Below are 56,545 nucleotides of genomic sequence, written 5' to 3'. Positions count from 1 at the left end.
CGCATTGAGCACAGCGCCAGCCTGCCGCTGAGCGATCTCACCACGCATATCATCCTGACAAATGGCGACCTGCGCCTGCGTCCGCTGAAGTTCGGTATGGCGGGCGGCACCATTGCTTCCAATATTCACCTCGACGGCAGGAAATCGCCTATGCGCGGCGAGGCGGATATTCAGGCGCGCCGCCTGAAGCTCAAACAGCTGATGCCGGATGTAGAGCTGATGCAAAAAACCCTGGGCGAGCTTAACGGCGACGCGGATTTTCGCGGTACCGGCAACTCAATCGCCGCGCTGCTCGGCTCAAGCAATGGCAACCTGAAATTGCTGATGAACGACGGGCTTATCAGCCGTAACCTGATGGAAATTCTCGGTCTTAACGTGGGTAACTTCGTGGTCGGCCAGATTTTCGGCGACGAAGAGGTAAGAGTGAACTGCGCGGCGGCGAACCTTGATCTGGTCAACGGCGTCGCCCGTCCGCAGATTTTCGCCTTCGACACGGAAAATGCGTTAATCAACATTACCGGCACCACCAGTTTCGCCAACGAGCGTCTGGACCTTACCATCAACCCGGAAAGCAAAGGGGTGCGTATCGTTACGCTGCGTTCGCCGCTTTACGTGCGCGGCACCTTTAAAAACCCGGACTATGGTGTGAAGGCGGGGCCGCTGATTGCCCGCGGCGCCGTAGCCGCCGCGCTCGCCACGCTGGTAACCCCAGCCGCCGCGCTGCTGGCGCTGATTTCTCCTTCCGAAGGCAGCGAGAACCAGTGCGGCAATATTCTGTCGCAGATGAAGAAGTAAGGGGAGGCGGCGGCCGATAACGTTGTATGCCTTGCCGGCGCCTTGGTAAACCCGCTGCGGACGTAAACAAAAAGGGGCTGCCTTCTGGCAGCCCCTTTTTTGCTAACGCCGCGTAATTACAGCGACTGGTTGCTCGTCTCGTGTGTGGCAATCAGAGCAATCAGCGTTAATGCCGCCATCGCCGCCAGATAGATCCCCACCCAGGTCAGGCCGTAATTCGCCTGCAACCAGGTGGCGATATAGGGCGCTACCGACGCGCCCAGAATCGAGGAGACGTTATAGGAGAAAGACGCGCCGGTATAACGCACCTCGGTCGGGAACAGCTCCGGCAGCAGCGCGCCCATCGGCCCGAAGGTCAGGCCCATCAGGCTTAAACCAATCAGCAGGTAAGCCATAACCAGCGTCTGGCTACCGGAACCAAGCAGCGGCGGGAAGATAAACAGCGCGAACAGCAGAATAAGCGTGGTGATGGTAATCATGCTTTTACGACGCCCAAAACGGTCTGCCAGCAGGCCCGCAATCGGCACCATTACGCCAAAGCCGATTACCGCCATCATCAGCATCCACAGCACGCTGTTGCGCGAAAAGCCCAGGCCGCCCTGCGCTATTGGCGTAGTGCTGAAGGTCATGGAATAGACCGTCATGATGTAAAACAGGGTATAGGTAGCCAGCATAATAAAGGTGCCGAGCACCGTTACGCGCACATGTTTTGTCAGCAGCGTACCCAGCGGGATTTTCACCTGCTTCTTCGCTTTGGCGATTTTGGCGAAAACCGGCGTTTCATGCAGAGAAACGCGCACATAAAGGCCAATCAGCACCAGCACGGCGGAGAAGATAAAAGGTACGCGCCAGCCCCAGCTCATGAACTGCTCGTCAGTCAGCAGCCAGGAGAGCAGAAGGAAAGTGCCGTTAGCGAAAAAGAAGCCGATGGGCGCGCCAAGCTGCGGGAAAGAGCCATACAGCGCGCGTTTACGCGGCGGCGCGTTTTCGGTGGCCAGCAGCGCAGCGCCGCCCCATTCGCCGCCAAGACCCAGGCCCTGGCCGAAGCGCGCCAGCGCCAGCAGCAGCGGCGCGAGCACGCCAATGCTTTCATAGCCAGGCAGCAGGCCAATCAGCACCGTAGAGATGCCCATCGTCAGCAGGGAGGCTACCAGCGTCACCTTACGGCCTACGCGGTCGCCAAAGTGACCAAACAGGGCTGAGCCAATCGGGCGGGCGACAAAGGCGATAGCGAAGGTGGCAAGCGACTGTAGCGTGGCGGCCGTCGGGTCGCCCTGCGGGAAGAAAATGTGCGGGAATACGATCACCGCCGCAGTAGCGTAAATATAAAAGTCGAAGAACTCGATGGCGGTGCCAATGAGCGAGGCGATAACCACTTTTCCGCGAGAGTTTACCGGCGTGGCTTCCTGGTCGTTTTCCAGAGTCGTTGCGAGTGATGCTTGCATAGAATTTTCTTATTTTTTACCGTCGGACAACCATATTAGTCACAGCAAAAGCGACATTTCAACGCGCCGTCCGGGGCGCTGCTGCGCAAAAAACAGGCAAAAAGCGGATAATTTTCGGGCCAGAAGAATATCTTCTATGAAATGCTTCACGGTTTTTAAAAATCAGTGGATAAAACTGGTTTTTGGTTAAATAAAAGTTACAGGGTGGATTTATATGCTGAAGTTAAGCGTGCGGGTGAAAAAAAGTCAGTTTTTTCAACCCGCCAGAGGTTTTACTTAAAGCGTTTGCCCGGCATTTGCGGGTCGTCTTTATATTGCGCGGTGGCTATCCAGGCAGCGCAAAAGAGCGTCAGGCGGGCAAAGAAGTAGAAGAATGCCAGCAGCCCTAACACCGACCCAAACGCGGCGCCGGAAGGCGACGTCACCAGCGAAGGCAGGGTGTAAGTCATGATCACTTTGATCACTTCAAACCCTACTGCGGCAATAAGCGAACCGCGAATCAACGCTTTTTTACGCGGGCGATGACGCGGCAGCCGCCAGAAAATCCAGAAAAAGAGCAGGAAGTTGGCGCAGATAGAAATCGCCAGGCCAATCAGATGCCAGACCGGTTTTAGCCATGGAATGTAATCAAGATAAAGCCAGCGAATAATCGCCTCCTGCGCGGAGCCTGCAATGGACGTGATGGAAAGCGTGATCACCAGCGCCACCAGCAGCCCTATCAGCGAAATAAAATCGCGCAGGTATTTCAGCCACCATTTTTCCTCATCCTGCGAGCCGCGCTCCCAGACGTCGCGTGACTGCGCGCGGATCGCTTCACGCAGGTTGCCCATCCAGCTTACGCCGGAATAGAGCGCCACCCCGAGTCCGACAATACCGACCGTGGTACGCTGCTGCACAGCGGCGTTAATACTGCTTTGCAGCGTTTTGGCGAGCGTCGGATCGCTCACGTTCATGAAGATCTTGCCGAAAATGTCCTGTAACAGCGTGGGGTGAGAAGCCAGGATAAACCCCGCCGCCGCAAAAGAGACCATCAGGATAGGGATCATCGATAAGAAAGAGAAATAGGTGATTGCCGCGCCAAACTGGCTGCCCAGCCGGTCGTTAAACCGTTCTGTCGCGCGAATAAGGTGGGCGATCATGGGCCGGCGCTCCAGCTTTTCCACCGTCTCGGTCACGGCGGCGACAGGGCCGTCGCCTTTATCTTTCGGCTCCGCTTTTTTCTCCTCCGGCGTGCGGGTATCAAGCTGCGGGACGGGTTTGTAATCCAGGTCTTCCGTTGGACGTTTTGCAGGCTTCTCCGGTGTCGTCATCAGAAGCAATTCCTTATTGTGTTAATCGACATAACCAAAAGTATAGCCTGACGCTAATCAACGTAACTTTTCATTACTCCGCTGAGCCATTCCATAAAAAGATGCACCCGGCGCGACAGGTTGCGCCGGTGAGGATAAATCAGCGAAACGGGCATCGGCGCGCCGCGATATTGCGGTAAAACTTCAATCAGTGCGCCGCTGCGCAGCGCTTCTGTGACCCCGATGCGGGGCACCTGAATAATGCCAAGCCCGGCGAGGCAGGCGGCGTGGTAAGTTTCGGTACTGTTGACGGTCAGCACGCCGCCCGTTTTAACCCACCGGGTTTCGTTATCGCTCCAGACTTCAAACCCCTGCGGGCGGGCGCCAAGGTTAGCGGCATAATGCACCAGCGCATGCGTGGCAAGATCTTCCAGGGTTTGCGGATAGCCGAAACGCGCGAGATAGTCCGGGCTTGCGCAATTCACCTGCGTCAGTTTGCCGAGCGGGCGCGCCACCAGCCCCGATTCTTTTAGTTGGCCGACCCGCACCACACAGTCAAAGCCTTCGCGCACAACGTCCACCAGCCGGTCGCTGCTGCTAAGCTCTATTTCAATGCCGGGGTACTGCTGTAAAAAAGCGGGCAGACGAGGGATAACCTGATTTTTCGCCACGCCTACTGGCATATCGACGCGAAGCCTTCCGCTTACGCTCGCCGGATCCTGAACAAAAAGGCCGTCAAGTTCATCCAGATTAGCCAGCAGATCGCGGGCGCGTTCGTAGTAAACCAGACCATCCTGAGTGAGCTGAACGCGCCGGGTTGTCCGGTGCAGAAGCCTTGCGCCAAGCGCGGCCTCCAGCGCCTGAACCTGGCGGGAAACGCTGCCCCGGGGCAAGCCTAGCGTTTCGGCGGCGCGGGAAAAGCTTTCCAGTTCCGCGACCCGCACGAAGAGTTGCATTGCGTGAATTTTATCCATGGGAACGGCTCATTGTTGTTGTTATTGAAACAGTGAAACGCAATCCAGCATATTTATTGTTTTTTTATCAGCTAATAAGCTTTCTCTCAATCACTGCAACGGCAAAGAAGGGGGTTTTATGACGCAACGTATCGCAATCGTAACGGGCGGCAGCCGCGGTTTAGGCAAAAACGCGGCGCTGAAGCTGGCTGAACGCGGAATCAGTATTATCCTGACCTACAACAGCCAGCGTCAGGAAGCGGAAAAAGTTGTCAGCGAAATTGAGTTAAAAGGGGTAAAAGCGGTGGCATTGCAGCTGAATGTCGCCGAAAGCCGCACCTTCCCTGATTTCGTTAAAGAGGTGAAAGCGCAGCTTAAAGATGTCTGGCAGCGTGATAGTTTCGACTATTTATTAAACAACGCCGGAACGGGCATTGATGTGCTGTTTGCTGAGACCAGCGAGGCGCAGTTTGATGAGATGATGCGCATCCATCTTAAAGGGCCGTTTTTCCTTACGCAGCAACTGCTGCCGCTGATAAAAAATGGCGGGCGCATTCTCAATGTTTCCAGCGGGCTGGCGCGTTTTGCGCTGCCGGGTAAAGCGGCTTACGCCATGATGAAAGGGGGAATGGAAGTTCTGACCCGTTATCAGGCTAAAGAGCTGGGCGAACGGGGGATCTCGGTCAACATCATCGCCCCAGGCGCCATTGAGACCGACTTCGGCGGCGGCGTGGTACGTGATAACGAACAGATGAACCGCGCTATCGCCTCGCAAACGGCACTGGGGCGGGTGGGCTTGCCGGATGACATCGGCGACGCTATCGCCGCGCTGCTTAGCGATGAGCTTCGCTGGATGAACGCGCAGAGAATTGAAGTTTCCGGCGGCATGTTCTTATAAAGCACGCAAAAAAACGGGTGGCGCAGCGCCACCCGTTTTTCGTTATCGGCTCCCGCAAGGGGAACGCCAGCTTTTGTCCCTTAAGGACAGATGCTTCATTTTACTCTTTGATAAGGCGATCAATGCGCGCGACAGGCGGCTGCTGTTTCTTATCCAGCGTACCGTTAATGGTGATCAGCTGGTCGGGTTCAACCTGACGGTCTTCAAACACGGCCATAGGGATCATCACGTCAATCTGATCCGATTTATCGCGAAATACATACATGTCGTTGCCTTTTTTCTGGATCAGGTTGCCCTGAAACGAAACGGAAGCGCCGTCATGCATCTCTTTGGCTTCTTTGATTGACATGGTTTTGTGCGTTTCCGCGCCGCGATAGCCGCTGTCGATTTTATGCGGCGGCGGCGGCGCATCGCCCGTTTTCAGCCCCGGCTGATCATCAGCGACGGCAGGCAGCGTAAACAGGGTAGTAAATGCAGCGATGATAAGTGCCTTTTTCATACTTCTCCTTAGCATTGGCTCAGGGTCACATGTTTTAAGCCTGGCACAAGGAGAAGAAAACGCCGTTAACAATATTCCTGGTTTAACAGGCCGAACACCCAGTCATCCTGCCAGCGGCCCTGAAGGAAATAATTCTCCCGCAGCGTACCTTCCAGCTGGAAACCGACTTTTTCCAGCAGCCTGCGCGAAGCGACATTGCCCTCTGTTACCGTGGCGACAAGCTTGCGGATACCGCACTGTTTAAAGGCGAGATCGCATACTGCGCGCAACGACTCATAGCCATAACCCAGGCCGTGGTGACGCTTCGCCAGCAGGTAACCCACTTCGGCTTTATCCTCTTCACGGCGGATAAAACCGGTTACGCCTACCGGCTCGCCGCTGGCCTTGTCGCTTATCAGCAGACCGAGCCAGTGGCGGCTTTCCGGCGACCATACCGGCAGACGCGTAGAAAACGCGGCGTAAATTTCCTCTTCGCTCCCCTGATCGGCCATGTAGCGCATCACGGTTTCATCGCGTTGCAGGGAAAGGAAAAACGGCCAGTCGTCCTGGTTGAGTTGACGATAAGCGAGACGGGCAGTGGTGAAAGTCAGCATCGTGTTAATCCACAATAAACAGCGTGGCGCCGGCTGTGGTGGAAGAGCGGTGCGCTTCGGCGTTATCCGCCACCTGATAACTTATGCCTGGCGTCATCACGAAACGGCGGCCATCTTCCAGTTCCGTATGCAGTTCGCCGCTAAGGCAGAGCAGGATATGCCCTTTATGACACCAGTGATCGGCCAGATAACCCGCCGTATATTCCACCATGCGCACGCGCACTGCGCCGAACTGCTGGGTTCGCCAGAGCGCCTTGCCGGTAATGCCAGGGTGCTCGGTAACGGGAAGGGTTGCCCAGTCGGTAATGCCAAAGGGAATATTATCAAGCTGCATGAATTATCCTTTTAGTTATCTGAAGCGGCAGGCGGTCTTGTACTCTCGCATCAAAAAATCATTTCTGCATTAGTTTATTAACGCAGCAGCGCGGGCGATTAATGAAGGTCGATATCTTCCCGCCGCAGGCCGATATCCCTGAGCTTGTCGTCATCAAGACGGCTTAGCAGGCGACGCGTCTGATGGCGCCGCCAGGCGCTGCGGATAAAGCGCGCCAGCAAAACAAAACCGTAGAAAGGACGTAACGGGCGGTTTTCGTGAAATTCCATGATCAAGCTCCTCTTTGGCTGGAGCTTTCATGGTCGGCTTTTGCACCGGCGTAATACAGACGCACAAAATCCTTTTCTTTACCATACAGAAGCGGCATAACAGAGACTGAATGGCAAAAATGCGCCAGATCTGTATTGGTTTCTGGCGCTGTATGACAACCAACAGGGATACAGTATGACGCGCTATCAGCACCTCGCCGACCTCCTGGGGCAACGTATACAGCAGGGGCTTTACCAGCAAGGCGAGCGGCTGCCTTCCGTCAGAACCCTGAGCCAGGAACATGGCGTTAGCATCAGCACGGTCCAGCAGGCTTATCATCTGCTGGAAGAGCGGCGGCTTATCGTGCCGCAACCGCGTTCCGGCTATTTTGTCGCGCCGCAAAAAGCCGAACCGCCTATGCCGAAGCTTTCCCGACCGGTACAGCGCCCGGTTGAGGTGCCGCAATGGAGCGAAGTGCTGGCGTTGCTGGAGGTTCGCAAGGATAAAAGTATCTTCCCCTTTGGCGGCGGTTCGCCAGACCTCACCCTTCCCACGCTGAAACCGCTGTGGCGTGAGTTAAACCGCCCGGTACCCCCGCACCGCGTGGAAGCGCTTTTTAGCTATGACGACCTGGCGGGAAAACTCGAACTGCGCGAGCAAATAGCGCGGCTGATGCTCGACGGCGGCACGCAAATCAGCAGCGAGGAGATTATCGCCACCAATGGCTGCCATGGCTCGCTGTTTCTCGCCATTAGCTCGCTTTGCCAGGCGGGCGACATTGTGGCGGTAGAATCGCCTTCTTTTCACGGCACCGTACAGACGCTGCGCGGGCTTGGCCTGCGCGTGATAGAAATTCCTACCGATGCGCAAACGGGTATGAGCGTGGAGGCGCTTGAACTGGCGCTTGAGCAATGGCCCATCAAAGCGGTGCTGCTGGTGCCGACGTGCAATAACCCGCTGGGGTTTAACATGCCGCTGGCGCGTAAGCGCGCGGTGCTCTGCCTCGCTGAGCGCTATGACATTGCGCTGATAGAAGATGACGTTTATGGCGACATGGCGTGGGAGTATCCGCGTCCGCCGACGATTAAATCACTGGATATTGATGGGCGCGTACTGTTGTGCAGTTCGTTTTCCAAAACCCTGTCGCCCGGGCTGCGCACAGGCTGGATTGCGCCGGGGCGTTACTACGATCGCGTTCTGCACCGTAAATACATAGCGACCAGCACCTCCACGCCCGTTACACAGCTGGCTATCGCCGCGTTTATTCGCGAAGGCCACTACCATCGTCATTTGCGCCGCATTCGCCAGCATTACCAGCGTAATTATGAAACGTTAAGCTGCAAGGTGCGTCATTACTTTCCTGATGGTATTTGCGTTAGCCGTCCGCAGGGCGGTTTCCTCATGTGGGTGGAGCTGCCGGAAGAGGTGGATTTAACGCGTCATGCAGAGGAGCTGCAACGGTTGCGCATCCACCTCGCCCCGGGCAGCCTTTTTTCGGCTTCCGGCAAATATCGAAATTGCCTGCGGCTGAATTATGCGCTTCCCTACGGGCCGCGAAGCGAGGAGGCGTTGCGCACCATGGGCGAATTTCTTCACCGGGTCATGCAGGCGGACTAACTGGCCGACGCTATCGCCGTCACTTTAATTTCCGCAATTTTCAGCTATTTTAGTTAACAGCCTGTAAAACAGGAAAAATCGGCAATAACAATAAGCCTGAAAAAGGCGAGCGAATTCCGTTAGCGAAACGGCAACTATTGCTCCGCAAGAGGACGCGGTATGACTCGTTCCACACAGCAATCTGTACGCGAAACTTTCGAAGCCGCGCTTGGCGTTATTCGTCAGGCGTCGGTGGGTATTCTGACTCTGCTTGATATCAAGGTCGCGGAAGGCAAGGATCCGCAGTGGTTTTCACAACAGCTTGAGCAGGCGCGCCTTAACGCCGGGAGCTGGGCAATGGTAGGACGCAAACTCAATCTGGACGATGTTGAGATGTCCCGCTTCACTTTGCGCCTGCGCCATTTGCAGCAGGTCGCGCCGCAATATGAAAGCGGTCAGCCAGTAAGCCAGAACCAGCTGTTTGCCGCGCTGCGCTTTGTGGCGTGTCTGGAGCGGTTGCGCGAAAACCAGCCGAAGCTTGATTACTCCACTGAGCTTCCAGTGACTAATGAAGCCGCGCAGCAGCAGGCGATGCAGCAGCTACGCGCGCTGGAATTGACCCTGAAAGGCCTGGTGACGCAGGCCTGGCCGGATCAACAACAGTTAATTAATCACCTGAAGCAGCGGACTGGCGCGGATAAAGTGCGCCGCTGGTTGAAGCTTGGCAAGCAGGGCGACGTGCTGAGCGGCATGTTATTCAGCGAACTCGCCTTGCTGGTCATCGATAAAAAAGAGTATGCGCAGCATTACGAACGTATTTTCAATTCCGCCGACTCGCTAACGCTCTTTGTCGAACCGCGTAAAACGCTGCAAACATTTCTGGATGATATTCGCGTTATCCGCAATGCCGCTGTGCAGCAGCAGCCGTTAACCACCGTCCAGATGACCACGCTCGACGCGTTCTGTTCGGCGATTGCCGGGCCGGTTCAGGAGGCCTTTGCAAAAGGACGCGTTAACGTTAACCCGCAGGCGCTTATGGCGCTGGAAACAGCAAAACTTTCGGCGTTTTTTGACGACGCGGCGCAGAAAAATCGCGCCGTCGGCGGCGATATCTTCGACCTTCGCGATACCATTGAGCGCCCCGGCGCACAGCGGCAGGATATTCAGCGCGACCCGCGGCAGCTCGCCGCCACCGTGCTGTGGGGCGTTACGGGCGTGGCGTTTATCGCAGTGGCGTTAGGCGCGCTTTATCTGGCCAGCGATCAGGTTAACCCGCCTCAGACCGCGCAGAGCGTTAACCAGGCCGCGTCAGAAAGCGCCGACGCCCCGATACCGGTGCAAATCAACGAAACGCCGCGCGACAAACTCAGCCGCAGAGGAATACGCTGGGATGAAAGCCATTTCCGCGCCGCCATCGACCGCAACGAGGCGGATGTCGTACAACTCTTTCTTGATGGCGGCATGAACTGGCAGGTGGCATGGACAGAGCAGGCGCTGGCGGCAAGACAGGATGAAGCCCTGAGCCTGCTGTTGCGCCACCGGGCGCAAATGAATGAAGTAAAACCCTGTCGGCGCATGATCGCCACGATGGGGCACGCGCTGGCGCAGGGCGACGTTTTTACCCCCATGCGCAAACAGTTTTTAAAAAGCTTTTGCATAACGCCCGGCGTCATAAAGCGGCAAAAATACGATCTCGACCAGGCGGTGCTGCGCGAGCAGGCTAACCCGGGCGCCCAGACAAAGAAATGGGCTGCCATTCAGCGCGCAATCTATCAGGAAATTAAATCAGGCGCTTAAGTTGATTCTTAAGGAGTCATCTTTTCAGGCTGCCGGAGCGTTACCCTGGCAGCAGGTCTCTTTACCTTATCGCTGCTAGCGGAAATGACGCGGGCAGGGAGAAATAACGCAAAACTTTTTAAACGTGCATTGGTCTTCCGTGAGATATTTTTCACAACCGGCGTGTTTTTTCAGGCTTTCCCAAAGGCTACTGCAATAGAAATTGGCACGGTAAATCTGGATGCGGCTGACCTGTTCCCTTTCATAAACCCAGGCAATGCCTGCATGTATATAGAGAAACTTTTCAGGCTTTATACGGGCGCTATACAAGTGCCACAGAATGAATTTGTTTTTATGGTCGGAAACCACCAGCGAAAAGGCCATGCCGGTTTCCGGGCTAACAAGTGTTTCGAGTACAGTCCATTTCAAACCTTAATCTCCCTCCATTTGATTAAGCTACTTTATTAAATTAGCCGGGGTGACTATTTCAGGCAATATTTAAGTTAAGTAAAATCTGAAGTTTTTATTAATCCTATGAAAAATAAGTAAATAGTTATAAAAATTATCCTGCTTATTGTTTCGTGAGTTTTTAGTGTGGCGGGGAGAGGAAAGTCAAAGAAAAGTCAGGCAAGAACAAAACAAGTAATAAATATAAGCATCACTAATATAAAATAAGATGAAAAGTTACAGAAAAATTTTAGTTATTTTCTTCTTTCAGCTCAGTGGCCCCAGGTTGCGGTGCTTTTTCCAGCCGACTCGCTGAGCTGCGCCCGGCTCCTCGCTGTTATTTGATTGCCATGCCGCAGTAAAAACGTGATGAATCATCGCCTTCACTTCCGCATCGAAATAACCACGCTGATTGTGAATAAATAAAACGAAATGTTGCAAAATATATTGCTTTGTTTAGTTGAATAATTATCATAACGATAAACATTCTCATGCACGGCGAGCGGCCTGAAGCGCTGCTCTTAGCCCCTGTGCAGTTTCGCCTGACGATATGGAAATAAAAACAATGAACATTCGGCATCTTTGCCTTCTACCTCCCTGCTTTTTCACGCTTTTAAGCCCTGTAACGTATGCCGCGGACGAGCACAGCGACCGCATCGTTGTCTCTGCCAGCCGCGCGCATCGCAGCGTTACTGAACTGGCGCAAACCAACTGGGTTATTGAAGGGGAAGAATTACAGCAGCAGGTGCAGGGCGGCAAAGAGTTTAAAGATGTGCTGGCGCAACTGATCCCCGGCATGGATGTGAGCAGCCAGGGGCGCACAAACTACGGGATGAATATGCGCGGCCGCTCAATGATGGTGATGGTAGATGGCGTACGCCTTAACTCTTCGCGTACCGATAGTCGCCAGCTGGATGCCATCGACCCTTTTAACATTGAACGCGTTGAAGTGATTTCCGGCGCGACCTCGCTCTATGGCGGCGGAAGCACCGGCGGGCTGATTAATATCGTCACTAAAAAAGGGCAGCCGGAGCCTCAGGTTGAGCTTACTGTAGGCGGCAAGAGCGGGTTTAACAGCCATAACGACCATGATGAAAATGTCGCGGCGGCGGTGAGCGGCGGCAATGAGCACGCCGTCGGTCGTCTTTCCGTGGCCTACCAGCGCTTTGGCGGCTGGTATGACGGTCACGGGGACGAAGTCATTATCGATAACACCCAGACCGGGCTGCAATACTCTGACCGGCTGGATGTCATGGGCACCGGCACGCTGGACATTGACGAGCACCAGCAGCTCCAGCTCACGACGCAGTTTTATAAAAGCCAGTCTGACGGCGAACATGGCCTCTTTCTTGGTGAGAATTTTTCTGCCGTCACCGGCCAGGGCCAGGCGCGCAACGGCAGCAACCTTGATTCAGACCGTATTCCCGGCACCGAACGTCATCTTATCAACCTTCAGTATTCCAACACCGATTTCTGGGGGCAGGACCTGGTTGCGCAGGTGTTTTACCGTGATGAGAAGCTCGCCTTTTACCCCTTCCCGACGCTTGGCAGAACAGGCGTGACCAGTATCGGCGCTTCGGAGCAAAACACCCATTTCTGGGGCGGCAAGCTGACGCTTAACAGTAATCCGTTCGAGGCGCTGGATCTCACCTGGGGCGTGGACGCAGAACACGAAACCTTCGACGCTAACCAACAATTCTTCGACCTGGCGAAAGCGAGCCAGTCGGGCGGGATGCGGCTTGATAGCGCCTATAACGTAGGGCGTTACCCGGGTTATTCCGTCACAAACCTCGCGCCTTTCCTTCAGGCTAATTACGACATCAATCCTCTCTTTACCCTGAGCGGCGGCGTGCGTTATCAGTACACCGAAAATAAAGTGGATGATTTTATCGGTTATGCCCAGCAGCAAGGCATCGCAACCGGGCTTGCCCGCTCGGCGGATGCCGTGCCCGGCGGCAAAACGGACTACAACAATTTCCTGTTTAACGCCGGGCTGCTGGCGCATGTGACCGAACGCCAGCAGGCATGGCTGAACTTTTCCCAAGGCTTTGAAATCCCGGATCTGGCGAAGTATTACGGTTCCGGCACTTATCAGTTACGCAACGGCCACTATAACCTGTTAAACAGCGTCAACGTGAACGACTCCAGGCTGGATGGTATTAAGGTAAATGCCTGGGAACTTGGCTGGCGTTACACGGGCGATGCGCTTCGCACCCAGCTTGCCGCCTATTATTCGCTTTCAGATAAAACCATTTCCATTAACAAGACGGACATGACTATTAATCTGGACGATGACAAACGCCGTATTTACGGCCTTGAAGGCGCCGTGGACTATTTTGTGCCGGAGACGGACTGGAGCGCTGGCGTCACCTTTAACCTCATCCGTTCAGAAACGCGCGTGGCGGGGAAATGGGAAAAATTAACGGTAGATTCCGCCAGCCCGTCGAAAGCCACGGCTTACATCGGCTGGGCGCCCGGCGACTGGACGTTACGCCTGCAATCTCAACAAGCGTTTGATCTTTCTGACGAAGCGGGAAATAAAATCGACGGCTACAACACCATTGATTTTCTCAGCAGCTATGCGCTGCCGCTGGGCAAGCTGAGCTTTAGCGTAGAAAACCTGCTGGATAAAAACTACACCACCGTCTGGGGCCAGCGTGCGCCGAAGCTCTACAGCCCGACCTACGGCAGCCCGGATCTGTATGCTTACCAGGGCCGTGGCCGGACCTTTGGTCTGAACTATTCGCTGCTGTTCTGATAGCCCTGGATTTCACACCCATAAAAAAGGCTAAGAGCGCTGCTCTTAGCCTGATTCAAAACCGCGTTCACGCTTAACGCATGGTAACGAACTCTTCCGCAGCGGTCGGGTGAATGGCGACGGTGTTATCGAAATCTTTCTTCGTTGCGCCCATCTTCAGCGCCACGGCAAAGCCCTGCAACATCTCGTCCATGCCAAAGCCGATGCCGTGAATACCGACGATTTTCTCCTCTTCGCCCACGCAGACCAGCTTCATACGGCACGGCTGGCGGTGAGAGGTGACGGCGGTATACATGGCGGTAAAGGACGATTTATAAACCTTCACGTTTTCATCGCCATACTGCTCGCGCGCCTGCGGCTCGGTAAGCCCAACGGTGCCGATGGGCGGATGGCTGAACACCACGGTCGGAATGTTGCTGTAGTCCAGATGCTCTTGCGGCTTGTTGTTAAACAGGCGTTCGGAAAGACGACGGCCTGCGGCCACGGCCACCGGGGTTAATTCCACCGCGCCTGTGTTGTCGCCCACGGCGTAAATGCCCGGCACGCTGGTGTTCTGGAACTTATCAACAACGATATAGCCTTTTTCGTCGGTTTTAACGCCCGTTACCGCGAGGTTGAAATTATCGTTCGACGGCTCGCGGCCAATCGCCCAGATCAAACAATCCACGGTCTGCGAATGGCCCTCTTCCAGTTCCAGCGTCAGGCTGCCGTCGCTGTTTTTGATTACCGCTTTCGGCGTGGCGTGGGTGTGCAGATGCGGGCCTTCCGCCTGCATAATTTCAACCAGCGTTTCGGAAATCATAGGGTCGAAGGTGCGCAGCGGCGCGTGTTTGCGTACAAACAGGTGCGTTTCGGCGCCCAGCGCGTTAACGACGCCCGCAATTTCCACGGCAATATACCCGGCGCCCACCACGGCGACGCGTTTCGGCATCTCCGCCAGTTCAAAGAAGCCGTCTGAATCAATGCCATATTCCGCGCCCGGAATGTTTGGCTGCACCGGACGACCGCCGGTGGCGATCAGGATGTGATCGGCCGTGATCGTCTCGCCATTTACCTCAACCGTGTGCGCATCGACAAAACGGGCGAAGCCGTTTATCACATCCACATTGTTTTTACCCAGCACATTCTCATAAGAGGTATGAATGCGATCGATATAAGCAGTGCGGCTGTTAACCAGCTTCTGCCAGTCGAAATGGTTGACGGTGGTATCAAAGCCGTAATCGGGACCGTAGAGATGAATAGCCTCCGCGATTTGCGCCGCGTGCCACATGACCTTTTTCGGCACGCAGCCGACGTTAACGCAGGTGCCGCCGAGCGCTTTCGCTTCGATTAGCGCGCATTTCTGGCCATACATGGCCGCCCGGTTAATGGATGCGATGCCGCCGCTGCCGCCGCCGATAGCGAGGTAGTCATAGTGTCTGCTCATGGCCGTTTCCTTGAATTGCGTCGAAAAAGTTAGCTAAGTGTACGCCTTGCGCGTCTGGCTTGCGCCTATGGTTGCAATAAGCAACCTTTTTTATTCAGGCACTACCCAATTCAGCGTGGTGTGGCCTGTGCCTGTCGGCACCAGCGTTTTGTGCAGCCACGGCAGCACGTTCGCCATTTGCTGCTCAAGCTTCCACGGCGGGTTGATAACGATCATGCCGGAAGCGGTCATGCCGCGCTGATCGCTGTCCGGGCGCACCGCCAGCTCAATTTGCAGAATGCGGCGGATGCCGGTCGCTTCCAGGTCGTTGAACATGCGCTTTATCTGCTGGCGCAGCACAACCGGATACCACAGCGCGTAAACGCCCGTCGCGAAGCGCTTGTAGCCTTCGTTGATGCCGCTCACGACCGCCTGGTAATCGGTCTTAATTTCATAAGGCGGATCGATAAGGATTAACCCACGGCGGGAAACCGGCGGCAGTTTGGCTTTTAACTGCTGGTAGCCGTCGGCGCGCTCCACGCGGGCGCGTTCATCTTTTTGAAATTCGCCGCGCAACAGCGGGAAGTCGCTCGGATGCAGCTCCGTTAATTGCAGGCTGTCCTGCGGACGTAAAAGCTGGCGGGCAATCAGCGGCGAACCCGGGTAATAGCGCAATTGTCCGCTGCGGTTGAAGTGCTGCACCACGTTGATATAAGGCTCCAGCTCCGCGGGCAGATCGTCCTGTTGCCAGATACGGGCGATGCCTTCCAGATATTCGCCGGTGCGTTCGGCATGCTCGCCGCTGAGCTGATAGCGACCGGCGCCCGCATGAGTATCCAGATAAAGGAAAGGTTTTTCTTTCTCTTTGAGCGACTCAATGATGAGGCTCTGGACGGTGTGTTTGAGGACGTCGGCATGGTTGCCGGCGTGAAAACTGTGGCGATAACTGAGCATGCGGGATGAATTCCGGAATAAAAGAGGTCAGGCGATAGTTTATCGCAGATCGCAACGGATTACCGCTGCCGCCGTCCGCTCCTGATATATCAGCGCGAAAAGAGCGTCAGTTCGCGCATGCAGGCGTTGGGATTAGCGCGTTTTTCACTCGCTTCTTTCTGCCATGTCCGCAAGCCGTTTTTGACTCAGGTTGCGCTGCCGGAAGGGGTGGATGAAAAAATGATAATGAGCACCGCTAACGGCAGCGCTAAAACTATTTTCATCACGCCTCTGTGAAGTAAAAGAAGTATTAAGGCGGGAAGAAGGTGATGCATCCGGCTGCGCCTGGCAAGGCTTTCGCGGCGTGGTGGCGCATCGCAGCAATAAGCACCTGCGAACACCTGGCGCCATTGAAATTAACTACACTAAACCCCATGCTACAGACAACGTACCGGGCGCCGCACGATGCGCTTCTCTTACCTTTTTAACCAGGACTGCGCTTATGACAAATCCTTTACTGACTCCTTTTGAGCTGCCGCCTTTCTCTGCGATTAAGCCTGAACATGTCGTGCCCGCCGTTACCCAGGCGCTGGCGGACTGTCGCGCCAAAGTGGAAAGCGTGGTAGCGCAGGGCGCGCCTTATACCTGGGACAACCTTTGCCAGCCGCTGGCGGAAGTGGACGACCGGCTGGGACGCCTTTTCTCGCCGGTAAGCCACCTTAATTCTGTCCAGAACAGCCCGGAGCTGCGCGAAGCTTACGAACAAACGTTGCCGCTGCTCTCTGAATACAGCACCTGGGTGGGCCAGCACGAAGGGCTTTATCAGGCCTACCGCAATTTGCGCGACGGGGAGCATTACCAGGCGCTCGACACCGCGCAGAAAAAAGCGGTGGATAACGCCCTGCGAGATTTTGAGCTTTCCGGCATTGGCCTGCCGAAAGAGAAGCAAAAACGCTATGGCGAAATCGCCGCGCGCCTTTCTGAGCTGGGCTCGACCTACAGCAATAACGTGCTGGACGCCACTATGGGCTGGTCGAAGCTGATCACCGATGAAGCCGAGCTGGCTGGCATGCCGGAGAGCGCGCTGGCGGCGGCAAAAGCGCAGGCGCAAGCCAAAGAGCAGGAGGGCTTCCTGCTGACGCTCGACATTCCAAGCTACCTGCCGGTGATGACCTATTGCGATAACCAGCCGCTGCGTGAAGAGATGTACCGCGCTTACAGCACCCGCGCCTCCGACCAGGGGCCAAACGCCGGTAAATGGGATAACAGCCCAGTCATGGCGGAAATTCTCGCGCTGCGTCACGAGCTTGCAGAGCTGCTGGGCTTTGAGAACTACGCGCAAAAATCCCTCGCCACCAAAATGGCGGAAAACCCGCAGCAGGTGCTCGATTTCCTCACCGATCTCGCTAAACGCGCCCGCCCGCAGGGTGAGAAAGAGCTGGCGCAGCTGCGCGCCTTCGCGAAAGAGCACTTTGGCGTGGAAGATCTCCAGCCGTGGGATATCGCTTACTACAGCGAAAAACAGAAGCAGCACCTTTACAGCATCAGCGACGAACAGCTGCGCCCTTACTTCCCGGAACAGAAAGCGGTCAGCGGCCTGTTTGAGGTGGTGAAACGCATTTACGGCATCACGGCAAAAGAGCGTAAAGATATCGACGTCTGGCATCCGGACGTGCGTTTCTTCGAGCTGTATGACGAGAACAACGAACTGCGCGGCAGCTTTTATCTCGACCTCTACGCGCGTGAAAACAAACGCGGCGGGGCATGGATGGACGACTGCGTCGGCCAGATGCGCAAAGCAGACGGTTCGTTGCAAAAGCCGGTGGCTTACCTGACCTGTAACTTCAACCGCCCGGTGAACGGTAAACCTGCGCTCTTCACCCACGATGAGGTGATCACACTGTTCCACGAGTTCGGTCACGGCCTGCACCACATGCTGACCCGCGTCGAAACCCCAGGGGTGGCGGGCATCAGCGGCGTGCCGTGGGATGCCGTCGAGCTGCCGAGCCAGTTTATGGAAAACTGGTGCTGGGAGCCGGAGGCGCTGGCGTTTATTTCCGGTCACTTTGAGACCGGCGAGCCGCTGCCGCAGGCGCTGCTCGACAAAATGCTGGCGGCGAAAAACTACCAGGCGGCGATGTTTATTCTGCGCCAGCTGGAGTTCGGCCTGTTCGATTTCCGCCTGCATGCCGAGTTCAGCCCGGAGCAGGGCGCGAAAGTGCTGGAAACGCTCGCCGAAATCAAAAAGCAGGTGGCCGTGCTGCCGGGCCCATCATGGGGCCGATTCCCGCACGCTTTCAGCCATATCTTCGCTGGCGGCTACGCGGCGGGTTACTACAGCTATCTGTGGGCTGACGTACTGGCGGCGGACGCCTTCTCTCGCTTTGAAGAGGAAGGGATTTTCAACCGCGAAACCGGCCAGTCATTCCTGGATAACATCCTGACCCGTGGCGGCTCTGAAGAGCCAATGGAGCTGTTCAAACGATTCCGCGGCCGCGAGCCGCAGCTCGACGCGATGCTGGAACACTACGGTATTAAAGGCTAACCGTCGCGTGAACATTTGTTTAATTGATGAATCAGGCGCCGGAGACGGCGCCTTATCTGTTCTTGCGGCTCGTTGGGGTTTACGGCATGACGCGGATAACCTGATGGCGCTGGCGATGACGCCAGACCATCTGGAGCTGCGCAAGCGCGACGAACCCAAGCTTGGCGGCATTTTTGTCGATTTCGTCTCCGGGGCGATGGCGCACCGGCGCAAATTTGGCGGCGGACGCGGCGAGGCCGTGGCGAAAGCGGTGGGCGTAAAGGGCGATTATCTGCCTGACGTTGTGGACGCTACCGCAGGCCTGGGCCGCGACGCTTTTGTGCTCGCCTCTGTTGGCTGCCGGGTGCGTATGCTCGAACGTAACCCGGTGGTGGCGGCGCTGCTGGATGACGGCCTGCGTCGGGGTTATGAGGATGCGGAAATCGGCGTCTGGTTGCGCGAGCGTCTCTCGCTTATTCACGCGTCCAGCCTCACTTCGCTTGAAACTCTTACGCCGCGCCCGCAGGTGGTTTATCTCGACCCGATGTTTCCTCATAAGCAAAAAAGCGCGCTGGTGAAAAAAGAGATGCGGGTGTTTCAGTCGCTGGTGGGGCCGGATGAAGACGCCGACGGCCTGCTGGCGCCTGCGCGCAGGCTTGCGACTAAACGTGTGGTGGTAAAGCGCCCCGACTATGCGCCGCCGCTGGCTGATGTCGCCACGCCGAACGCGGTGGTAACAAAAGGGCACCGGTTCGATATCTATCCCGGTACGCCGCAATAAAAGAAAAGCCCCGCTGTGCGGGGCTTTTTTATAAGCGAGGGCTTATTCGTCCTCTTCATCGCGCAGCGGTACGATAAGCATGTCGATATGCACCGTGTTGATGAGCTGGCGCGCTGAAGACATCAGCTTGCTCCAGAAATCCTGGTGATGGCCGCAAACCACCAGGTCGACGTCATATTTTTTAATTGCATCGACCAGCACCTGGCCTAAGTCGCCGCTGCCGCTCAGGGTCTCGGTGATCGGGTAGCCTGCGTTGGTGGAGAGTTCCGTCAGGGCGTTGTGGGTCTCCTCAGAGATACGCTTTTGCATATCGCCAAGGTTCACGTCGATAAGGCCGGTGTAAAGATCGGAGTAATTCACATCGACATGAATCAGAGAAATTTTCGCGTTATAAGGACGCGCCATGGATACCGCTTTTTCAACCAGCACTTTGCTTTCCGGCGACAGGTCGACTGCGATAAGAATATGTTGATAAGCCATAGTGTTACTCCTTCCATAAGATGTCGATGACCAGTGGACTGAACGGCGGTTTCGCTGTGCCGTTCGCGTGCCGGCGTCCTGCGTATTACCCTTGCGGGAGCTGACTCCAGCGTAAGGACTTCAATTATAGAGGCTATTTTTACCTTATAGCGCTCTGGCTTATCCGTCAATTGACGCCGGTCACCCTTATTCAAATGAAAAATAGTTCGACTGGCATTGATAAGGATTAACGTTGTGGAAAAAAAATGAACGGATCTCCTACACTATTTAATGAGCCGTTCGGGTGAATAAATGTGAGCCCGGGCGGGTTTTACTGCATCCATTTACTGAAATGTCAGACTGGGTATCCGGGGCGTTCGCTCCGTAAGCATTTGCCGGGGGTGGGGGTATGGTCAGCACTGTCGCGCTGTTCTGGGCTTTGTGTGTGGTTTGCGTCGTCAATATGGCGCGCTACTTCTCGTCGTTACGCGCGTTGCTGGTGGTGCTGCGCGGTTGCGATCCTTTGCTCTACCAGTATGTCGACGGCGGCGGGTTTTTTACCGCCCACGGCCAGCCCAGCAAACAAATCCGCCTTGTCTGGTACATCTACTGGCAACGCTATCTTGACCATCACGACGATGAGTTTATCCGCCGCTGCGAGCGGGTGCGCCGGCAATTCATTCTGACCAGCGCGCTGTGCGGCCTGGTGGTAGTGAGCCTGGTGGCCCTGCTTATCTGGCATTGAAGAGGCAAACGGCGGGAACCGCTCCCGCCAGCCTTCCCGTACTGCGTTATGGCGTCAGCGTAAACGGCATGCGCGCATAAAAAAAGCGGGTCAGTTGCCTGACCCGCTTTTTATTTTTACGTCAAACGCTTACACGAAGTGCAGCGCTATCCAGTACAACACGCCGGAAAGGGCGATCGACGCGGGCAGGGTGAACACCCAGGCCATCAGAATGTTGGTGACGGTTTTACGCTGCAAACCGCCGCCATCCACAATCATGGTGCCTGCGACCGAAGAAGAGAGGACGTGCGTGGTTGAAACCGGCATACCGGTGTAGCTCGCGATGCCGATAGAGACCGCCGCCGTCATCTGCGCCGACATGCCCTGCGCGTAGGTCATGCCTTTCTTACCGATTTTTTCGCCGATAGTGGTCGCCACGCGACGCCAGCCAATCATCGTACCAATGCCCAGCGCCAGCGCCACGGCCATGATAATCCAGACCGGCGCGTACTCAATGGTACTGAGCATGTCGCCTTTCAGCTTGTTTAGCAGACGCTTATCATCAGCACTGGTTTCCGGCAGCTTAGCGACTTTATCCGTGGTATCGGAGATGCAGAGCATAATGCGGCGCAGCTGGCTGCGCTGGTCAACCGTCAGCTTGTCATAGCTTTCGATGTTGCCAAGCATCGCTTTAGCGCGATCGAGCGCGATAATGGCGCGGCTGGCGTCGCAATGAAACTCTTTCGGGTTGGCCGTCGGGTTCACTTGCTCAGGCGTTGGGATCAACGGGTCGACCCCGGCAACCTGACGAATCGCCGTCGGGTGCTGCTGGAAGTAAGTCTCAACGTTGTTAACGGCGTCACGGGTGCGGGTGATGTCGTAGCCGGAGGCGTTCATGTTGACCACGAAGCCTGCCGGCGCGACGCCAATCAGCACCAGCATAATCAGGCCGATGCCTTTCTGACCGTCGTTAGCGCCGTGAGAAAAACTCACGCCGATAGCCGAGAGGATAAGCGCGATACGCGTCCAGAACGGCGGCTTTTTCTTGCCGTCTTTCTTTTCACGCTCGGCCGGCGTCAGGTGGATACGGGCGCGTTTTTTCGTGCCGCTCCAGTAGCGGCGCAGCAAAAACACCAGCCCGCCCGCAAAGACCAGACCGACAATCGGCGACACAATCAGCGAGCCGAAAATGTTAATCACTTTCGGGATGTTGAGGGCATCCACCACTGACGTGCCGGTCATCAATGCATTGGTGAGACCTATGCCGATGATTGCGCCAATCAGGGTATGCGAACTGGAAGCCGGCAGGCCGAAATACCACGTGCCCAGGTTCCAGATGATGGCTGCCAGCAGCATGGAAAAGACCATTGCCAGACCGTGCGCGGAGCCAACGTTAAGCAGCAGATCGGTAGGCAGCATATGCACAATCGCATACGCCACGCTCAACCCGCCTAATAACACGCCAAGGAAGTTGAAGATTGCCGCCATTGCTACCGCGAGTTGCGATCGCATAGCGCGAGTGTAGATAACGGTTGCTACTGCGTTTGCCGTATCATGGAAGCCATTAATGGCTTCATAAAACAGTACAAATCCCAGAGCAAGTAATAACAAGAGGCCAGTATGCAGATCCAGCCCGGCAAACAAATGTAGCATAGGACGTTACGCCATTTTGAGGACATGAACGCGGCGCATTATCTAAGACAACCGCGGCGCGGGCAAAGTGAAATATAGCTTTTTTTAAGGATCGGCGTGCCGCTCTCTGGCAGGTAAAATAATTTTACTTTTAAATTCAATCAGATAAATTTTGACACAAGTGTGACGCTGGTGCGACCAGCGTCGAATATTTACAATTCGCGGCCCAGTCAGAAAGAGGAAAGGTAAGTGGAACAGTTTGATGCCGTCATTATCGGGGCGGGCGCAGCGGGGCTTTTCTGTGCGGCCCAGGCCGGGCAGGCGGGCTGCCGGGTGTTGTTGCTGGATAATGGTAAAAAGCCGGGACGTAAGATCCTGATGTCAGGCGGCGGGCGCTGCAACTTCACCAACCTCTATGTTGAACCGTCGGCCTATCTGAGCGAGAACCCGCACTTTTGCAAATCGGCGCTGGCACGCTATACCCAGTGGGATTTTATCGATCTGGTAGGCAAGCACGGCATCGCCTGGCATGAGAAAACCCTCGGGCAACTTTTTTGCGACGACTCCGCGCAGCAGATAGTCGATATGCTGATGAAAGAATGCGAGAAAGGCAACGTTACGCTGCGCCTGCGCACGGAAGTGCTCAGCATTGAACGTGACGACAGCGGCTATACGTTGCAGCTTAACGGCGCGCACATTAAAACGCCCAGGCTGGTTATCGCCACTGGCGGGCTTTCCATGCCGGGGCTTGGCGCGACGCCGTTTGGTTATAAAGTCGCAGAGCAGTTCGGTCTGAAAGTCCTGCCGACCCGCGCGGGCCTTGTGCCCTTCACGCTGCATAAGCCGCTGCTTGAACAGGTGCAGACGCTGTCCGGCGTGGCGGTGCCCGCTGTGGTTAGCGCAGAAAACGGCGTCACCTTCCGTGAAAATATTCTTTTTACCCACCGTGGGCTTTCCGGGCCGGCGGTGCTGCAAATCTCAAGCTACTGGCTGCCGGGCGAATGGGTTTCGGTGAATTTGCTGCCCGATACTGACCTTTGCGCGTTTCTTAACGCGCAGCGCGAAGCGCACCCGAATCAGAGCCTGAAAAACACGCTCGCGATGCTGCTGCCAAAGCGGTTAGTGGAATGTTTACAGGAACTCAAACAGATACCGGAAACGACGCTAAAGCAGCTTAATGGTCGTGAGCAGCAGGCGCTGGAAGAGAGCCTGCAAAACTGGCGCGTGCAGCCTAACGGCACCGAAGGCTACCGCACCGCAGAGGTAACGCTGGGCGGCGTGGATACGCATGCGCTCTCTTCACGGACAATGGAAGCGCGCGACGTGCCGGGACTCTATTTTATTGGCGAAGTCATGGATGTCACCGGCTGGTTGGGCGGCTATAACTTCCAGTGGGCGTGGGCCAGCGCCTGGGCCTGCGCGCAGGCGCTGGCGGAAAACCGCATCTGACCAGGCAGAAACGCGTCGGCAAGCGCCAGTTACCGACGCGTTTTTATTTTATTTATCTCGCGCGTAGAGAATACAAAACGTTTCCTGTCGCTGGTGCTTTTTTATGATTTCAACGCGGTTACTCATTCATTTCATAATATGTTTGTTTTTTATTGTTGCTTCGCTTGCCGCCTTTTTAAATATAATTTTTCGCCATTTAACGAAGCGGATTATTTATTTTTTTATCATTTTTAGGTTTATTTTTCCTGACGCCGCTTCGTTTTTGTTTTTTTATACATCCTCCCGTTTAGCCCGCTTCGCAAGACCGTGAATTAAACAGACGGAGCGCAGAAATAAAGAGTATGTAACACGGCGCCTGCTCTCCTTTTATGCATAATCTTGCAGAAAGGGTGACGTTACCTATACTTTTTACAGATAGCTTCCCGTAAGAAACTATTTATTCTTTAATTATAAATAAATGTAACCGGACGATATTTCGCCCGCTTCTTTCTTTTCGCCTGCGCGATATAAATCCTTAGCGCAGTTATCGAGTCCGCTTCGTTTAATAAGGCATATCGGGTTTGCCGAAGGGTTTTCCGGCAACCCTAAGGCGTGTTGCGCCCGTCAGTTTTCAGCTTTTTTCATGCTGCTGAACCCGCCTCTTACGTGGGTTCGGTAGGGAGGCTTTGTCTGTAAAAAGAGAAGGGAGGGGACGAGTGGCGATATTCTCGACGTTCTGGCAGGCCGGTTACGAAGGGGCGGATCATGTCAACCCGCAAGGGATACCGCTCTCCCTGAATGCGGCGACGGATCATTTCAGCCGCGTGCATGAGGATTATGCGGCGCTAAAGCCTTTTTCTATCGCCACTGTGCGTGAAAGCGTTGGCTGGCGGCTCTCGCAAACGCCGCACGGTTATGATTTCACAAGCGTCGCGGCTCGCATGGAGGCCGCCCGCACACAGGGTATTCAGGTGTGCTGGACGCTGTGCCACTACGGCTGGCCGGATGGGCTTAGCCTTTTTTCCGCTGATTTTATTCCCCGCTTCGCCCATTTTTGCGGCGCGCTGGCGCGCTTTCTTGCTCCTTACTATGACCAGCCGCCGGTTTACTCGCCCGTTAATGAAATCTCTTTTATGAGCTGGGGGATTGAGGTAGGGCTTTTCCCCTGTCCGGACCGCCCGCAAAACGACGCCGCCGATGCCGCCAAACGGCAACTGGTGCGCGCCGCCATCGCCGCCTGCGACGCCATATGGGAGGCGGACAGCCGCGCCCGCATCCTGCACTGCGACCCGATTATTCATATCGTTCCCCGCGACGCTGATCCGCTGGCTGAGGCGGCGGCGCAGGCGCTTTCCAATGCGCAATTCCAGGCATGGGACATGCTGGCGGGCCGGCTTGCGCCGGAGCTTGGCGGCGCGCCGCGTTATCTCGACCTCATCGGCGCCAACTATTACCACGGCAACCAGTGGGAAGACACGAGCGGACGCCGCCTGCCATGGCATCTGGGAGACGAACGGCGTAAGCCGCTTAGTGAAATGCTTTGTGAACTTCATCAACGTTACCAGCGCCCTGTCCTGCTGGCGGAAACCAGCCATGTCGGCAGCGGGCGCAGCGCCTGGGTTCGCCATATTGTGGCGCAGGTAGCGCAGGCCCAGCTTTCAGGCGCCGAGCTTTGCGGCATCTGCCTTTACCCGATTGTAGACCGACCTATGTGGGAAGACCCCACGCACTGGACGCAAAGCGGCTTGTGGGATCTTAACCGTGACGGGGCGGAACCGACTGCTCGTCAGCTACATGCCCCTTACGCCGCCGCGCTCCTTCAGGCGCAGCGCACGCTACGCCATTTTCAATCGTTTATTCACCCGGCTAACCGGGACGAGGAGAAGGGTATGCATCAGAAAACACTGCTTGTATTCAGCCATTTACGCTGGGGTTTTGTGTTCCAGCGTCCTCAGCACCTGTTAAGCCGCCTGGCGCAGCATTATCAGGTCTATTTTATTGAGGAACCGGTGTTTGACGCTGGCCCTGCCGGGTTATCCCAGACCGCCCCCGCCCCTAACGTGACGGTTATTCAGCCGCATACGCCCGTTGAGGCGCACGGTTTTCATGACGATCAAATTGCCGTGTTGCAGCCGCTGCTGAGCGAATTGCTTGGTGAAGGCGAGCAGCCGGTCGTCTGGTTCTATACGCCGATGGCGCTGCCGCTGTTGACCGCTTTTAACCCTGCCGTGGTGATTTACGACTGCATGGACGAGCTTTCCGCTTTTCATCAGGCGCCGCGCCAGCTACAGCAGCGCGAGTCGGCGCTGCTCGGGCGGGCCGATCTGGTCTTTACCGGCGGCTCCAGTCTTTATGAAGCGAAGAAAAGCCGCCACAGCAGCGTTCACTGTTTTCCGAGCAGCGTAGACGCCGCGCATTTTGAACAGGCGCTCGATCGCGGCAACGGCCACCCGCTACAGGAAGCGGTGCCGGGGCCGCGCCTCGGTTATTACGGCGTTATTGACGAACGTATGGATCTGGGGCTTATCGCCGCGCTCGCCGACAGCCATCCGCACTGGCACATTGTCATGGTCGGTCCGGTTGTGAAAATCGATCCGCAAAGTCTGCCGCAGCGCGCCAATATCCACTGGTTCGGCCAGCAGCCTTACGAGGCGCTGCCGCATTTTCTTGCCGACTGGGATGTCTGCCTGATGCCCTTTGCCATTAATGCTTCAACCAAATACATCAGCCCGACCAAAGTGCTGGAGTACATGGCGGCGCAACTGCCGGTGGTCAGTACCGCTATTGCCGATGTCGAGCGGCATTACGCGGGGCTGGTGGCGATAGCCCGAAGCGAGGAGGAATTTGTCCGCGCCTGCGAGCAGGCGCTGGCGATGACGCCCCAGGCGAAAAGCGAAATGGCGCGACAGATGGCCGATGTCGTTGCGGCAACCTCCTGGGACGATACCGCAAAACGCATGCACGCGTTGATTGAACATGCCCGCAGCGCCGCGCAGGCGCCAGCAGCGCACGCGTCGCCTGGCGGCGAGCCGCAAACCCGTGAAAGCGCGGTGGTGCGGCTGAAAACCGCCGGGGTTGATGACGACATCGTGCCCTGTCTGGTTATCGGCGCCGGGCCGACAGGGCTGAGCGCCGGTTACCATTATGGCGAAGGGGCCGTTTTGCTGGAGAAAAATGCGGCGCCGGGCGGCTGGTGCCGCTCGATAACCGACAATGGCTTCACCTTCGACTACGCCGGGCACATCATGTTTTCTGACGATCCTTATGTGCTGGAGATGTACAAGTTGCTGCTTGGCAACAACCTGCACTGGCAGATGCGCGAAGCCTGGGTCTACAGCGATGGCGTACATACCCGCTACCCCTTCCAGGCGGCGCTGTTCGGCCTGCCGCCGGAAGTGATAAAAGAGTGCATTCTGGGCGCTATCGAAGCGCGCTACGGCGCCACGCAGAAAAGCGCCCTCGCTGCGGTGAGCGGGCCTAAGCTCGCCGAAACGGTCGCCCAGCGGCGGGATTGCTGCGCCGACGGCGCGGTGCCCGATGGCGAGGTCTGCCGCGCGGCGAATGAAAGCGCAGGCGAGGAAAACTTCGAGCGCTTTATTCTGAAAACCTGGGGTCGCGGCATCGCCAAATATTTCGCTATCCCTTACAACAAAAAGCTCTGGACAGTGCCGCTCGACGAAATGGAAACCTCCTGGCTTGGCGGGCGCGTGCCGCTGCCGGATCTCGGCCAGATTATCGAAGGGGCGCTGGCGCCGCTCGCCAAACCGATGGGGCCGAACGCCCGCTTCGGCTATCCGCTGCGCGGCGGTTTCCAGGCGCTGATGTCCGGTTTTTTGCCGCACCTTAAATGCAAGCTTGAAACCAATACCTCACTGGTCAAAGTGCAGCCGCGCGATCACATCGCCGTGCTGTCAGATGGCCGTCGCTACCGCTACGAACAGCTTATCAACACAATGCCGTTGCCTGAGCTTATCAAGCTGATTGGCGACGAAGCGCCGGAAGCGGTGCAGGAAGCGGCGAAAGGCCTGCGGCACGTCTCAATACGTTGCGTGAACCTGGGCGTGGGCCGGGCGGATCTCACGGACAAGCACTGGATCTACTACCCCGGCGACACGATCTTTCATCGTATCTTTGTGCAGGGCAACGCCAGCCCGTTCTGCAACCCGCCGGGCGGCTGCGGCCTGACATGTGAAATCAGCTACTCGCCGGACAAACCGCTGCCGGCGGAAGGCGACGCGCTTATCGCCCGCTGCGTTGAGGATTGTATTGCGGTAGGGATGATAAAACCGGATGACCCGATCCTGACCGCCAACACGGTCGATATTCCTTACGCCTATGTGGTTTACGACCACGCCCGCAAAGCGAATGTCGCGCTGATCCGCGAGTGGCTGCTGGGGTATGACATTCATCTCTCCGGACGCTACAGCGAGTGGGAGTATTACAATTCCGACCATGCGTTCCTGGCGGGCAAAAGGGCGGCGGAATTTGTCAAAACGCGCGTGAAAACCCGCGGCACGCTGGCCTGAGTAACAAAAAGCGGGCTTGTCGCCCGCTTAACCTGATGCTTTTACTACCCCGGCAATCGGCTTTTGGGCCGGCCGGGGCCGAGCAGAATAGCCAGCTTGCTGCCGCCGACGGTGGTTTCCATCCAGATTTTACAGACGCTGGTCAGCGGCACGGAAAGCAACATGCCCACCGGGCCAAGCAGCCAGCCCCAGAACAGCAACGAGAGAAACACGACCAGCGTCGACATCCCCAGGCGATGGCCCATCATGCGCGGTTCCACCATATTCCCCAGCACCATATGCACCGCCAGGAAGAGCAGCCCCACCATCACGCACTCGTAAAAGCCATTAAACAACAGCGCCTGCGCCATGGGCGGAATAGCGGAAAGCACGGAACCGATATTGGGAATGTAATTAAGCAGAAAGCCGAGCACGCCCCACATCAGCGCGAACTGCACGCCAAGCAGCGTCAGGCCGAGCCAGATAATGGCCCCGGTCCACAGGCTGATTAACGTTTTCAGCGCCAGGTAGTGAGTCACGCCTTTCAGCGCGCGGTGCAGGCCTGCAATATGAATTTGCGGGTTAGAGAGGGCGAAGCGCAGCTTATAGGGCAGGTGGCGCACTTCAAAAAGCATAAACACGACCGTCATCACCAGCAGTACGATGCTCGCCATCGCCCCGGAAAGCTGGGTCATCAGGGTGGTGGCATAGCCCATCATTTTTTCTGAGTCCATGCGCTGCAACATGCGCTCCGGCGAGAGGTGCAAATTCATAAACGGCACCATACGTTCCAGATGCATTATCTTGCGCGAGAATTCATTGGCGTATTTAGGCAGCAGCGCGACGAACTCATTGAGCGAAGCGGCCAGCAGACCGAGCAGCAGCGTCAGCACAAACAGCATCGCAATGACCACGATCGTGATGGCGAAAGAGCGTTTAAAGCCCCGGCGCACAAACCAGGTCACCAGCGGGTTAAGCACAATCGCGAAAAACAGGGCAAGCAACAGCGGGACGATAATATCGGCGGCGGCGTGAATACCGGCCAGAATAATGACCAGCGCCGCCAGCTTTTGCAGCATATGCAGACCAGCCTTCTGCGTGGTAGCAACATCGCTGCTGCTGCCCGACTTTCTGAGCATAATGAAATCCTTTTAAATAGACGCCCGTACTGTGGGGTTGTTTACAGTGTAGCCTTTCGCGGCAAGCGCGCCGGAGTAGAGCGTTCTGAAAGTGAAGGCTGATTTTACTGCGCCGACGTGTTTATACTGACGCACTGTTGTTAATTTCCGGTGATTTCCATGCCCGAGCGCGCCGCTGAACCGGCTATAAGCGGATTACGCCTTAATCTGCGCATCGTTTCTGTTGTTATCTTCAACTTCGCCAGCTTTTTAACCATCGGCCTGCCGCTTGCGGTGCTGCCCGGCTACGTGCATGACGTGATGGGGTTCAGCGCCTTCTGGGCGGGGCTGGTTATCAGCCTGCAATACTTCGCCACCCTGTTAAGCCGCCCGCACGCCGGGCGCGCCGCCGACACGCTCGGCCCCAAACAGGTGGTGATTCTGGGGCTGTGCGGCTGTTTCTTAAGCGGGCTTTGCTACTGGCTGGCGGGGGAAACGCAGGCCTGGCCGCTGGCGAGCCTGGCGCTGCTTTGCCTCGGGCGGCTTATTCTGGGCGTCGGGCAAAGCCTGGCGGGCACCGGGGCGACGCTCTGGGGCGTGGGCGTCGTCGGCTCGGCGCACATCGGTAAAGTTATTTCGTGGAACGGCGTGGTGACGTACGGGGCGATGGCGGTCGGCGCGCCGCTGGGGGCGCTCTGCTATGAATGGGGCGGGTTGCGGCTGCTGGCGGGCGTCATTATGGGCGTTTCGCTGCTGGCGGCGCTGCTGGCGCTGCCACGGCCCAGAGTCACCGCCAGCAAGGGCAAGCCGTTGCCGTTTCGCGCCGTGCTCGGGCGCGTCTGGCCTTACGGCATGGCGCTGGCGCTCTCTTCAACAGGCTTCGGCGTGATCGCCACTTTTATTACGCTCTTTTATCAGGCCAAAGGCTGGGACGGCGCGGCGTTCGCGCTGACCTTGTTTAGCGCTGCATTCGTCGGCGGACGTCTGCTGTTCCCGAATGGCATTAACCGCCTGGGCGGGCTGAACGTGGCGATGATCTGCTTTGTGGTGGAAGCGCTGGGCCTGCTGCTGGTGGGGCTTGCCGCTACGCCGCTGATGGCGAAGGCGGGCACTTTGCTGGCGGGCGGCGGCTTCTCGCTGGTCTTTCCGGCGCTGGGGGTGGTAGCGGTGAAAGCGGTGCCGCAGCATAACCAGGGCAGCGCGCTCGCCACTTACACGGTATTTATGGACCTTTCGCTCGGCATGACCGGGCCGCTGGCGGGCGTGATGATGGCTTACGCAGGGGTGCCGATGATTTATCTGGCTTCGGCGGCGCTGGTGTGCGTGGCGCTATGGCTGGCGTGGCGGCTAAAAAAACGGCCTCTGGCGCAGGCGACAGAGGCCGGTGAAACGCGGGAGTAATTATTTCACAACCAGCGTGTTGATAATGTTTTCCGCCGCGCTCTGCGCCTGCTGCTGGTTGTCGGCAGGCAGGGTGATTTGCAGGGTCAGCAGTTTGTTATCCACATGGCCCAGCACCACAGAAGAGTAAGCGGTCTGGCCTTTGGCGGAGATAATGCTGTCGAGCTGCTGAAGCTTCTGGCCTTTGATATCAACCGCTTTGTTGGTCACGACCTGCAAGTTAGGGTCGCGGCTACGCTGCTGATCTTCCAGGCGTTTGGCCAGCACGTCGAGCGGCTCCTGGGTGTTATCCCCAAGAATGACAATGACCGCTTTCTCGCCGGTCGTGTCTGAGTAAACGTGCATGTTGTTCGCCTGGGTGCCAAGCTTGCCGCTCTGGTCTGACATATCCGCCGGCAGGGAGAAGCTCAGCTTGCCATCCAGCAGGGTTACCGGCTGGCCGCTGGCGGCGCTGCTTTCAGCCGCGCTGCCGGAGGCAGGCGCTTTGCTGTCGTTGTTGTCACAGGCCGCCAGCCCCATCACCAGCAGGCCAATACCGACATATTTTACCAGGTTGCGCATTGACTTATTCCTTTACGTAAACGGTCATAACGACCCATCCCTGCATCTTAACACAAGAACTTCCGCCAGCCTTTAGCCGTGCTGTAACGCAGAGAAATCGGATTTATCTGCCAGCTTTTTCAACAGCATATTCAGCAGCACGCCATACATCGGCAGGAAGAAAATAATGCTGATGAGCACCTTGAAGCAGTAGTCCACCGCGGCGATTTCCATCCAGTGCTCGGCCATAAAAGGATCCGGGCTGCGCCAGAAGGCGATAAAGAAAAACGAAAGCGTGTCGCTGATATTGCCAAGCAGCAGGGAAGCGCCGGGGGCAAGCCACCACTGGCGGCTCTGGCGCAGGCGGTTAAAGACATGCACATCCAGGATCTGGCCCAGCGCATATGCCATAAAGCTCGCCGTGGCGATACGGGCGACGAACAGGTTGAAGTGCGCCAGCGCGCCGAAACCTTGCCAGCTTCCCATATAGAACAGCGACGAAATGACATAAGAGATGAGCAGCGCCGGAACCATCACCGCGAAAATGATGCGGCGAGCCAGCGACGCGCCGAAAATGCGCACGGTCAGGTCGGTTGCCAGAAAGATAAACGGGAAGCTGAACGCGCCCCAGGTGGTATGAAAACCGAAAATGGAGACCGGCAGTTGCACCAGATAGTTGCTGGAGGTGATCACCAGCAAATGAAACAGCGATAGCCAGACAAGCGCGCGGCGGCGCTGGCTTGAAGTAAAGGGTGTCATATTGTGACCTTTTTGTTAGTTGGGGTGAGGGAACCCATTTCCATCGCTTTCAGGCAGACGCGGCGCGTTTGCGCAAAAGCCGCCGCATAATACTGCTTTGCGTCGTCAATGCAATGGTTAATTTTAACGCAATCGTTAAGCTTGCTTGCGCCCGCAGCGTCTGCGCGTAAACTAAGGCGGTTTTTGACTGACCCGAGAAAAAAATGACCGATCTGTTCGCCAATCCCGATCACACGCTGGATGCTCAGGGGCTGCGTTGCCCGGAACCGGTAATGATGGTGCGTAAAACTGTTCGCCATATGCAGGCGGGCGAAACGCTGCTGATTATTGCCGACGACCCGGCCACAACGCGCGATATTCCAGGCTTCTGCCGTTTTATGGAACATGAGTTGCTCGCCTCGCAGACGGAAACGCTGCCTTACCGCTATTTGTTGCGCAAAAGCCACTGACAGTTTGCGGGCAGCCTTCACGAAACGGCTGCCCTGAACTTGCGTCACATTCTTTTTAAAACCTCGTTTCAAAGCTTTCACTTTTGTGAGGCGCTTCACCTCCGGTTATCAAGGCTTAAGCTAGTTTTAAGCGGCAAATCAAAACAGCGTTTTATATCTTGCCTCTTACTCTGCTGGAGCTGACCGATGAAAAAGACCTTATTACCAGGCCTGGCCGGCCTGTGCCTGTCCACCGCGTCTCTGTTGTTTGCCACTGCCGCGTCAGCACAGGTGATTAAAGCTGCCGACGTGCATCCGCAAGGGTATCCAAACGTCGTCGCTGTCCAGCACATGGGCGATAAACTCAAAGAACAGACCAATGGCGACCTGGAAATCAAAGTTTTCCCGGGCGGCGTGCTGGGCGATGAAAAGCAGATGATTGAGCAGGCGCAGATGGGCGCTATCGACATGATCCGCGTTTCTATGGCGCCGGTGGCCGCCATCCTGCCGGAAATCGAGGTTTTCACGTTGCCTTACGTGTTCCGCGATGAAGACCATATGCACAAGGTTATCGACGGCGACATCGGCAAGCAGATTGGCGAAAAACTTACCAGCAACCCGAAATCCCGCCTGGTGTTCTTAGGCTGGATGGATTCCGGCACCCGTAACCTCATCACCAAAAACCCGGTGGTGAAACCAGAAGATTTGAAAGGGATGAAAATTCGCGTGCAGGGCAGCCCGGTGGCGCTCGCCACGCTGAAAGGCATGGGCGCGAGCGCGGTGGCGATGGGCGTAAGCGAAGTGTACAGCGGCCTGCAAACCGGCGTGATTGACGGCGCGGAGAACAACCCGCCCACCTATATCGCCCATAACTACCTGCCGGTTGCCAAAAACTACACCCTGAGCGGCCACTTTATCATCCCGGAAATGCTCCTTTATTCCAAAGCGAAGTGGGACAAGCTCAAACCAGAGCAGCAGCAGACCATCCTGAAACTCGCCCGTGAAGCGCAGATGGAGCAGCGCGAACTCTGGAACGCCTACAACAAACAGGCGCTCGACAAAATGAAAGCGGGCGGCGTGCAGTTCCACGACATCGACAAAGACTATTTTGTGAAAGCGACGGAGCCTGTGCGTAAGCAGTACGGTGAAAAGCATCAGGATCTGATGAAAGCGATAGCTGACGTACAGTAACCCAGTGCGCCGGGAGACCGGCGCTTTACCTTCTCCCGGAGGCGTTATGTCCCGCTTTTATCTCTCCTGTATGGACAAGCTTTACCTGTTCGCCATGGCCGTCGCCGGGCTGGCGCTGGTCGTGATGACCGTTATCATCCCGATTAACGTTTTTTCCCGCTATGTGCTTAACCGCGCGGAATCGTGGCCGGAGCCGGTCGCCATTATCTGCATGGTCACCTTTACCTTTATCGGCGCAGCCGTGGGCTACCGCGCCGGTTCGCACATTGCGGTAAACATGCTGACCGATCGTCTGTCGCCGTTCTGGCAGGGGATAATGGCGCGGCTTGTGGACGTGCTGATGCTCGTTATCTCCGTCGTCATGTTTTACTACAGCTATTTTCTTTGCCTCGAACTGTGGGAACAGCCGGTCGCGGAATTCCCCGTCGTCACCTCGGGTGAAACTTATCTGCCGCTGCCCATAGGCGCAGCGATTTTAATTTTGTTCGTTATTGAACGTCTGCTGTTCGGTTCTCAGGAGAACCGTCCGGTAGTGCTGATTGGCAACCACAGTTAACGGGGCGACAAATGGACGCATTTATTTTACTGGCCACCCTGGCGGTGCTGCTGGCGATCGGCATGCCGGTGGCTTTCGCCGTGGGATTCAGCGCGGTAGCGGGAGCACTATGGATTGACCTGCCGCTGGAAGCGTTGATGATTCAAATCACCAGCGGGGTAAACAAGTTTACGTTGCTGGCAATTCCCTTCTTTATTCTTGCCGGCGCCATTATGGCGGAAGGGGGCATCGCTCGCCGTCTGGTGAACTTTGCCTACCTGTTTGTGGGCTTTGTGCGCGGCGGGTTGTCGCTGGTGAACATTGTCGCTTCCACCTTTTTCGGCGCTATTTCCGGCTCGTCGGTGGCGGATACCGCCTCCATCGGCAGCGTGATGATCCCGGAGATGGAAAAGAAAGGCTACCCGCGCGACTACGCTGCGGCGGTGACCGCGAGCGGCTCGGTGCAGGCGATTCTTATTCCGCCAAGCCACAACTCGGTGATTTACTCGCTGGCGGCAGGCGGCACGGTTTCCATCGCTACGCTGTTTATCGCGGGCGTGCTGCCTGGGCTGCTGCTGGGCGTAAGCCTGATGACGCTCTGCCTGGCGTTCGCCCGCAAGCGCGGCTACCCGAAAGGGGAGCGCATTCCGATGAAGCAGGCGCTGAAGATTTTCGTCGACGCGCTCTGGGGGCTCATGACCGTCGTCATTATCCTCGGCGGTATTCTGACCGGGGTATTTACCGCCACGGAATCGGCGGCGGTTGCCTGCGTCTGGGCCTTCTTCGTCACCATGTTTATCTACCGCGACTACAAGTGGAATGAACTGCCGAAGCTGCTGTGCCGTACCGTAAAAACCGTGACGATTGTGATGATCCTGATTGGCTTTGCCGCGGCGTTCGGCGCAGTCATGACCTACATGCAGTTGCCGACGCGCATTACGGAGTTCTTTACGTCGCTCTCTGATAACAAGTACGTCATCCTGATGTATCTCAACATCATGCTGCTGCTGATAGGCACGCTGATGGACATGGCGCCGATTATCCTGATCCTCACCCCGGTGCTGCTGCCGGTCACTAACGCGCTGGGTATCGATCCGGTGCATTTTGGGATGATCATGATGGTGAACCTTGGGATCGGGCTGATTACGCCGCCGGTAGGCTCTGTGCTGTTCGTGGCGAGCGCGGTGAGCAAGCAGAAAATTGAAGCGGTGGTTCGCTCCATGCTGCCCTTCTACGGCGTACTGTTGATAGTACTGGCGATGGTGACCTACATTCCGGCGATATCGCTGTGGTTGCCGAGGATATTGGGCATGATGTAAGACAGCTCCCTCTCCCCGCCCGGGGAGAGGGAATGCGCCGCCTCAACGCCCCTTTCTTAACAGCCGAAGGGCGTTAGCCGTCACCAGCACCGTCGCGCCCGTATCCGCCAGTACCGCCAGCCACAGGCCGGTCATGCCGAGCAGCGTGGTAACCAGAAACACTCCTTTTAATCCCAGCGCGATGGCGACATTCTGCCGAATGTTGCGGTGCGTGGCGCGGGCAAGGCTTATGATCGCCGGCAGCTCTGTCAGGCGGCTGTGGGTGAGCGCCGCGTCGGCGGTTTCCAGCGCCACATCGGTGCCGTTGCCCATGGCAATGCCGATAGCAGCGGCTTTCATGGCGGGCGCATCGTTGATGCCGTCGCCCACCATCGCCAGCGGCGCGCGACGGTTAAGCTCGTTGACCGCCGCAACCTTGTCGCCCGGCAGAAGGCTGGCGCGGTAGTCCATGCCAAGCTCCCCGGCCACGGCTGCCGCCGCGCGCGGGTTATCGCCCGTCAGCATCACGCTCTGGACGCCCAGCTTGCGCAGGCGCTCTACCGCGTCACGGGCATCGGGGCGGAGCGTGTCGCGCAGCGCCAGCGTGCCGAGCAGCTCGCCTTCGCAGACCGCCGCCACTACCGTTTGCCCCTGCGCCTCCAGCTCGCTGATGCGCTGCCGCCAGCGTTCCGGTAGCGCTATTTCCAGCTTGTCCGGCGCGCTAAGACGCACGATCCGACCTTCCACTTCCGCTTCCAGACCCGTGCCCGCCAGCGTGCGCTGTGCTTTCGCGCGCAGCGGCGCTACGCCGCGCCGGTTCGCTTCCTCAATAATCGCCTGCGCCAGCGGATGCGTACTGCCTTGCTCAACAGCGGCGGCAAATGCCAGCAGCGCTGACTCTTCCAGCCCTTCTTCGGCGATTATCGCGGTCACCTGCGGCTTGCCCGCCGTCAGCGTGCCTGTTTTATCAAACGCCACCTGCTGAATGCGGCCCACGATTTCCAGCGCTGCGCCGCCTTTTATCAGCGCGCCGCGTCGCGAAGCGGCGGCAAGCCCGGAGGTTATCGCCGCAGGCGTGGAGATGACCAGCGCGCAGGGACAGCCTATCAGCAGCAGCGCCAGCCCTTTGTAGATCCATTCCTGCCAGGCGGCGGCCAAAAAGAGCGGTGGAATGGTCATTACCAGCAGCGCCAGCAGCATAATCGCAGGCGTATAAACCCGGCTGAAGCGGTCAATAAAGCGCTCAATGGGGGCGCGGCGCGCTTCCGCTTCCTCAATCAGGCGCAAAATGCGGTCAATGGCGCTGTCGCCCGGTTCGCTCACCACTTCAAGCTGCACCAGACGATCCACGCTGGTGGCGCCCGCCGCGACTTTCTCTCCCTGCTGGCGTTCAACGGGCAGCGATTCGCCCGTCAGGGCGCTTTCATCAAAACTTGCGCAGGGGGAAAGCAGCCTGCCGTCAGCGGGCAGACGTCCACCCGCCGCCACTTCTATTACGTCGCCGGGCCGAAGTGTTTCCAGCGCCACGCTCTCTCGCTGCCCGTCACGCAGACGAACGGCGGTTTCCGGACGGAGCGCGACCAGCGCGCTCACCCCTTTTCGCGCGCGGTTCGCCGCCCAGCCTTCAAGCTGTTCTCCGATGAGAAACAGCAGCAGCACCATAGCCGCTTCGGCCGTCGCCCCGATGATAAGCGCGCCGATAGCCGCCACGCTCATCAGCGTTTCGATAGCGAACCAGCTACCGCTGCGCATCAGCCTTATCGCCTGTCGCGTAACGGGCCACAGGCCAACAAGCGTAGTGGCCGTGAAAGCCAGCGTGCCGAAAGAAGGGTTAATGTGCGCCAGGCCCCAACTGATAAGCATCAGCACCGCCAGTGCCAGAACGGGCAGCCAGTCGCGCCAGCCTGAGGATGCAACAGCAGGGGAACGGCTATCCAGCAGCGTATAGCCCGCCGCGTTAACGGCGCGCTCCACCGCTTCGCGGGCTTCATCCGGCGCGTTGACCAGCAGCTTTTGCGTGGCGAACAAGACCTGCGCCTGGCTCACGCCAGGCACCTGGCGCGCGGCGTTTTCAACCTTGCGGGCGCAGGCGGCGCAGTCCATTCCCTCCACGCGCCAGCTCAGACGAGCGGCGATTTCCGGCGCCGCCTGCGGCGATTCGCACGCGGCGCTTTCGCAGCAGGCGTCGCTTTGCGACAGAGGGCTTAGCTTCAGCTTTGCAAACTGCGGCGTTTTAGCAGGGCCGGGAGAAGAAGGGGTCATGGCAGCCTCCGGTAACGATAATTTTCTCATTACCGGAGGATACACTCTGGAGTCGACTCCAGAGTCAAGCGGGGAAGGCGGCTTTTACAAATAGAGCGAACGCACAATCATAAAGTGACCGGCAAAGTAGCAGGCGGCGGCGATGGCGCTGTCTGCGGTAAAGCGCTTGCGGTAGTGGCTGCCAAGCCAGACGATAATCCCGAGCAGCAGCAGCGAAGCGCCGACAAAGCCGGAAAAACTGGTGTCGGTTGGGCGGAAGAAGTAAAGCTCGCCTGCCAGCCAGACCATGACCAGCGTCATGCCGATAAATGTGCAAACAGGCCAGCGCAGCGTATCAAGGCGCGTCCAGATGGTGGCAATAAGCGCCGCGCCGACCACCAGCAGCGCCACCGGCAGCGGCCAGAAAAAAGAGATCGACATCTGGCTTGCGAAATAGATGGTGTAAAGCAGGTGAGAGAGGAAAAACGCGCCGGTGGCGTAAAGAAGTTGCGCCCGCGGCAGCAGCGTCAGCGCGTCGCCCGCAAGCGTCGCCACAAGGCCCGCAAGCACAAGGTAGCTTACCGGTTCGGCCAGCGGCGCTTGCCAGGCGAGCAGCAACAGCAAAAGCAGCGTAAGCGGCTTAAAGAGCCAGCGTTGCCATGCCGGACCACGGTAAGAAGCATCGACATACAGCCAGCCGGAAAGCAAAACAGCAATAAATGACCAAAGCATGATAAGTCCCTGAATCAGTTATGGTAACGGGTGCGCCTGGCGCACGGCTCTCTCTTTCAGTCTAGTGGTCGAAGGGGCGGGATGACAACGTCAGGCGCTACGGGGTATTCTTAAAATGTACCCGGAACACAGGCTGCCGACATGAGTAAACCACCGCTTTTTTTCATCGTTATCATTGCGTTAATTGTTGTCGCCGCTTCATTTCGCTTTGTGCAGCAGCGGCGGGAAAATGCGGCCAATGATGCGGCGCCAGTGGTGGAAAAGCGCGCAGAAGTCACGAATAAACGTGAAAAAGCGGCGAACGAGCAGCGCTCACGGCAGCGTGAAGTGGCGCCGCCCGCGCAGACCATGCGTTACGAGGCAAGCTTTCGGCCAGAAAACAGCGCGGTGGCGATAACCTTCCGGCTTGAGGCGGCGCAATACCATGCGCTAACGGTTGGGGAAACCGGCACGCTTAGCTACCAGGGGACGCGCTTTATCCGCTTCGTCCCCGATCCGGCCCGTTAACGCGGGCGCTTTTGTTGCTTCTGCCAGGCGAGCAGTTCAAACACGCCGAAGATAAAAATCCGAATTTGCTGCGCGCGGCTAAGCGGCGGCCCCTCTTTCGGCTGGGTGGCTTTCAGCAGGCTTAACTGCAACCCGTGCATCAGCACCATAAAAATCAGCGCCACGTTGACGAAGATGTTGAGCGGCCGTGGGAAGGGCTGAACCAGGTTCAGAATAAGAAAAGCCCAGACGAAGAGCATCAGCAGGCGCCCAAGATTAATCAGCATCTTCTTCTCCTTGAGAATCAATCGAATAGAGGCGGTAAGCGACCTGGCCCGCAACTTTTTCACGATGCAGCCGCCAGCTTGCCGGCACGGGCGGCAGACCGTTTTCCACTTCGCTTTCAACATAGACCATCGCGCCGCGGGCAAGCCAGTTCTGCGTCTGGAGCAGCGTTAGCGTCTCTTCCAGTAAACCTTTGCGAAAAGGCGGATCGACAAAAACGATGTCGTAGGGCTCGCCGGGCTGGTTAAGGTAGTTAAGTGTGTTAGTGTTCACTACCTGTGCGTTACCCGCTTTTAGCGTGGCGAGATTTTTTTGTAGCTGCTGCGCTACGCCGCGCTCCATTTCAAGCAACGTGGCTTTCGCCGCATAGCGTGAAAGCGCTTCAAGCCCGAGCGCGCCGCTGCCGGCGAAGCAGTCGAGGCAGCGAGCGTCCACCATATAAGGGGCGAGCCAGTTAAACAGGGTTTCGCGCACCCTGTCGGTGGTGGGGCGAAGGCCCGGGCTGTCGGGGACCGGAAGTTTCCGGCCGCGCCACTGCCCGCCAATAATGCGGATCTGTCCGCTGCCGGAGGAGGTAGGTTTCTTCATTATGCTCACTGCGCTCAACAATCTGGCCTGCTATTCTAGCGGCGCAGAGGGGCGGGCGAAACCTCAATCCCCTCGCGTGCCGCCCCGCAGGGAAAGTGGTAGACTAACGTATTCATTTGTAATTTTTTCAGTACCCGCGCGGTGACGACGGGACTGCGCCATGACTTAACCGCGAGGAGTGTATTCGCCAATGGCAAAAGAGAAAAAACGTGGCTTTTTTTCCTGGCTTGGTTTTGGCCAGAAAGACGAGGCGCCAGCGCAGGAAGAACAACAGGTAACAGAACAGCCGGTAGAAGAAAAACCGGCGGAAGCGGCGTCGCAGGAAGCGTTGCGCGAAGAGGCGGCGCAGGCCGAACCGCACACGCTCGCGGAGTCTGAAACTTTCGCTCAGGAAGTGGTTGAGGTAAGCGAACAGGTCATCGAAGAGCAGGAGAAGGCGGCTGAGGAAGCGCCGCAAGCCGCCATCGCTCACGAAGAGCCGCAGCAGCAAGCGCCAGCCGTTGAGCCAGAGCAACAGCCTGAACCCGAGCCGGAAACGACGGCTGAAATCGAGCATGAAACCCTGCCGCTGCCGGAAGCGTTTACCGCCGAGGCGGATCCGCAAGCCTGGCAGCCGGAACAGGAGCAGGAAGAGGTTATCGACGAAGAAGAGCTCGCGGCGCTCGCGCTGGCGGCGCAGCCGGAAGCGGTGATCGACGAGGTGGAAGCGGCGGTTGAAGACGCCGTTGTCGAGACGGAAACCGCAGAGGAAACCGCAGAGGAAACCGAAGCCGTCGCGCCCGTGGTCGAGCAGGAAAAACCAACCAAAGAAGGGTTTTTCGCGCGGCTTAAGCGTAGCCTGGTAAAAACTAAAGAAAATCTCGGTTCCGGATTTATCAGTCTGTTCCGCGGCAAAAAAATCGACGACGATCTCTTCGAGGAACTGGAAGAGCAGCTGTTGATTGCCGACGTAGGCGTTGATACCACGCGCCGTATTATCAGCAATCTGACGGAAGGCGCCAGCCGTAAACAGCTGCGCGACGCCGAAGCGCTCTACGGCCTGCTGAAAGAAGAGATGGGCGAAATTCTCGCGAAAGTGGATGAGCCGCTTAATATTGAAGGCAAGAGTCCGTTCGTTATTTTGATGGTGGGCGTAAACGGCGTGGGTAAAACCACCACCATCGGCAAGCTGGCGCGCCAGTTCGAGCAGCAGGGCAAAACGGTGATGCTGGCGGCGGGCGACACGTTCCGCGCAGCGGCGGTAGAGCAGCTTCAGGTTTGGGGACAGCGCAACAATATCCCGGTTATCGCTCAGCATACCGGCGCAGATTCCGCTTCGGTTATTTTTGACGCCATTCAGGCGGCGAAAGCGCGCAATGTCGATGTGCTGATTGCCGACACCGCAGGGCGTTTGCAGAATAAAGCGCACCTGATGGAAGAGCTGAAGAAAATTGTGCGCGTGATGAAAAAGCTCGATGTGGACGCGCCGCATGAAGTGATGCTCACCATCGACGCCAGCACCGGCCAGAACGCGGTAAGCCAGGCGAAGCTGTTCCATGAAGCGGTTGGGCTGACCGGCATTACGCTGACCAAGCTCGACGGTACTGCCAAAGGGGGCGTTATCTTCTCCGTGGCGGACCAGTTCAACATTCCGATCCGCTATATCGGCGTCGGTGAACGTATTGAAGATTTGCGTCCGTTTAACGCGGGCGATTTTATTGAGGCACTTTTTGCCCGAGAGGATTAACAATGATTCGCTTTGAACACGTCAGCAAAGCCTATCTCGGTGGGAGACAAGCGTTGCAGGGGGTTACTTTTCACCTGCAACCGGGCGAGATGGCGTTTCTGACCGGCCATTCCGGCGCCGGGAAAAGCACCCTGCTCAAGCTGATTTGCGGCATTGAGCGGCCCAGCGCCGGCAAGATCTTTTTCAGCGGCCATGAAATTAGCCGCCTGAAAAACCGTGAAGTGCCGTTCCTGCGCCGCCAGATTGGCATGATCTTTCAGGATCACCACCTGCTGATGGACAGAACCGTTTACGACAACGTAGCGATCCCGCTGATCATCGCCGGCGCCAGCGGCGAAGATATTCGCCGTCGCGTGTCGGCGGCGCTGGATAAAGTCGGGCTGTTGGACAAAGCGAAAAACTTTCCGATTCAACTTTCCGGCGGCGAGCAGCAGCGCGTCGGCATCGCCCGCGCGGTAGTGAATAAACCGGCGGTGCTGCTGGCGGACGAACCGACCGGCAACCTGGATGACGCGCTCTCGGAAGGGATTTTGCGTCTGTTTGAGGAGTTTAATCGCGTAGGGGTGACAGTCTTAATGGCGACGCACGACACCGGGCTTATCTCCCGTCGTTCGTACCGCGTGTTGTCTCTGAGCGACGGGCATTTGCATGGAGGCCTGGCTGGTGAATAAACGCGACGCGCTTAATCAGATTCGCCGCTTCAGCAACAAGCTGAACGATTATAACCAACAGCGGCGCGGGGGCGAGCCGGGTAAGTCCTCGCCAAAGCGGGCGAAAGCGACGAGCGGCAAACCGCCTTCCCGTAAGGGCGGCATTAACGAACAGGTGCGTTACGCCTGGCAAGGGGCGCTGGCGGACCTGAAAAGCAAGCCGTTCGCCACCTTCCTCACGGTAATGGTTATCGCCATTTCGCTGACGCTGCCAAGCGTCTGCTATATGGTTTATAAAAACGTGAATCAGGCGGCTTCGCAGTATTATCCTTCGCCGCAAATCACCGTTTATTTCGATAAGACGCTGGATGACGACGCCGCGCAGCAGGTGGTCGGGCAGCTTCAGGCCGAACAGGGCGTGGAGAAGGTGAATTATCTGTCGCGGGAAGAGGCGCTCGGCGAATTCCGCAACTGGTCGGGTTTTGGCGGCGCGCTGGATATGCTGGAAGAGAACCCGCTGCCGGCGGTGGCGGTGGTGGTGCCGAAACTCGATTTCCAGGGCACCGAGGCGCTGACGACGCTGCGCGATCGCATTTCCCGCGTTCACGGCATTGATGAAGTGCGTATGGACGACAGCTGGTTCGCCCGGCTGGCGGCGCTGACAAGCCTCGTGGGCCGCGTCTCAGCGATGATCGGCGTGCTGATGGTCGCTGCGGTCTTCCTTGTTATTGGCAACAGTGTGCGGCTGAGCATTTTTGCCCGGCGCGATACCATTAACGTGCAGAAACTGATTGGCGCGACGGATGGATTTATCCTGCGTCCGTTCCTGTATGGCGGCGCTTTACTTGGCTTTTCGGGCGCTTTACTTTCACTGATTCTTTCAGAAATTTTGGTGATGCGGCTTTCAAGCGCCGTCACGGAAGTGGCGAAAGTTTTCGGTACCAGCTTTGAAATCAACGGCTTATCTTTTGATGAATGCCTGTTGTTACTCCTGGTCTGCTCGATGATTGGCTGGCTGGCCGCCTGGCTTGCTACTGTGCAACATTTACGTCACTTTACCCCTGAATAAAAAATATTTGTTATAATCATCCCCTGCTACGAGTTCCCGTTGCAGGGGATGCAGTAACGCTATCATCGCTGTGCCCCTTGCCGCTTAAATTCATTGCTCTGTCACAGAATGTGTGTAATTTATTCACAGCTCTACATGGAACTTGTGGATAAACTCACTGTCTTATTGATGAGTGAATGGTAGTCTCGTTGCTCACAACGCCGGTGCGTCTGTTGCCTGAAGGGGACACACCAACGCCGGTAAGATGTCGAATGAGAGGATTTGAATGACCAAAGAAATGCAAAATTTAGCTTTAGCCCCGGTGGGTAACCTGGAGTCGTATATCCGGGCCGCCAACGCCTGGCCGATGTTGTCGGCAGACGAAGAGCGGGCGCTGGCTGAAAAGCTGCATTACCAGGGCGATCTGGAAGCAGCTAAAAAGCTGATTCTGTCCCACCTGCGCTTTGTTGTTCATATCGCTCGTAACTATGCGGGCTATGGCCTGCCGCAGGCGGACCTGATTCAGGAAGGTAACATCGGCCTGATGAAAGCCGTGCGCCGCTTCAACCCGGAAGTGGGCGTGCGTCTGGTTTCGTTCGCCGTGCACTGGATCAAAGCTGAAATTCACGAATATGTGCTGCGCAACTGGCGCATCGTGAAAGTCGCCACCACTAAAGCGCAGCGCAAACTGTTCTTTAACCTGCGTAAAACCAAGCAGCGTCTGGGCTGGTTTAACCAGGACGAAGTTGAGATGGTGGCTCGCGAGCTGGGCGTTTCCAGCAAAGACGTGCGTGAGATGGAGTCGCGTATGGCGGCGCAGGACATGACCTTTGATATGTCCTCCGACGATGACGCCAGCGACGGCCAGCCGATGGCCCCGGTGCTTTATTTGCAGGACAAATCGTCTAACTTCGCCGACGGCATTGAAGACGATAACTGGGATGAGCACGCCGCAGACAAACTCACCTACGCGATGCAGGGTCTGGACGAGCGTAGCCAGCAAATTATTCGCGCCCGCTGGCTGGATGAAGACAACAAGAGCACGTTGCAGGAACTGGCCGACCGCTACGGCGTTTCCGCCGAGCGCGTGCGTCAGCTTGAAAAGAACGCGATGAAAAAACTGCGCGCCGCTATCGAAGCGTAACCCGCAGCAGTCCCCTTAACGCCCCGCTGAGCCTCTGGCCGTGGGGCGTTTTGTATTTATGGCCGGGCAACCGCCTGCGGGCATATTTCGCTGATGCACTGCATCAATACCTTAAACGCGCCTTCCATTTTCTCTTCCGACACGCAGGCGAACCCCATCAGCAGCCCACGTCGGCGGTTATCCGTCAGGTAATAGCTGGAGAGCGGGCGCACCAGAATATCGCGGGCATTGGCGAGCTTTGCAATCGTCATGTCGTCTGCGTCATGGGGCAGGTTCAGCACCAGATGCAGCCCGGCGTTGTCGCTAAAATCCGACAGCGCCTGCGGCCCCAGATAGCGGGTAATAAGCCCCGTCAGAAATGCCCGGCGCCGTCCGTAGAGCAGCCGCATACGACGGATATGGGCGCTGTAATGGCCCGCTTCGATAAACTCCGCCAGCGCCGCCTGAATGAGTGAATGCCCGCCGCGATAAAGCTCTGCGTGCGCTGATTTCATCTCCTGCGCCAGCGCGCGGGGCAGCACAACGTAGCCCAGCCGCAGCCCCGGATAAAGCGTTTTGCTGAAGGTGCCGATGTAAATGACCGGCGGGTCGGGCAGTAAACTTTGTAACGCCGGAATGGGCTGGCCGGAGAAGCGAAACTCGCTGTCATAATCGTCCTCCACAATCCAGCTGCCGCTCTGGCGCGCCAGCGCCAGCAGCCGCTGACGACGCTCCAGACTCATCACCGCGCCGAGCGGGTACTGGTGGGAAGGGGTAACGAAAATCAGACGCGGCGCGGTTGTCGCGCGTTCCGGCGGCACCATGCCGGAAGCATCCACCGGCACCGGGCAAATCTTCACTTCATTCATTTGCAAAACATTGCGTATGCCCCAGTAGGATGGCTCTTCCACCCAGGCTTCATCGCCGCTGTCGCATAACATTCTCGCCACCAGATCGATGGCCTGATGAATGCCTTCGGTGATCAACACCTGCTCCGGCGAACAGTGCACCGAGCGAGCCACGCGTAAATAATTGGCCAGCGCGTGTTGCAGCTCCGGCGTGCCGCCCTGGCTGCTGTAGGTCAGGCGCTGGGGCGTAGGGCGGCGGCTGATCCTCGCCTGCATTTTGCTGAACAGCTGGTGGGGAAAAGCACTCACATCCGGCACGCCGGGGATGAAAGCGCCCCACTGGCGCGGGCTGGCGCTAATATGCTCCAGCAGCCATTTTCCTCGTGAGGAGTAGCCAATGCGCGACGCGTCAATATGCTCCCCTTGCGCCACCGAAGGCGCAGATAAAAGCTTATCAGGCACCACATCGGCGACGAATGTGCCGCTGCCCTGGCGTGATGAAACATATCCTTCCGCCAGCAATTGTTCATAAACTGTTAAAATTGTGTTGCGGGAAAGGCCAAGCTCGCGGGCAAAGTCCCGGGAAGGGGGAAGGCGGCAGCGAGGCGGCAGGCTGCCATCCCGTATCGACAGGCGAATCGCGTTGTAAAGGCGCTTGTGCAACAACGCGTCCTGTTGCTCGCCGAGCCGGACGGCTAAGAGATCGGCCACTAAAGAACGCAATTGGATCCCTCAATTAAACCAGACTGGTACTCGATTATAGGGCCATAGCCTGGGTAAATAAACGTCACTGTTTCAAGTTTGTTGCTAAAAAGTGACGTTTATCAGCAGGAGAACGAGGGTGAAAAATTCAGATTTGAATCAACGTCGTCAGAGCGCCACCCCACGCGGTGTCGGCGTCATGTGCGGTTTTTATGCCGAAAAAGCCGAAAACGCGACCCTGTGGGACGTGGAAGGCAATGAAGTTATCGACTTTGCCGCCGGCATCGCCGTGCTGAATACCGGCCATCGCCATCCAAAGATTGTGGCGGCGATAGAAAAGCAGCTCCAGGCTTTTACTCACACCGCTTACCAGATTGTTCCTTATGAAAGTTATGTCGCGCTGGCGGAGCGCATTAACGAGCGCGCGCCGGTAAACGGCCCGGCGAAAACCGCGTTTTTCACCACTGGCGCTGAAGCCGTAGAAAACGCCGTCAAAATCGCCCGCGCTTATACGCGTCGACCGGGCCTGATTACCTTCGGCGGCGGCTTCCACGGCCGTACCTTTATGACCATGGCGCTGACCGGCAAAGTGGCCCCTTATAAAATCGGCTTCGGCCCGTTCCCAGGCTCCGTTTACCACGGCCAGTATCCGAACGAACTGCACGGCGTTTCGGTTGACGACGCCATGGCGAGCCTTGAGCGTATTTTCAAAGCGGACATCGCTCCGGACCAGGTCGCCGCCATCGTGCTTGAGCCGGTACAAGGGGAGGGCGGCTTCAACGTGGCGCCGCCTGCCTTTATGCAGGCGCTGCGCGCGCTGTGCGACGAGCACGGCATTCTGCTGATTGCTGACGAAGTGCAGACCGGCTTCGCCCGCACCGGCAAGCTGTTCGCTATGGAACACCACAGCGTGAAGGCGGACCTCATCACCATGGCGAAAAGCCTGGCGGGCGGCATGCCGCTTTCCGGCGTGGTGGGTCGCGCCGAGGTGATGGACGCGCCCGCGCCGGGCGGCCTTGGCGGCACTTACGCCGGCAACCCGCTGGCGGTGGCGGCGGCCCATGCGGTACTGGATATCATTGACCAGGAAAACCTCTGCCAGCGCGCAAACGACCTTGGCCTGCATCTGGTGGAAGTGCTGAAGCAGGCGCGCGAGCGCTGCCCGGCCATCGCCGACATCCGCGCGCAAGGCTCAATGGTGGCGGTGGAATTTAACGATCCGCAAACCGGCAAGCCTTCGCCAGAATTTACCCGCGAAGTGCAAAACCGCGCCCAACAGGAAGGCTTGCTGCTGCTGAGCTGCGGCGTTTACGGCAACGTTATTCGCTTCCTCTATCCGCTTACGATCCCTGAAGCGCAGTTCAGCAAAGCGCTCGATATTCTCTCCCGCGCCCTGACGCGCTAAGGGAGCCGGACACCCCGAGGGCGCCTGCGTTATGGCCTGTCATCGTTCGCAGGCCATAGCAGCGCGCCTTTGGGTTCTTACAGGCAGGGACCGCGCTTTTAAGCCGGACGCTTAACTATCCAGAAGACAAATAAGTAGATCACCGTGAACACAACCGCTGCCGGTGGTTTTTGCCGCCGGATATTTAAGGAAGAATTATGTCTGATAACTCCACCACCTCCTCCGGCTCGCTCTGGCGCGCCCGCGAACGGACCGCCGCACCGGCGAAATCGCTAAGCTTCGTCGAAGGCGTGGCGATGATAGTCGGCACCAATATTGGCGCGGGCGTACTTTCCATCGCTTACGCCTCCAGCAAAGCGGGATTTTTGCCGCTGCTCTTCTGGCTGGCGCTGGTCGGCACGCTCACCACCATCACCATGCTGTATGTCGCGGAAGCGACGCTGCGCACCCGTTCGCACCTGCAACTCAGCGGGCTGGCGGCGCGCTACGTTGGCCGGTTCGGCGCCTGGATGATGTTTGCTTCCGTCTGCGTAAACAGCGTCGGCGCGCTCACCGCCTACATGACCGGCAGCGGCAAGCTGCTTCACTCGTTGTTTGGTCTTTCTCCCGCCATGGGTAGCCTGCTCTTTTTTATTCCGGCGGCGGGCGTGCTGTGGCTGGGGCTGAAGGCGATTGGCCGCGGCGAGAAATTTATCAGCATCGGCATGGTGGTGATGATAAGCGTGCTGGTCGTCGCCACGCTGCTCAAGGATTCAACCCAGGTTCGTTATTTGCTGGATGGCGACTGGCGCTACATGGTGCCGGTCTTTAACGTCACCGCCTTTTGCTTTGCGGCGCAATACATTGTGCCGGAAATGGCGCGCGGCTTCGCCGACAAACCGGAAAAGCTGCCGAAAGCGATTATCGTCGGCATGGGGCTGACCTTCGCGCTGCTTACTCTCGTGCCGCTTTCCGTAATTGCGCTTAACGGGCTGGAGAATATCTCGGAAGTGGCGACCATCTCATGGGGGCGGGCGCTGGGCGAGTGGGCATTTTTCTCGGCCAATATTTTCGCGCTTTGCGCCATGCTCACCTCTTACTGGGGGCTTGGCGGCAGCTTTCTGACGAATATCTTCGATAAGTTCCGCCTCGGCGATGACGCGCAGCCGCTCAAACGGTTCGGCGTGTTGCTTATTGTGGCGCTGCCTCCCTTCGCGCTGGCCTACAGCGGCATGGTCTCTTTTGTGAACGCGCTCTATTTCGCCGGCGTGTTCAGTGGGGTGATCCTCTCCATCATGCCCATTCTCATTCTTAAAGGCGCACGTAAACGTGGCGATATAACGCCGCGCTGGCAATGCAGCTGGAGCACCCATCCGCTTATCCAGGCGACTATCGTTCTGCTCTACCTGGCGAGCGCGCTTTACGCTGTGCTTTCCGCCCTCGGTTATCTGCCCGCAGGCTGGTAAATCCGCACTATCACGCCGCCCAACTGGCGCGGCGTATATTTTTTCGCCATCCTCCGCCATTATTGACGTGAAAAATAGTGATTCCAAATTCAGAAAAATGGGGTATGTTTTTAGCAGAGTATGCTGCCAGGACACGGGTGGTATTCGCCATATATGGCATTAAATGCTGAACTCTATTGTAAAGCTAAAATAAAGTGTCAAAACAAAACAACAACACAACTGCAAAAACCATAACAATGGGGAAGCTCAGGATGAAAATGATGGGTAAAGCCTTACTGGCGGGATGTATCGCTCTGGCAATGAGCAGCGCGGCGATGGCGGAAGATATCAAAGTCGCGGTGGTCGGAGCGATGTCCGGTCCGGTAGCGCAATACGGCGACCAGGAATTTACCGGCGCCGAGCAGGCGATTAAAGACATTAACGCCAAAGGCGGCATCAAAGGCAATAAACTGGTTGCGGTGAAATATGACGACGCCTGCGACCCGAAACAGGCGGTAGCTGTTGCGAACAAAGTGGTTAACGACGGCATTAAATATGTTATCGGCCACCTCTGCTCTTCCTCCACGCAGCCTGCTTCTGACATTTACGAAGACGAAGGCATTCTGATGATCACCCCGGCGGCCACGGCGCCGGAGCTGACCGCGCGCGGTTATCAGCTGATCCTGCGCACCACCGGCCTGGATTCCGACCAGGGGCCGACCGCAGCAAAATACATTCTTGAGAAAGTGAAGCCGCAGCGCATCGCCATCATTCATGATAAACAGCAGTATGGCGAAGGGCTGGCCCGCGCGGTGCAGGACAACCTCAAGAAAGGCAAAGCGAACGTGGTTTTCTTTGACGGCATCACCGCAGGCGAGAAAGATTTCTCCACGCTGGTGGCGCGCCTGAAGAAAGAGAACATCGACTTTGTTTACTATGGCGGCTACCACCCGGAGATGGGGCAGATCCTGCGCCAGTCTCGTGCAGCGGGCCTGAAAACCCAGTTTATGGGGCCGGAAGGGGTCGCGAACGTTTCGCTTTCTAACATTGCAGGCGAATCCGCTGAAGGCATGTTAGTCACCAAGCCGAAAAACTACGATCAGGTGCCGGCGAACAAACCGGTTGTGGACGCCATCAAAGCGAACAAACAGGATGCGAGCGGCGCGTTCGTCTGGACTACCTACGCCGCGCTGCAATCGCTGGCGGCTGGCCTGAACCAGAGCGACGACCCGGCGGCTATCGCCAAATACCTGAAAGGCAATTCGGTGGAAACCGTGATGGGCCCGCTCTCCTGGGATGAGAAAGGCGACCTGAAAGGCTTTGAATTCGGCGTGTTCACCTGGCATGCCAACGGCACGGCGACCGACGCTAAATAATCACACTCGCTTCAGCCCTCTCCCTGACAGGGAGAGGGTATCAACCTTTATCGCCCTGAAGGGCAACGCGCGAAACCTTAACTCAGGCGCTTCAGCCAGCCATCCTGCTGCGCGTCAAAACCCAGCGTCTGCATGAAAGCGTTCATGACTTTGTAATCTTCCACGCCAATATCCATTACCCACCAGTCGGTAATCGATGGATTATCGCGGATTGTCTCTTCGATCAAATAATGCCCGACGCCGCGGCGGCGCGTTACTTCACGTACACGCAAAGAGTCCATCGCGCCCTCCGTGCCGCGCAGCGTAACGCGAACCGCGCCGAGTAAACGGTCATTGAAACGCGCGGCATAAATCCGGTGAGATTCATCCACGCGCAGCGAGTCGGCCGGGTATTCAGGCCAGATTTTCGCGAGGTCGAGATAATCCTGCTCGCTAAAGTTTTCCAGACGAATAATGGTGAGTTTCATGACGGTATTTCCGCAAACAGAAATAAAGCTAAGTTTATCCAATTTCTCTGCCTGGTGGCTTTCACTTTCTGATTCATTCACTAGCTGATTACTTTTTGTGTTCATAAGAAAGCAGTGGTAACCATTGCGGATCGAATTTTCACCAGCAGATAACGCTAAAAAGCAGCGTTTTATATGGCTCTTAATATCGATATTTTATGCTGAAAGCTGCGCTTTTTTTTGTTTATCTCCGCGATAATACAGAATATTATCTCTGCTTAATCGCCTGAAAAATAGAGGATTTAGTTAGTATCCTACGGAATTACTACGCTAACCCATTAAAGAAACAGGCAAAAATAGCGTTGTCTATAAATTCGACAGAATAATTTTTAACCATAATAAAACCAATTAGTCACTCACGTCACAAATGGGGTATTTGAGGATGAACAGGAACGCGAAGTCATTTATCGCGGGGATAGTTGCACTGGCGGTATCGCAAGCGGCTTTAGCGCAGGAAATTAAAGTCGCTGTAGTGGGTGCAATGTCCGGGCCGGTAGCGCAGTGGGGCGATATGGAGTTCAACGGCGCGCGTCAGGCGATTAAAGACATCAATGCCAAAGGCGGCATCAAGGGCGACAAGCTGGTGGGCGTGGAATATGACGACGCCTGCGATCCCAAACAGGCCGTGGCGGTAGCGAATAAAATCGTCAACGACAATATCCGTTATGTTATTGGTCACCTCTGTTCTTCTTCCACGCAGCCTGCGTCGGATATCTATGAAGATGAAGGCATTCTGATGATAACGCCGGGCGCCACCAATCCCGAGCTGACGCAACGCGGCTACCAGATGATTATGCGCACGGCGGGCCTCGACTCCGCGCAGGGGCCCACCGCCGCGAAATACATTCTGGAGACGGTAAAGCCGCAGCGCATCGCCATCATTCATGACAAGCAGCAGTACGGCGAAGGGCTGGCCCGCTCGGTGCAGGACGGCCTGAAAAAAGGCGGCGCCAACGTGGTCTTTTTTGACGGCATTACCGCAGGCGAGAAAGATTTCTCGGCGCTGCTGTCGCGCCTGAAAAAAGAGAACATCGACTTCGTTTATTACGGCGGCTACTACCCGGAAATGGGCCAGATGCTGCGCCAGGCGCGCGCTACGGGCCTGAAAACCCAGTTTATGGGGCCGGAAGGGGTAGGCAACGCTTCGCTTTCCAACATTGCGGGCAATGCCGGCGAGGGGATGCTGGTCACTATGCCGAAACGCTATGACCAGGAGCCTGCCAACCAGAACGTGGTGGCGGCGCTGAAGGCGGAGAAAAAAGATCCGAGCGGACCTTACGTCTGGATAACCTACGCCGCCGTACAGTCGCTTGCTACCGCGCTTGAACGCGCCGGCAGCCGCGAGCCGGCGGATTTGATTAAAGACTTAAAAGCGAACGGTGCGAATACCGTGATTGGGCCGCTGAACTGGGATGAAAAAGGCGATCTGAAAGGATTTGAGTTTGGTGTCTTCCAGTGGCACGCCGACGGATCGTCCACAGTGGCGAAATAAGGCGAGGCGCTTGTGCATCCCCCTGCGGGGCAACCCCGCAGGATTAAAGAAGGTTACGTTATGTCCGAGCAGTTCCTCTATTTTCTCCAGCAGATGTTTAACGGCGTCACGCTGGGCAGCACCTATGCGCTGATAGCCATCGGCTACACCATGGTTTATGGCATTATCGGCATGATCAACTTCGCCCATGGCGAGGTTTATATGATTGGCAGCTATGTGTCGTTCATGATCATCGCCGCGCTGATGATGATGGGCATCGACACCAGCTGGCTGCTTATCAGCGCCGCGTTTGTGGGGGCGATTGTTATCGCCAGCGCCTACGGCTGGAGCATTGAGCGCGTGGCCTACCGCCCGGTGCGCAGCTCCAAGCGCCTGATTGCGCTTATCTCCGCCATTGGTATGTCTATCTTCCTGCAAAACTACGTTAGCCTGACAGAAGGCTCGCGCGACATTGCGCTGCCGAGCCTCTTCAACGGCCAGTGGACGATCGGCAGCAGCGAGAATTTCTCTGCAAGCATTACCACCATGCAGCTGGTTATCTGGGTGGTGACGGTGCTGGCGATGCTGGCGCTGACGCTGTTTATCCGCTACTCGCGCATGGGCCGCGCCTGCCGCGCCTGCGCCGAAGACCTGAAAATGGCGAGCCTGCTTGGCATTAACACCGACCGCGTGATTGCGCTGACCTTTGTGATTGGCGCGGCGATGGCGGCGGTAGCGGGCGTGCTGCTCGGGCAGTTCTATGGCGTAATCAACCCCTACATCGGTTTTATGGCCGGCATGAAAGCGTTCACCGCCGCCGTGCTGGGCGGCATCGGCAGCATTCCGGGGGCGATGATCGGCGGGCTGATTCTTGGCGTAACCGAAGCGCTCTGCTCCGCTTATCTCAGCACTGAATATAAAGACGTGGTCTCTTTCGCGCTGTTAATCGGCGTATTGCTGGTGATGCCGACCGGCATCCTGGGCCGCCCGGAGGTGGAAAAAGTATGAAACCGATGCATGTTGTCGCGGCCATTCTTTCCGCCGCCATGTTCTTCGTGCTGGCGTCCGTTTTCATGGGCGTGCAGTTAGGGCTCGACGGCACCCGTCTGGTAGTGGGTTCCGCCGCCGATGTGCGCTGGGAGTGGATCTTTATCGGCACCGCCGTGGTCTTCTTCTTCCAGCTGCTGCGCCCGTTCTTTCAGCAGAGTATGAAAAAGGTCTCCGGGCCGAAGTTTATTCTGCCCGCCATTGATGGTTCCACGGTAAAGCAGAAGCTGTTCCTGCTGCTTCTGCTGCTGGTGGCGGTAGCCTGGCCGTTTATGGTTTCCCGCGGTACGGTAGACATCGCCACCCTGACCATGATTTACATCATTCTCGGCCTTGGCCTGAACGTGGTGGTAGGGCTTTCCGGCCTGCTGGTGCTGGGTTACGGCGGCTTTTACGCCATCGGCGCTTACACCTTCGCGCTGTTGAATCACTACTACGGTCTGGGCTTCTGGACCTGCCTGCCGCTCGCAGGGCTGGTGGCAGCGGCGGCGGGCTTCCTGCTCGGCTTCCCGGTGCTGCGTTTGCGCGGCGACTATCTGGCGATTGTGACGCTGGGCTTTGGCGAAATCGTGCGTATTCTGCTGCTCAACAATACCGAGATTACCGGCGGCCCGAACGGCATCAGCCAGATCCCGAAACCGACCTTCTTCGGGCTGGAGTTCAGCCGCACCGCGCGCGAAGGAGGCTGGGACACCTTCAGCAACTTCTTCGGCGTGAAGTACGACCCGTCCGACCGCGTCATCTGGCTTTACATGGTGGCGCTGCTGCTGGTGGTGTTCTCGCTGTTTGTCATCAACCGTCTGCTGCGCATGCCGCTGGGCCGCGCCTGGGAGGCGTTGCGTGAAGATGAAATCGCTTGCCGTTCGCTGGGCCTGAACCCCACGCGCATCAAGCTGACCGCCTTTACTATCAGCGCCGCGTTCGCCGGTTTCGCCGGAACGCTGTTTGCCGCGCGTCAGGGCTTCGTCAGCCCGGAATCCTTCACCTTTGCGGAGTCCGCTTTCGTGCTGGCGATTGTGGTGCTGGGCGGCATGGGCTCGCAGTTCGCGGTCATTCTGGCTGCCATTCTGCTGGTGGTTTCCCGTGAGCTGATGCGTGATTTGAATGAATACAGCATGCTGGTGCTGGGCGGCCTGATGGTGCTGATGATGATCTGGCGCCCGCAGGGGTTGTTGCCGATGACGCGCCCGCAGCTGAAACTGAAAAGCAGTAAAGGAGAGCAGGCATGAGTCAGCCATTATTATCCGTCAGCGGCCTGATGATGCGCTTTGGCGGCCTGCTTGCCGTTAACAACGTCTCGCTGGAGCTGCGTCCTCAGGAGATAGTTTCGCTGATTGGCCCGAACGGCGCCGGAAAGACCACCGTCTTTAACTGCCTCACCGGTTTTTACAAACCCACCGGCGGCACCATTTTACTGCGTGACCAGCATCTGGAAGGGCTGCCGGGGCAGCAAATCGCCCGCCTGGGCGTGGTGCGTACCTTCCAGCACGTCCGCCTGTTTCGTGAAATGACGGTGATTGAAAACCTGCTGGTGGCGCAACACCAGCAGCTCAAATCGGGTCTTTTTTCCGGCCTGCTGAAAACCCCGGCGTTTCGTCGCGCCCACAGCGAAGCGCTGGATCGCGCCGCCACCTGGCTTGAACGCATTAACCTGTTGCAGCACGCCAACCGCCAGGCGGGCAACCTTGCCTATGGCGACCAGCGCCGTCTGGAGATCGCCCGCTGCATGGTCACGCAGCCGGAAATTTTAATGCTCGACGAACCGGCCGCAGGTCTTAACCCGAAAGAGACCAAAGAGCTGGACGAGCTTATTGTCGAGCTGCGCAACCATCACAACACCACCATTCTGCTGATTGAGCACGATATGAAGCTGGTGATGGGTATTTCAGACCGTATCTATGTGGTCAATCAGGGGACGCCGCTTGCCAACGGCACGCCGGAGCAGATCCGCAACAACCCTGACGTTATTCGCGCTTATCTCGGTGAGGCATAAGATGGAAAATGTGATGTTGTCTTTTGACCGGGTGAGCGCCCACTACGGTAAAATCCAGGCGCTGCACGAGGTAAGCCTGCACATTAAGCAGGGCGAAATCGTCACGCTTATCGGCGCCAACGGCGCCGGGAAAACCACGCTGCTCGGCACGCTTTGCGGCGATCCGCGCGCCAGCACCGGCAAAATCGTCTTTGATGGTAAAGACATTACTGACTGGCAGACGGCGCGCATTATGCGCGAGGCGGTGGCGATTGTGCCGGAAGGTCGTCGCGTCTTTTCCCGCATGACGGTGGAAGAGAACCTGGCGATGGGCGGCTTTTTTGCCGACCGCTCGCAGTACAACGAGCGCATCCAGCGCGTTTACGAACTTTTCCCCCGCCTGCATGAACGGCGCATCCAGCGCGCCGGCACCATGTCCGGCGGCGAGCAGCAGATGCTGGCGATTGGCCGCGCGCTGATGAGCCAGCCGCGCCTGCTGCTGCTGGACGAGCCGTCGCTCGGCCTTGCGCCTATTATCATTCAGCAGATTTTCGACACCATCGAACAGCTGCGCAAAGAGGGCATGACCATCTTCCTGGTGGAACAGAACGCTAACCAGGCGTTAAAGCTCGCCGACCGCGGCTATGTGCTGGAAAACGGCCATGTGGTGCTGGAGGATACCGGCGAAGCGCTGCTGGCCAACGAGGCGGTGCGCAGCGCCTATCTTGGCGGGTAACGCACTTTTCCGTAAAAGGAGCCGCAAGGCTCCTTTTTTATTTCGCCTGTGCTATTTTGCGGCTGGTTAATTATTGAGCGCCAGATAAAGGCAAGGAGCCAGTATGCGTAAGTTAAAACTTTCTCTTTTGGTATTCACAGTCATCAGCCCGCTGGCCGCCCTCAGCGCTGCACCCGCCGTTCAGGAAAAGCTTAACCCGCGCGACCCGGCTATCTGGCAGGAAAAAACGCCGACGCCCACCGCCCGCGATATGGACGAACAGTGTCGTCGCGTACGTTATGCGCCCTGCGATTACGAGCAGCGAACCCAGACCGAGGCCGAGCGGGAAGCGGAGCGCAGGGAGATCAACCGCGCCTATAACCAAATCAAAAATGGCGAATGGAAAAAGGCCAGACCGCGTTAGTGCAGATAGCCCGCGCGGAAAGGGAAAGCGGGGCACAGATTTCTTTTTCATAACGTTCAATTGTACAATTAACTTGTACGTAAAAAGGAGCGACTTATGTTTACCATGAATTACAGCGAAGTCCGGCAAAATCTTGCCGCCGCGCTTGAAACGGCGTCATCCGGCACGCCGGTAACTATTGTCCGGCGCGGTCATAAACCGGCGGTGATTATTAGCGCCGAAGAGTTTGAGCGTTACCAGTCTGCAAAAATGGATGCTGAGTTTGACGCCATCATGGGCATTCACGGGAAAGAAATAAGGGAGCTGGCGGACAAATGACGCTGCAATTTATCTCAGCGGAAGAGATAGTGCTTTTCCATGACAAACTGTTGAGCGTTACTCCCGGTGTGGCGGGAATGGCTGACTCTGGCCGGGCAGAGGCGCTTCTTTATCGTGTTTTGAATAAATACGAATACGAAGGGATAACTGATATCTGGCTACTGG

53 protein-coding genes (2 of these 53 cut by a window edge) are annotated in these 56,545 nt (G+C 57.0%); 31 read left to right on the top strand and 22 right to left on the bottom strand.

What is annotated here, in order from left to right; translation table 11 throughout:
* A protein-coding gene (locus DW56_RS20265) for an AsmA family protein (protein ID WP_024552198.1) crosses the window boundary here: on the top strand, positions 1-795 show its 3' portion. The gene continues 1,263 nt to the left of window position 1, outside the view; only the last 795 of its 2,058 coding nucleotides appear in the window; its start codon lies off the left edge, out of view; its stop codon occupies positions 793-795.
* Positions 796-911: 116 nt separating this feature from the next.
* On the opposite strand, the gene DW56_RS20260 is transcribed toward DW56_RS20265, so the two are convergent.
* From DW56_RS20260 to DW56_RS20250, 3 genes are all read right to left on the bottom strand, one after another.
* Positions 912-2,240, bottom strand: coding sequence for an MFS transporter (locus DW56_RS20260; RefSeq protein WP_024552199.1), 1,329 nt, complete (start codon positions 2,238-2,240; stop codon positions 912-914).
* 272 nt (positions 2,241-2,512) lie between these two features.
* Positions 2,513-3,550 carry an inner membrane protein YhjD gene (gene yhjD / locus DW56_RS20255; RefSeq protein ID WP_024552200.1) on the bottom strand — a complete coding sequence of 346 codons (1,038 nt, stop codon included), beginning with the start codon at positions 3,548-3,550 and terminating at the stop codon, positions 2,513-2,515.
* A gap of 53 nt (positions 3,551-3,603) precedes the next feature.
* Positions 3,604-4,503 carry a LysR family transcriptional regulator gene (locus DW56_RS20250; protein WP_024562092.1) on the bottom strand — a complete coding sequence of 300 codons (900 nt, stop codon included), beginning with the start codon at positions 4,501-4,503 and terminating at the stop codon, positions 3,604-3,606.
* 118 nt (positions 4,504-4,621) lie between these two features.
* On the opposite strand from DW56_RS20250, the gene DW56_RS20245 reads away from it, so the two are divergent.
* Positions 4,622-5,380, top strand: a complete 759-nt coding sequence (locus tag DW56_RS20245; RefSeq protein WP_024553126.1) for an SDR family NAD(P)-dependent oxidoreductase — start codon at positions 4,622-4,624, stop codon at positions 5,378-5,380.
* Between the two features lie 100 nt (positions 5,381-5,480).
* On the opposite strand, the gene DW56_RS20240 is transcribed toward DW56_RS20245, so the two are convergent.
* From DW56_RS20240 to DW56_RS22030, 4 genes are all read right to left on the bottom strand, one after another.
* On the bottom strand, positions 5,481-5,879 hold the full coding sequence (locus tag DW56_RS20240; protein WP_024553127.1) for a YdeI family stress tolerance OB fold protein: 399 nt from the start codon (positions 5,877-5,879) through the stop codon (positions 5,481-5,483).
* A 65-nt stretch (positions 5,880-5,944) separates the two neighbouring features.
* Positions 5,945-6,472 carry a GNAT family N-acetyltransferase gene (locus DW56_RS20235; RefSeq protein ID WP_024553128.1) on the bottom strand — a complete coding sequence of 176 codons (528 nt, stop codon included), beginning with the start codon at positions 6,470-6,472 and terminating at the stop codon, positions 5,945-5,947.
* Positions 6,473-6,476: 4 nt separating this feature from the next.
* A complete protein-coding gene (locus tag DW56_RS20230; RefSeq protein ID WP_024553129.1) occupies positions 6,477-6,806 on the bottom strand; it encodes a DHCW motif cupin fold protein in 330 nt (109 codons plus the stop codon).
* A 98-nt stretch (positions 6,807-6,904) separates the two neighbouring features.
* Positions 6,905-7,075 carry a DUF1127 domain-containing protein gene (locus tag DW56_RS22030; protein ID WP_064503437.1) on the bottom strand — a complete coding sequence of 57 codons (171 nt, stop codon included), beginning with the start codon at positions 7,073-7,075 and terminating at the stop codon, positions 6,905-6,907.
* A 175-nt stretch (positions 7,076-7,250) separates the two neighbouring features.
* Between DW56_RS22030 and DW56_RS20225 the strand changes: the two genes are divergently transcribed.
* Entirely contained in the window at positions 7,251-8,672 is a 1,422-nt protein-coding gene (locus tag DW56_RS20225; protein ID WP_024553130.1) for an aminotransferase-like domain-containing protein, read from the top strand.
* Between the two features lie 159 nt (positions 8,673-8,831).
* Positions 8,832-10,448 carry an STY4199 family HEPN domain-containing protein gene (locus DW56_RS20220; RefSeq protein WP_024553131.1) on the top strand — a complete coding sequence of 539 codons (1,617 nt, stop codon included), beginning with the start codon at positions 8,832-8,834 and terminating at the stop codon, positions 10,446-10,448.
* A 75-nt stretch (positions 10,449-10,523) separates the two neighbouring features.
* On the opposite strand, the gene DW56_RS20215 is transcribed toward DW56_RS20220, so the two are convergent.
* Together DW56_RS20215 and DW56_RS22660 are read right to left on the bottom strand one after the other, a co-directional pair.
* Positions 10,524-10,856 (bottom strand): hypothetical protein, encoded by a 333-nt coding sequence (locus DW56_RS20215; protein ID WP_139152815.1) that lies wholly within the window; start codon positions 10,854-10,856, stop codon positions 10,524-10,526.
* 285 nt (positions 10,857-11,141) lie between these two features.
* Positions 11,142-11,315, bottom strand: coding sequence for a hypothetical protein (locus DW56_RS22660; protein WP_159102099.1), 174 nt, complete (start codon positions 11,313-11,315; stop codon positions 11,142-11,144).
* Between the two features lie 124 nt (positions 11,316-11,439).
* On the opposite strand from DW56_RS22660, the gene DW56_RS20210 reads away from it, so the two are divergent.
* Positions 11,440-13,632 carry a TonB-dependent siderophore receptor gene (locus DW56_RS20210; RefSeq protein WP_024553133.1) on the top strand — a complete coding sequence of 731 codons (2,193 nt, stop codon included), beginning with the start codon at positions 11,440-11,442 and terminating at the stop codon, positions 13,630-13,632.
* 73 nt (positions 13,633-13,705) lie between these two features.
* Here the strand turns inward: DW56_RS20210 and gorA are convergent, their stop codons facing one another.
* Together gorA and DW56_RS20200 are read right to left on the bottom strand one after the other, a co-directional pair.
* Complete coding sequence (gene gorA, locus DW56_RS20205; RefSeq protein ID WP_024553134.1) at positions 13,706-15,058, bottom strand: glutathione-disulfide reductase; 1,353 nt, start codon at positions 15,056-15,058, stop codon at positions 13,706-13,708.
* 90 nt (positions 15,059-15,148) lie between these two features.
* Positions 15,149-15,991 (bottom strand): 23S rRNA (adenine(2030)-N(6))-methyltransferase RlmJ, encoded by an 843-nt coding sequence (locus DW56_RS20200; RefSeq protein ID WP_024553135.1) that lies wholly within the window; start codon positions 15,989-15,991, stop codon positions 15,149-15,151.
* A 481-nt stretch (positions 15,992-16,472) separates the two neighbouring features.
* On the opposite strand from DW56_RS20200, the gene prlC reads away from it, so the two are divergent.
* Together prlC and rsmJ are read left to right on the top strand one after the other, a co-directional pair.
* Positions 16,473-18,515 (top strand): oligopeptidase A, encoded by a 2,043-nt coding sequence (prlC, locus tag DW56_RS20195; protein WP_024553136.1) that lies wholly within the window; start codon positions 16,473-16,475, stop codon positions 18,513-18,515.
* Positions 18,516-18,522: 7 nt separating this feature from the next.
* A complete protein-coding gene (gene rsmJ, locus DW56_RS20190; protein ID WP_024553137.1) occupies positions 18,523-19,275 on the top strand; it encodes a 16S rRNA (guanine(1516)-N(2))-methyltransferase RsmJ in 753 nt (250 codons plus the stop codon).
* Between the two features lie 42 nt (positions 19,276-19,317).
* On the opposite strand, the gene uspA is transcribed toward rsmJ, so the two are convergent.
* Entirely contained in the window at positions 19,318-19,755 is a 438-nt protein-coding gene (uspA, locus tag DW56_RS20185) for a universal stress protein UspA (protein ID WP_024553138.1), read from the bottom strand.
* 388 nt (positions 19,756-20,143) lie between these two features.
* Here uspA and uspB point away from each other — a divergent pair, with 388 nt between their 5' ends.
* A complete protein-coding gene (gene uspB, locus DW56_RS20180) occupies positions 20,144-20,479 on the top strand; it encodes a universal stress protein UspB (protein WP_024553139.1) in 336 nt (111 codons plus the stop codon).
* A gap of 129 nt (positions 20,480-20,608) precedes the next feature.
* On the opposite strand, the gene pitA is transcribed toward uspB, so the two are convergent.
* Complete coding sequence (pitA, locus tag DW56_RS20175; protein WP_024553140.1) at positions 20,609-22,111, bottom strand: inorganic phosphate transporter PitA; 1,503 nt, start codon at positions 22,109-22,111, stop codon at positions 20,609-20,611.
* 228 nt (positions 22,112-22,339) lie between these two features.
* Between pitA and DW56_RS20170 the strand changes: the two genes are divergently transcribed.
* The gene (locus DW56_RS20170; protein WP_029590222.1) at positions 22,340-23,539 is read left to right on the top strand and encodes a BaiN/RdsA family NAD(P)/FAD-dependent oxidoreductase; all 1,200 of its coding nucleotides are present in this window, start codon (positions 22,340-22,342) and stop codon (positions 23,537-23,539) included.
* Between the two features lie 695 nt (positions 23,540-24,234).
* On the top strand, positions 24,235-28,044 hold the full coding sequence (locus DW56_RS20160) for an NAD(P)-binding protein (RefSeq protein WP_024562091.1): 3,810 nt from the start codon (positions 24,235-24,237) through the stop codon (positions 28,042-28,044).
* 44 nt (positions 28,045-28,088) lie between these two features.
* Here DW56_RS20160 and DW56_RS20155 read toward each other — a convergent pair whose 3' ends face one another.
* Positions 28,089-29,162: an AI-2E family transporter gene (locus tag DW56_RS20155; RefSeq protein WP_139152860.1), complete on the bottom strand. Its 1,074-nt coding sequence runs from the start codon at positions 29,160-29,162 to the stop codon at positions 28,089-28,091.
* A 159-nt stretch (positions 29,163-29,321) separates the two neighbouring features.
* On the opposite strand from DW56_RS20155, the gene DW56_RS20150 reads away from it, so the two are divergent.
* The gene (locus DW56_RS20150) at positions 29,322-30,542 is read left to right on the top strand and encodes an MFS transporter (RefSeq protein ID WP_024555225.1); all 1,221 of its coding nucleotides are present in this window, start codon (positions 29,322-29,324) and stop codon (positions 30,540-30,542) included.
* On the opposite strand, the gene DW56_RS20145 is transcribed toward DW56_RS20150, so the two are convergent.
* Together DW56_RS20145 and DW56_RS20140 are read right to left on the bottom strand one after the other, a co-directional pair.
* Positions 30,543-31,103: a DcrB family lipoprotein gene (locus DW56_RS20145; protein ID WP_024562090.1), complete on the bottom strand. Its 561-nt coding sequence runs from the start codon at positions 31,101-31,103 to the stop codon at positions 30,543-30,545. It lies immediately after the preceding gene.
* 72 nt (positions 31,104-31,175) lie between these two features.
* On the bottom strand, positions 31,176-31,841 hold the full coding sequence (locus tag DW56_RS20140) for a 7-cyano-7-deazaguanine/7-aminomethyl-7-deazaguanine transporter (protein ID WP_024555169.1): 666 nt from the start codon (positions 31,839-31,841) through the stop codon (positions 31,176-31,178).
* Between the two features lie 203 nt (positions 31,842-32,044).
* On the opposite strand from DW56_RS20140, the gene tusA reads away from it, so the two are divergent.
* The 4 genes from tusA (at position 32,045) to DW56_RS20115 (ending at position 35,314) form a co-directional block, all read left to right on the top strand.
* A complete protein-coding gene (tusA, locus tag DW56_RS20130) occupies positions 32,045-32,290 on the top strand; it encodes a sulfurtransferase TusA (RefSeq protein ID WP_024555170.1) in 246 nt (81 codons plus the stop codon).
* Positions 32,291-32,476: 186 nt separating this feature from the next.
* Positions 32,477-33,460, top strand: a complete 984-nt coding sequence (locus DW56_RS20125; protein WP_024562088.1) for a TRAP transporter substrate-binding protein — start codon at positions 32,477-32,479, stop codon at positions 33,458-33,460.
* Positions 33,461-33,506: 46 nt separating this feature from the next.
* Positions 33,507-34,016, top strand: a complete 510-nt coding sequence (locus DW56_RS20120) for a TRAP transporter small permease (protein ID WP_024555272.1) — start codon at positions 33,507-33,509, stop codon at positions 34,014-34,016.
* Positions 34,017-34,027: 11 nt separating this feature from the next.
* Positions 34,028-35,314: a TRAP transporter large permease gene (locus DW56_RS20115; protein ID WP_024555273.1), complete on the top strand. Its 1,287-nt coding sequence runs from the start codon at positions 34,028-34,030 to the stop codon at positions 35,312-35,314.
* 42 nt (positions 35,315-35,356) lie between these two features.
* On the opposite strand, the gene zntA is transcribed toward DW56_RS20115, so the two are convergent.
* Complete coding sequence (zntA, locus tag DW56_RS20110) at positions 35,357-37,555, bottom strand: Zn(II)/Cd(II)/Pb(II) translocating P-type ATPase ZntA (RefSeq protein ID WP_024562087.1); 2,199 nt, start codon at positions 37,553-37,555, stop codon at positions 35,357-35,359.
* An 84-nt stretch (positions 37,556-37,639) separates the two neighbouring features.
* Positions 37,640-38,266, bottom strand: a complete 627-nt coding sequence (locus tag DW56_RS20105; protein WP_024552089.1) for a lysoplasmalogenase — start codon at positions 38,264-38,266, stop codon at positions 37,640-37,642.
* Between the two features lie 141 nt (positions 38,267-38,407).
* Here DW56_RS20105 and DW56_RS20100 point away from each other — a divergent pair, with 141 nt between their 5' ends.
* Positions 38,408-38,773 carry a DUF2500 domain-containing protein gene (locus tag DW56_RS20100; RefSeq protein WP_024552088.1) on the top strand — a complete coding sequence of 122 codons (366 nt, stop codon included), beginning with the start codon at positions 38,408-38,410 and terminating at the stop codon, positions 38,771-38,773.
* Here DW56_RS20100 and DW56_RS20095 read toward each other — a convergent pair.
* A complete protein-coding gene (locus DW56_RS20095) occupies positions 38,770-39,039 on the bottom strand; it encodes a DUF1145 family protein (protein ID WP_024552087.1) in 270 nt (89 codons plus the stop codon). The genes DW56_RS20100 and DW56_RS20095 overlap by 4 nt on opposite strands.
* Entirely contained in the window at positions 39,029-39,625 is a 597-nt protein-coding gene (rsmD, locus tag DW56_RS20090) for a 16S rRNA (guanine(966)-N(2))-methyltransferase (RefSeq protein ID WP_024552086.1), read from the bottom strand. Before rsmD ends, DW56_RS20095 begins: the two co-directional genes overlap by 11 nt.
* A gap of 190 nt (positions 39,626-39,815) precedes the next feature.
* Here rsmD and ftsY point away from each other — a divergent pair, with 190 nt between their 5' ends.
* The 4 genes from ftsY to rpoH all read left to right on the top strand — a co-directional run bounded on the left by ftsY (position 39,816) and on the right by rpoH (position 44,193).
* On the top strand, positions 39,816-41,351 hold the full coding sequence (ftsY, locus tag DW56_RS20085) for a signal recognition particle-docking protein FtsY (protein ID WP_024552085.1): 1,536 nt from the start codon (positions 39,816-39,818) through the stop codon (positions 41,349-41,351).
* Between the two features lie 2 nt (positions 41,352-41,353).
* A complete protein-coding gene (gene ftsE, locus DW56_RS20080; protein WP_024552084.1) occupies positions 41,354-42,022 on the top strand; it encodes a cell division ATP-binding protein FtsE in 669 nt (222 codons plus the stop codon).
* Positions 42,015-43,070 carry a permease-like cell division protein FtsX gene (ftsX, locus tag DW56_RS20075; RefSeq protein ID WP_035890403.1) on the top strand — a complete coding sequence of 352 codons (1,056 nt, stop codon included), beginning with the start codon at positions 42,015-42,017 and terminating at the stop codon, positions 43,068-43,070. The genes ftsE and ftsX overlap by 8 nt, the downstream gene beginning before the upstream one ends.
* A gap of 265 nt (positions 43,071-43,335) precedes the next feature.
* Positions 43,336-44,193, top strand: a complete 858-nt coding sequence (gene rpoH, locus DW56_RS20070) for an RNA polymerase sigma factor RpoH (RefSeq protein ID WP_024552082.1) — start codon at positions 43,336-43,338, stop codon at positions 44,191-44,193.
* A 56-nt stretch (positions 44,194-44,249) separates the two neighbouring features.
* Here rpoH and pdxR read toward each other — a convergent pair whose 3' ends face one another.
* A complete protein-coding gene (gene pdxR / locus DW56_RS20065; RefSeq protein ID WP_024552081.1) occupies positions 44,250-45,743 on the bottom strand; it encodes a MocR-like pyridoxine biosynthesis transcription factor PdxR in 1,494 nt (497 codons plus the stop codon).
* A 118-nt stretch (positions 45,744-45,861) separates the two neighbouring features.
* Between pdxR and DW56_RS20060 the strand changes: the two genes are divergently transcribed.
* From DW56_RS20060 to DW56_RS20050, 3 genes are all read left to right on the top strand, one after another.
* On the top strand, positions 45,862-47,127 hold the full coding sequence (locus DW56_RS20060; protein WP_024552080.1) for a 4-aminobutyrate--2-oxoglutarate transaminase: 1,266 nt from the start codon (positions 45,862-45,864) through the stop codon (positions 47,125-47,127).
* 197 nt (positions 47,128-47,324) lie between these two features.
* Positions 47,325-48,572 carry an aromatic amino acid transport family protein gene (locus DW56_RS20055; RefSeq protein ID WP_024552079.1) on the top strand — a complete coding sequence of 416 codons (1,248 nt, stop codon included), beginning with the start codon at positions 47,325-47,327 and terminating at the stop codon, positions 48,570-48,572.
* Between the two features lie 251 nt (positions 48,573-48,823).
* The gene (locus DW56_RS20050) at positions 48,824-49,927 is read left to right on the top strand and encodes a branched-chain amino acid ABC transporter substrate-binding protein (protein ID WP_139152797.1); all 1,104 of its coding nucleotides are present in this window, start codon (positions 48,824-48,826) and stop codon (positions 49,925-49,927) included.
* Between the two features lie 77 nt (positions 49,928-50,004).
* On the opposite strand, the gene panM is transcribed toward DW56_RS20050, so the two are convergent.
* Positions 50,005-50,394: an aspartate 1-decarboxylase autocleavage activator PanM gene (gene panM / locus DW56_RS20045; RefSeq protein WP_024552077.1), complete on the bottom strand. Its 390-nt coding sequence runs from the start codon at positions 50,392-50,394 to the stop codon at positions 50,005-50,007.
* A gap of 421 nt (positions 50,395-50,815) precedes the next feature.
* On the opposite strand from panM, the gene livK reads away from it, so the two are divergent.
* The 8 genes from livK to DW56_RS20005 form a co-directional block, all read left to right on the top strand.
* Entirely contained in the window at positions 50,816-51,925 is a 1,110-nt protein-coding gene (gene livK, locus DW56_RS20040; protein WP_024552076.1) for a high-affinity branched-chain amino acid ABC transporter substrate-binding protein LivK, read from the top strand.
* A gap of 60 nt (positions 51,926-51,985) precedes the next feature.
* Entirely contained in the window at positions 51,986-52,912 is a 927-nt protein-coding gene (livH, locus tag DW56_RS20035) for a high-affinity branched-chain amino acid ABC transporter permease LivH (protein WP_024552075.1), read from the top strand.
* Entirely contained in the window at positions 52,909-54,180 is a 1,272-nt protein-coding gene (locus DW56_RS20030) for a high-affinity branched-chain amino acid ABC transporter permease LivM (protein WP_024552074.1), read from the top strand. Before livH ends, DW56_RS20030 begins: the two co-directional genes overlap by 4 nt.
* The gene (livG, locus tag DW56_RS20025; protein ID WP_024552073.1) at positions 54,177-54,944 is read left to right on the top strand and encodes a high-affinity branched-chain amino acid ABC transporter ATP-binding protein LivG; all 768 of its coding nucleotides are present in this window, start codon (positions 54,177-54,179) and stop codon (positions 54,942-54,944) included. The genes DW56_RS20030 and livG overlap by 4 nt, the downstream gene beginning before the upstream one ends.
* A 1-nt stretch (position 54,945) precedes the next feature.
* Complete coding sequence (livF, locus tag DW56_RS20020; protein ID WP_024552072.1) at positions 54,946-55,659, top strand: high-affinity branched-chain amino acid ABC transporter ATP-binding protein LivF; 714 nt, start codon at positions 54,946-54,948, stop codon at positions 55,657-55,659.
* Positions 55,660-55,762: 103 nt separating this feature from the next.
* On the top strand, positions 55,763-56,062 hold the full coding sequence (locus DW56_RS20015; RefSeq protein ID WP_024552071.1) for a hypothetical protein: 300 nt from the start codon (positions 55,763-55,765) through the stop codon (positions 56,060-56,062).
* A gap of 96 nt (positions 56,063-56,158) precedes the next feature.
* Positions 56,159-56,380 carry a type II toxin-antitoxin system Phd/YefM family antitoxin gene (locus tag DW56_RS20010; RefSeq protein ID WP_024552070.1) on the top strand — a complete coding sequence of 74 codons (222 nt, stop codon included), beginning with the start codon at positions 56,159-56,161 and terminating at the stop codon, positions 56,378-56,380.
* Positions 56,377-56,545, top strand: partial view of a type II toxin-antitoxin system death-on-curing family toxin gene (locus DW56_RS20005; protein ID WP_024552069.1) — the 5' end (the start) only. Its footprint extends 200 nt past the window's final position; the window shows 169 of its 369 coding nt (coding positions 1-169); the start codon lies at positions 56,377-56,379; its stop codon lies beyond the right edge, outside the window. The genes DW56_RS20010 and DW56_RS20005 overlap by 4 nt, the downstream gene beginning before the upstream one ends.

It is taken from the genome of Franconibacter helveticus LMG 23732 (assembly GCF_000463115.2).
GTDB classification, from domain to species: Bacteria; Pseudomonadota; Gammaproteobacteria; order Enterobacterales; family Enterobacteriaceae; genus Franconibacter; species Franconibacter helveticus.
This window is presented reverse-complemented; position numbering and strand designations above follow the sequence as displayed.

What these genes read in the sequence shown, in the direction of transcription:
- DW56_RS20260 (WP_024552199.1), bottom strand. Translation starts at nt 2,240, where the DNA reads ATGCAAGCATCACTCGCAACGACTCTGGAAAACGACCAGGAAGCCACG.
- yhjD (WP_024552200.1), bottom strand. Translation starts at nt 3,550, where the DNA reads ATGACGACACCGGAGAAGCCTGCAAAACGTCCAACGGAAGACCTGGAT.
- DW56_RS20250 (WP_024562092.1), bottom strand. Translation starts at nt 4,503, where the DNA reads ATGGATAAAATTCACGCAATGCAACTCTTCGTGCGGGTCGCGGAACTG.
- DW56_RS20245 (WP_024553126.1), top strand. Translation starts at nt 4,622, where the DNA reads ATGACGCAACGTATCGCAATCGTAACGGGCGGCAGCCGCGGTTTAGGC.
- DW56_RS20240 (WP_024553127.1), bottom strand. Translation starts at nt 5,879, where the DNA reads ATGAAAAAGGCACTTATCATCGCTGCATTTACTACCCTGTTTACGCTG.
- DW56_RS20235 (WP_024553128.1), bottom strand. Translation starts at nt 6,472, where the DNA reads ATGCTGACTTTCACCACTGCCCGTCTCGCTTATCGTCAACTCAACCAG.
- DW56_RS20230 (WP_024553129.1), bottom strand. Translation starts at nt 6,806, where the DNA reads ATGCAGCTTGATAATATTCCCTTTGGCATTACCGACTGGGCAACCCTT.
- DW56_RS22030 (WP_064503437.1), bottom strand. Translation starts at nt 7,075, where the DNA reads ATGGAATTTCACGAAAACCGCCCGTTACGTCCTTTCTACGGTTTTGTT.
- DW56_RS20225 (WP_024553130.1), top strand. Translation starts at nt 7,251, where the DNA reads ATGACGCGCTATCAGCACCTCGCCGACCTCCTGGGGCAACGTATACAG.
- DW56_RS20220 (WP_024553131.1), top strand. Translation starts at nt 8,832, where the DNA reads ATGACTCGTTCCACACAGCAATCTGTACGCGAAACTTTCGAAGCCGCG.
- DW56_RS20210 (WP_024553133.1), top strand. Translation starts at nt 11,440, where the DNA reads ATGAACATTCGGCATCTTTGCCTTCTACCTCCCTGCTTTTTCACGCTT.
- gorA (WP_024553134.1), bottom strand. Translation starts at nt 15,058, where the DNA reads ATGAGCAGACACTATGACTACCTCGCTATCGGCGGCGGCAGCGGCGGC.
- DW56_RS20200 (WP_024553135.1), bottom strand. Translation starts at nt 15,991, where the DNA reads ATGCTCAGTTATCGCCACAGTTTTCACGCCGGCAACCATGCCGACGTC.
- prlC (WP_024553136.1), top strand. Translation starts at nt 16,473, where the DNA reads ATGACAAATCCTTTACTGACTCCTTTTGAGCTGCCGCCTTTCTCTGCG.
- uspA (WP_024553138.1), bottom strand. Translation starts at nt 19,755, where the DNA reads ATGGCTTATCAACATATTCTTATCGCAGTCGACCTGTCGCCGGAAAGC.
- uspB (WP_024553139.1), top strand. Translation starts at nt 20,144, where the DNA reads ATGGTCAGCACTGTCGCGCTGTTCTGGGCTTTGTGTGTGGTTTGCGTC.
- pitA (WP_024553140.1), bottom strand. Translation starts at nt 22,111, where the DNA reads ATGCTACATTTGTTTGCCGGGCTGGATCTGCATACTGGCCTCTTGTTA.
- DW56_RS20155 (WP_139152860.1), bottom strand. Translation starts at nt 29,162, where the DNA reads ATGCTCAGAAAGTCGGGCAGCAGCAGCGATGTTGCTACCACGCAGAAG.
- DW56_RS20150 (WP_024555225.1), top strand. Translation starts at nt 29,322, where the DNA reads ATGCCCGAGCGCGCCGCTGAACCGGCTATAAGCGGATTACGCCTTAAT.
- DW56_RS20145 (WP_024562090.1), bottom strand. Translation starts at nt 31,103, where the DNA reads ATGCGCAACCTGGTAAAATATGTCGGTATTGGCCTGCTGGTGATGGGG.
- DW56_RS20140 (WP_024555169.1), bottom strand. Translation starts at nt 31,841, where the DNA reads ATGACACCCTTTACTTCAAGCCAGCGCCGCCGCGCGCTTGTCTGGCTA.
- tusA (WP_024555170.1), top strand. Translation starts at nt 32,045, where the DNA reads ATGACCGATCTGTTCGCCAATCCCGATCACACGCTGGATGCTCAGGGG.
- DW56_RS20125 (WP_024562088.1), top strand. Translation starts at nt 32,477, where the DNA reads ATGAAAAAGACCTTATTACCAGGCCTGGCCGGCCTGTGCCTGTCCACC.
- DW56_RS20120 (WP_024555272.1), top strand. Translation starts at nt 33,507, where the DNA reads ATGTCCCGCTTTTATCTCTCCTGTATGGACAAGCTTTACCTGTTCGCC.
- DW56_RS20115 (WP_024555273.1), top strand. Translation starts at nt 34,028, where the DNA reads ATGGACGCATTTATTTTACTGGCCACCCTGGCGGTGCTGCTGGCGATC.
- zntA (WP_024562087.1), bottom strand. Translation starts at nt 37,555, where the DNA reads ATGACCCCTTCTTCTCCCGGCCCTGCTAAAACGCCGCAGTTTGCAAAG.
- DW56_RS20105 (WP_024552089.1), bottom strand. Translation starts at nt 38,266, where the DNA reads ATGCTTTGGTCATTTATTGCTGTTTTGCTTTCCGGCTGGCTGTATGTC.
- DW56_RS20100 (WP_024552088.1), top strand. Translation starts at nt 38,408, where the DNA reads ATGAGTAAACCACCGCTTTTTTTCATCGTTATCATTGCGTTAATTGTT.
- DW56_RS20095 (WP_024552087.1), bottom strand. Translation starts at nt 39,039, where the DNA reads ATGCTGATTAATCTTGGGCGCCTGCTGATGCTCTTCGTCTGGGCTTTT.
- rsmD (WP_024552086.1), bottom strand. Translation starts at nt 39,625, where the DNA reads ATGAAGAAACCTACCTCCTCCGGCAGCGGACAGATCCGCATTATTGGC.
- ftsY (WP_024552085.1), top strand. Translation starts at nt 39,816, where the DNA reads ATGGCAAAAGAGAAAAAACGTGGCTTTTTTTCCTGGCTTGGTTTTGGC.
- ftsE (WP_024552084.1), top strand. Translation starts at nt 41,354, where the DNA reads ATGATTCGCTTTGAACACGTCAGCAAAGCCTATCTCGGTGGGAGACAA.
- rpoH (WP_024552082.1), top strand. Translation starts at nt 43,336, where the DNA reads ATGACCAAAGAAATGCAAAATTTAGCTTTAGCCCCGGTGGGTAACCTG.
- DW56_RS20055 (WP_024552079.1), top strand. Translation starts at nt 47,325, where the DNA reads ATGTCTGATAACTCCACCACCTCCTCCGGCTCGCTCTGGCGCGCCCGC.
- DW56_RS20050 (WP_139152797.1), top strand. Translation starts at nt 48,824, where the DNA reads ATGAAAATGATGGGTAAAGCCTTACTGGCGGGATGTATCGCTCTGGCA.
- panM (WP_024552077.1), bottom strand. Translation starts at nt 50,394, where the DNA reads ATGAAACTCACCATTATTCGTCTGGAAAACTTTAGCGAGCAGGATTAT.
- livK (WP_024552076.1), top strand. Translation starts at nt 50,816, where the DNA reads ATGAACAGGAACGCGAAGTCATTTATCGCGGGGATAGTTGCACTGGCG.
- livH (WP_024552075.1), top strand. Translation starts at nt 51,986, where the DNA reads ATGTCCGAGCAGTTCCTCTATTTTCTCCAGCAGATGTTTAACGGCGTC.
- DW56_RS20030 (WP_024552074.1), top strand. Translation starts at nt 52,909, where the DNA reads ATGAAACCGATGCATGTTGTCGCGGCCATTCTTTCCGCCGCCATGTTC.
- livG (WP_024552073.1), top strand. Translation starts at nt 54,177, where the DNA reads ATGAGTCAGCCATTATTATCCGTCAGCGGCCTGATGATGCGCTTTGGC.
- livF (WP_024552072.1), top strand. Translation starts at nt 54,946, where the DNA reads ATGGAAAATGTGATGTTGTCTTTTGACCGGGTGAGCGCCCACTACGGT.
- DW56_RS20015 (WP_024552071.1), top strand. Translation starts at nt 55,763, where the DNA reads ATGCGTAAGTTAAAACTTTCTCTTTTGGTATTCACAGTCATCAGCCCG.
- DW56_RS20010 (WP_024552070.1), top strand. Translation starts at nt 56,159, where the DNA reads ATGTTTACCATGAATTACAGCGAAGTCCGGCAAAATCTTGCCGCCGCG.